Annotated in this window: 36 protein-coding genes and 3 pseudogenes (1 of these 39 running past the window's edge); 21 read left to right on the forward strand and 18 right to left on the reverse strand. The window is 70.1% G+C overall.

The annotated features are described in order from the left end of the window. Together AB0D34_RS42400 and AB0D34_RS42405 are read left to right on the forward strand one after the other, a co-directional pair. A pseudogene (locus tag AB0D34_RS42400) lies at positions 1 to 140 on the forward strand (serine hydroxymethyltransferase); the annotation flags it as partial. 57 nt (positions 141 to 197) lie between these two features. Then, positions 198 to 1,565 (forward strand): L-serine ammonia-lyase, encoded by a 1,368-nt coding sequence (locus tag AB0D34_RS42405; protein WP_362672320.1) that lies wholly within the window; start codon positions 198 to 200, stop codon positions 1,563 to 1,565. 21 nt (positions 1,566 to 1,586) lie between these two features. Here the strand turns inward: AB0D34_RS42405 and AB0D34_RS42410 are convergent, their stop codons facing one another. From AB0D34_RS42410 to AB0D34_RS42420, 3 genes are all read right to left on the reverse strand, one after another. Next, positions 1,587 to 2,075, reverse strand: a complete 489-nt coding sequence (locus AB0D34_RS42410) for a hypothetical protein (RefSeq protein WP_362672322.1) — start codon at positions 2,073 to 2,075, stop codon at positions 1,587 to 1,589. Positions 2,076 to 2,081: 6 nt separating this feature from the next. Beyond that, positions 2,082 to 8,684, reverse strand: a complete 6,603-nt coding sequence (locus tag AB0D34_RS42415) for an RHS repeat-associated core domain-containing protein (protein WP_362672324.1) — start codon at positions 8,682 to 8,684, stop codon at positions 2,082 to 2,084. Between the two features lie 121 nt (positions 8,685 to 8,805). Further along, positions 8,806 to 12,414, reverse strand: a complete 3,609-nt coding sequence (locus tag AB0D34_RS42420) for a LamG-like jellyroll fold domain-containing protein (protein WP_362672327.1) — start codon at positions 12,412 to 12,414, stop codon at positions 8,806 to 8,808. A gap of 416 nt (positions 12,415 to 12,830) precedes the next feature. Here AB0D34_RS42420 and AB0D34_RS42425 point away from each other — a divergent pair, with 416 nt between their 5' ends. The 9 genes from AB0D34_RS42425 to AB0D34_RS42465 all read left to right on the forward strand — a co-directional run bounded on the left by AB0D34_RS42425 (position 12,831) and on the right by AB0D34_RS42465 (position 23,053). Then, on the forward strand, positions 12,831 to 14,174 hold the full coding sequence (locus tag AB0D34_RS42425) for an amidohydrolase (RefSeq protein WP_362672329.1): 1,344 nt from the start codon (positions 12,831 to 12,833) through the stop codon (positions 14,172 to 14,174). Further along, positions 14,164 to 15,222, forward strand: a complete 1,059-nt coding sequence (locus tag AB0D34_RS42430) for a LacI family DNA-binding transcriptional regulator (RefSeq protein WP_362672331.1) — start codon at positions 14,164 to 14,166, stop codon at positions 15,220 to 15,222. The genes AB0D34_RS42425 and AB0D34_RS42430 overlap by 11 nt, the downstream gene beginning before the upstream one ends. A 61-nt stretch (positions 15,223 to 15,283) precedes the next feature. Further along, a complete protein-coding gene (locus AB0D34_RS42435; RefSeq protein ID WP_362672334.1) occupies positions 15,284 to 16,069 on the forward strand; it encodes a glutamine amidotransferase in 786 nt (261 codons plus the stop codon). Next, positions 16,069 to 16,797, forward strand: a complete 729-nt coding sequence (deoD, locus tag AB0D34_RS42440; RefSeq protein ID WP_362672336.1) for a purine-nucleoside phosphorylase — start codon at positions 16,069 to 16,071, stop codon at positions 16,795 to 16,797. Before AB0D34_RS42435 ends, deoD begins: the two co-directional genes overlap by 1 nt. A 99-nt stretch (positions 16,798 to 16,896) precedes the next feature. Continuing rightward, positions 16,897 to 17,991, forward strand: coding sequence for a BMP family ABC transporter substrate-binding protein (locus tag AB0D34_RS42445; RefSeq protein WP_362672339.1), 1,095 nt, complete (start codon positions 16,897 to 16,899; stop codon positions 17,989 to 17,991). 16 nt (positions 17,992 to 18,007) lie between these two features. After that, positions 18,008 to 19,597, forward strand: coding sequence for an ABC transporter ATP-binding protein (locus tag AB0D34_RS42450; RefSeq protein WP_362672341.1), 1,590 nt, complete (start codon positions 18,008 to 18,010; stop codon positions 19,595 to 19,597). Beyond that, positions 19,594 to 20,733: an ABC transporter permease gene (locus AB0D34_RS42455; protein WP_362672344.1), complete on the forward strand. Its 1,140-nt coding sequence runs from the start codon at positions 19,594 to 19,596 to the stop codon at positions 20,731 to 20,733. The genes AB0D34_RS42450 and AB0D34_RS42455 overlap by 4 nt, the downstream gene beginning before the upstream one ends. Next, entirely contained in the window at positions 20,733 to 21,692 is a 960-nt protein-coding gene (locus AB0D34_RS42460) for an ABC transporter permease (protein WP_362672346.1), read from the forward strand. Before AB0D34_RS42455 ends, AB0D34_RS42460 begins: the two co-directional genes overlap by 1 nt. A gap of 188 nt (positions 21,693 to 21,880) precedes the next feature. After that, complete coding sequence (locus tag AB0D34_RS42465) at positions 21,881 to 23,053, forward strand: esterase-like activity of phytase family protein (protein WP_362672348.1); 1,173 nt, start codon at positions 21,881 to 21,883, stop codon at positions 23,051 to 23,053. A gap of 65 nt (positions 23,054 to 23,118) precedes the next feature. Here the strand turns inward: AB0D34_RS42465 and AB0D34_RS42470 are convergent, their stop codons facing one another. The 4 genes from AB0D34_RS42470 to AB0D34_RS42485 all read right to left on the reverse strand — a co-directional run bounded on the left by AB0D34_RS42470 (position 23,119) and on the right by AB0D34_RS42485 (position 34,065). Continuing rightward, a complete protein-coding gene (locus tag AB0D34_RS42470; RefSeq protein ID WP_362672350.1) occupies positions 23,119 to 23,571 on the reverse strand; it encodes a hypothetical protein in 453 nt (150 codons plus the stop codon). Between the two features lie 33 nt (positions 23,572 to 23,604). Further along, positions 23,605 to 23,997 carry a hypothetical protein gene (locus tag AB0D34_RS42475; RefSeq protein ID WP_362672352.1) on the reverse strand — a complete coding sequence of 131 codons (393 nt, stop codon included), beginning with the start codon at positions 23,995 to 23,997 and terminating at the stop codon, positions 23,605 to 23,607. A gap of 2 nt (positions 23,998 to 23,999) precedes the next feature. Further along, positions 24,000 to 30,476, reverse strand: coding sequence for an RHS repeat-associated core domain-containing protein (locus AB0D34_RS42480; RefSeq protein ID WP_362672354.1), 6,477 nt, complete (start codon positions 30,474 to 30,476; stop codon positions 24,000 to 24,002). A 64-nt stretch (positions 30,477 to 30,540) separates the two neighbouring features. Continuing rightward, positions 30,541 to 34,065: a LamG-like jellyroll fold domain-containing protein gene (locus AB0D34_RS42485; protein WP_362672409.1), complete on the reverse strand. Its 3,525-nt coding sequence runs from the start codon at positions 34,063 to 34,065 to the stop codon at positions 30,541 to 30,543. 454 nt (positions 34,066 to 34,519) lie between these two features. Between AB0D34_RS42485 and AB0D34_RS42490 the strand changes: the two genes are divergently transcribed. The 3 genes and pseudogenes from AB0D34_RS42490 to AB0D34_RS42500 all read left to right on the forward strand — a co-directional run bounded on the left by AB0D34_RS42490 (position 34,520) and on the right by AB0D34_RS42500 (position 36,502). Continuing rightward, entirely contained in the window at positions 34,520 to 35,104 is a 585-nt protein-coding gene (locus AB0D34_RS42490) for an NAD(P)H-dependent oxidoreductase (protein ID WP_362672356.1), read from the forward strand. 84 nt (positions 35,105 to 35,188) lie between these two features. Then, positions 35,189 to 35,743, forward strand: coding sequence for a glycoside hydrolase family 25 protein (locus AB0D34_RS42495; protein WP_362672359.1), 555 nt, complete (start codon positions 35,189 to 35,191; stop codon positions 35,741 to 35,743). A 49-nt stretch (positions 35,744 to 35,792) separates the two neighbouring features. Next, positions 35,793 to 36,502 (forward strand): annotated as a pseudogene (locus AB0D34_RS42500) (ATP-binding cassette domain-containing protein). Here the strand turns inward: AB0D34_RS42500 and AB0D34_RS42505 are convergent. Then, the gene (locus AB0D34_RS42505; protein WP_362672362.1) at positions 36,432 to 36,650 is read right to left on the reverse strand and encodes an EF-hand domain-containing protein; all 219 of its coding nucleotides are present in this window, start codon (positions 36,648 to 36,650) and stop codon (positions 36,432 to 36,434) included. The pseudogene AB0D34_RS42500 and the gene AB0D34_RS42505 sit on opposite strands and share 71 nt — an antisense overlap. Positions 36,651 to 36,756: 106 nt before the next feature. Between AB0D34_RS42505 and AB0D34_RS42510 the strand changes: the two genes are divergently transcribed. Next, positions 36,757 to 37,440 carry a GNAT family N-acetyltransferase gene (locus tag AB0D34_RS42510; protein ID WP_362672365.1) on the forward strand — a complete coding sequence of 228 codons (684 nt, stop codon included), beginning with the start codon at positions 36,757 to 36,759 and terminating at the stop codon, positions 37,438 to 37,440. On the opposite strand, the gene AB0D34_RS42515 is transcribed toward AB0D34_RS42510, so the two are convergent. The 6 genes from AB0D34_RS42515 to AB0D34_RS42540 all read right to left on the reverse strand — a co-directional run bounded on the left by AB0D34_RS42515 (position 37,411) and on the right by AB0D34_RS42540 (position 43,725). After that, on the reverse strand, positions 37,411 to 38,598 hold the full coding sequence (locus tag AB0D34_RS42515; protein WP_362672367.1) for a YncE family protein: 1,188 nt from the start codon (positions 38,596 to 38,598) through the stop codon (positions 37,411 to 37,413). The genes AB0D34_RS42510 and AB0D34_RS42515 overlap by 30 nt on opposite strands. Then, complete coding sequence (locus AB0D34_RS42520; RefSeq protein WP_362672369.1) at positions 38,598 to 39,335, reverse strand: polysaccharide deacetylase family protein; 738 nt, start codon at positions 39,333 to 39,335, stop codon at positions 38,598 to 38,600. The genes AB0D34_RS42515 and AB0D34_RS42520 overlap by 1 nt, the downstream gene beginning before the upstream one ends. A 42-nt stretch (positions 39,336 to 39,377) precedes the next feature. After that, a complete protein-coding gene (locus AB0D34_RS42525) occupies positions 39,378 to 39,881 on the reverse strand; it encodes an ATP-binding protein (RefSeq protein ID WP_362672372.1) in 504 nt (167 codons plus the stop codon). Between the two features lie 262 nt (positions 39,882 to 40,143). Continuing rightward, positions 40,144 to 40,911: an enoyl-CoA hydratase-related protein gene (locus tag AB0D34_RS42530; RefSeq protein ID WP_362672374.1), complete on the reverse strand. Its 768-nt coding sequence runs from the start codon at positions 40,909 to 40,911 to the stop codon at positions 40,144 to 40,146. A 248-nt stretch (positions 40,912 to 41,159) separates the two neighbouring features. Next, positions 41,160 to 42,389, reverse strand: a complete 1,230-nt coding sequence (locus tag AB0D34_RS42535; RefSeq protein WP_362672411.1) for an Ig-like domain-containing protein — start codon at positions 42,387 to 42,389, stop codon at positions 41,160 to 41,162. A gap of 118 nt (positions 42,390 to 42,507) precedes the next feature. Beyond that, positions 42,508 to 43,725, reverse strand: a complete 1,218-nt coding sequence (locus AB0D34_RS42540) for an Ig-like domain-containing protein (RefSeq protein WP_362672376.1) — start codon at positions 43,723 to 43,725, stop codon at positions 42,508 to 42,510. A 322-nt stretch (positions 43,726 to 44,047) separates the two neighbouring features. On the opposite strand from AB0D34_RS42540, the gene glgX reads away from it, so the two are divergent. Beyond that, positions 44,048 to 46,303: a glycogen debranching protein GlgX gene (gene glgX, locus AB0D34_RS42545; protein ID WP_362672378.1), complete on the forward strand. Its 2,256-nt coding sequence runs from the start codon at positions 44,048 to 44,050 to the stop codon at positions 46,301 to 46,303. Positions 46,304 to 46,344: 41 nt separating this feature from the next. Further along, a pseudogene (locus AB0D34_RS42550) lies at positions 46,345 to 46,647 on the forward strand (sulfatase-like hydrolase/transferase); the annotation flags it as partial. On the opposite strand, the gene AB0D34_RS42555 reads toward AB0D34_RS42550, so the two are convergent. The 4 genes from AB0D34_RS42555 to AB0D34_RS42570 all read right to left on the reverse strand — a co-directional run bounded on the left by AB0D34_RS42555 (position 46,640) and on the right by AB0D34_RS42570 (position 50,352). Beyond that, the gene (locus tag AB0D34_RS42555) at positions 46,640 to 47,278 is read right to left on the reverse strand and encodes a response regulator transcription factor (RefSeq protein WP_362672380.1); all 639 of its coding nucleotides are present in this window, start codon (positions 47,276 to 47,278) and stop codon (positions 46,640 to 46,642) included. The pseudogene AB0D34_RS42550 and the gene AB0D34_RS42555 overlap by 8 nt on opposite strands. Next, on the reverse strand, positions 47,268 to 48,509 hold the full coding sequence (locus AB0D34_RS42560) for a sensor histidine kinase (protein ID WP_362672383.1): 1,242 nt from the start codon (positions 48,507 to 48,509) through the stop codon (positions 47,268 to 47,270). Before AB0D34_RS42560 ends, AB0D34_RS42555 begins: the two co-directional genes overlap by 11 nt. Before the next feature lie 206 nt (positions 48,510 to 48,715). After that, positions 48,716 to 49,450, reverse strand: a complete 735-nt coding sequence (locus AB0D34_RS42565; RefSeq protein ID WP_362672385.1) for an ABC transporter permease — start codon at positions 49,448 to 49,450, stop codon at positions 48,716 to 48,718. Next, a complete protein-coding gene (locus AB0D34_RS42570; RefSeq protein ID WP_362672387.1) occupies positions 49,447 to 50,352 on the reverse strand; it encodes an ABC transporter ATP-binding protein in 906 nt (301 codons plus the stop codon). Before AB0D34_RS42570 ends, AB0D34_RS42565 begins: the two co-directional genes overlap by 4 nt. A gap of 206 nt (positions 50,353 to 50,558) precedes the next feature. Between AB0D34_RS42570 and AB0D34_RS42575 the strand changes: the two genes are divergently transcribed. The 4 genes in view from AB0D34_RS42575 to AB0D34_RS42590 are tightly spaced (at most 14 nt apart) and all read left to right on the forward strand, a layout consistent with a single transcriptional unit that may run on beyond the window. Continuing rightward, positions 50,559 to 52,337: an ABC transporter ATP-binding protein gene (locus AB0D34_RS42575; RefSeq protein WP_362672389.1), complete on the forward strand. Its 1,779-nt coding sequence runs from the start codon at positions 50,559 to 50,561 to the stop codon at positions 52,335 to 52,337. After that, the gene (locus AB0D34_RS42580; RefSeq protein WP_362672391.1) at positions 52,334 to 54,193 is read left to right on the forward strand and encodes an ABC transporter ATP-binding protein; all 1,860 of its coding nucleotides are present in this window, start codon (positions 52,334 to 52,336) and stop codon (positions 54,191 to 54,193) included. The genes AB0D34_RS42575 and AB0D34_RS42580 overlap by 4 nt, the downstream gene beginning before the upstream one ends. A 14-nt stretch (positions 54,194 to 54,207) precedes the next feature. Continuing rightward, positions 54,208 to 55,962, forward strand: a complete 1,755-nt coding sequence (locus AB0D34_RS42585; protein ID WP_362672394.1) for an ABC transporter ATP-binding protein — start codon at positions 54,208 to 54,210, stop codon at positions 55,960 to 55,962. After that, positions 55,959 to 57,671: the 5' portion of an ABC transporter ATP-binding protein gene (locus tag AB0D34_RS42590; RefSeq protein WP_362672395.1), read on the forward strand. Its footprint extends 48 nt past the window's final position; only the first 1,713 of its 1,761 coding nucleotides appear in the window; the start codon lies at positions 55,959 to 55,961; its stop codon lies beyond the right edge, outside the window. The genes AB0D34_RS42585 and AB0D34_RS42590 overlap by 4 nt, the downstream gene beginning before the upstream one ends.

Below are 57,671 nucleotides of genomic sequence, written 5' to 3' on the forward strand. Positions count from 1 at the left end.
GCTTCACGGCCGAGGACTTCACCGAGGTCGCGGACGTGATCGCTGCGGCGCTGAAGCCGTCGTACGACGTGGACGCCCTGAAGGCCCGGGTCAAGGCCCTGGCGGACAAGCACCCGCTGTACCCGGGTCTGAGGAAGTAGTCCCACGGTGGGGGCACCCGACGACGTGTGCCCCCCACCCTTTGTGAAGGAGTTCCCGTGGCCATCTCGGTCTTCGACCTGTTCTCGATCGGCATAGGCCCGTCGAGCTCCCACACGGTCGGCCCGATGCGCGCGGCCCGCATGTTCGCGCGCCGCCTGCGCAACGAGGACCTGCTGCCGGCGGTGGCGTCCGTCCGCTGCGAGCTGTACGGCTCCCTGGGCGCGACCGGCCACGGGCACGGCACCCCGAAGGCGGTGCTGCTCGGCCTGGAGGGGGCGTCTCCTCGTACCGTCGACGTGGAGACGGCGGACGAGCGGGTGGCGGAGATCAAGGCCGGCGGCCTGCTGAACCTGCTCGGTGAGCGCGAGATCCCCTTCTCCTTCGCGGACGACCTGGTCCTGCACCGCCGCAAGGCACTCCCGTACCACGCGAACGGCATGACGGTGTGGGCGTACGACGCCTCGGGCGCCGAGCTCATGTCGAAGACGTACTACTCGGTGGGCGGCGGGTTCGTCGTCGACGAGGACGCGGTGGGCGCGGACCGGATCAAGCTGGACGACACGGTGTTGAAGTACCCCTTCCGCACCGGTGACGAGTTGTTGCGGCTGGCGAAGGAGACCGGTCTGTCGATCTCCTCGCTGATGCTGGAGAACGAGCGGGCCTGGCGCACGGAGGAGGAGATCCGGGCCGGGCTGCTGGAGATCTGGCGGGTGATGCGGGCGTGCGTGTCGCGGGGGATGTCGAGGGAGGGCATCCTGCCGGGCGGCCTTCGGGTGCGTCGGCGTGCCGCGGTGACCGCGCGTCAGCTCCGCGCCGAGGGCGATCCGTTGGCGCACTCCATGGAGTGGATCACGCTCTACGCGATGGCGGTGAACGAGGAGAACGCGGCGGGCGGACGGGTGGTGACCGCCCCCACCAACGGGGCCGCCGGCATCATCCCCGCGGTGCTCCACTACTACATGAACTTCGTGCCCGGCGCCGACGACGAGGGCGTCGTCCGGTTCATGCTGGCCGCCGGTGCGATCGGCATGCTCTTCAAGGAGAACGCGTCCATCTCCGGCGCGGAGGTCGGCTGCCAGGGCGAGGTCGGCTCGGCCTGCTCGATGGCCGCGGGCGCGCTGGCCGAGGTCCTGGGCGGCTCCCCCGAACAGGTCGAGAACGCCGCGGAGATCGGCATGGAGCACAACCTGGGTCTGACCTGCGACCCGGTCGGCGGGCTCGTCCAGATCCCCTGCATCGAGCGCAACGGCATGGCCGCGGTCAAAGCGGTCACGGCGGCGAAGATGGCCCTGCGGGGGGACGGCTCGCACAAGGTGTCCCTCGACAAGGTCATCAAGACGATGAAGGACACGGGGGCGGACATGAGCGTGAAGTACAAGGAGACGGCCCGGGGTGGGCTGGCGGTGAACATCATCGAGTGCTGAGGGGTGGGGCCGGCGCCGGTTTCATGTCCCCGTGCCGTCCAGGCCGAGTTCTACGCGCAATAGTTGCACATGGTGATTTTCCGCGAGCGAGGGGTATTCAGTCGTGACCCGCGCCACCTCGTCGCGAATGAACTTTCTCCCAGCCGTGATGAAATCGTCGACGCCGCAACTCACTTCTGTTCCCATATAACTGGGAACAACACGAAGGTATTTCCGGTCGCGATCCAGCCGGAATTCGATGAACTCGTCATTCTCCGTGAATTCGATCCTGCCGGATCCGGGGCCACCTCGAGCAAAAGTCATCACCTGATGGACGCCGTACATCGCATCGAACAGCGGCACCCACCCCCACGACGGACCGATTTCGGTGCCGCCGTGGGAAATGTGAAGTGTTCCCAGGAAGTAGTACCACCTCAGGTCACCCCTCGATACCGCTGCCAGGTCGTCACCTTGTGCACGCTCCCGGCCATGACTGGAGTAGTCAACGCTCGAACCAAAGGAGATCTGCATGCGCGCTCACTTCACAGGGAAAGCGTTCCGGACATAGTTGAGGTCAGGGTCATAGTACACACGGAGCGTGTAGAGCGGAGTCCTCTTGGAGTTCCGCATGTATCCAACTGGCTCCTCGTAAGTGAATTCCTTTACCACGCCGTCCTTGTTGTCCGTTCCATCATTGACCCGTCCCCTCCTCAGCACATCTTTGATGAGGGCCGCGCGTGACTTCGGAGTGGTCTCAGGCAGCCATTCCGTCTTGGATGTGTCGTTGGAGAACATGCCCTCGGGTGTATGACCATTCGCGATATGCGCATCGTTGATGGTTACGTCATCGTAGGCGTCGCCACCGGAACTCCCGGAGCTGGAGTCACCCTTTGCTTCTCTGAGTGCTTTCCCCAGCCCGTCGTTGATGCGCCCGATACCGTCCGCCGTACCGACCGCGCCGACACCGATCAGCCCCACGCCGCCCGCGACGGCGGGGGCGCCGGCGAGGCAGCCGACGCCGGTGAGGCAGACGGCTGCGCCGCCGATGACGGCGTCACCGCCGAACCCCATCAGGAACATGCTGCCGACGGTTTCCGCGCCGCCGATCCAGACATCGGGCTGGGAGAAGATCGCGGTGCCGTAGTCGACGACGGTGTTCTTGACATCGGACAGCCAGCCCCAGCCACTGCTCTTCTTCTTGGTCTGGCCGGTGCTGCTGGTGGTCGCCGTACCGCTGCCGCATTTGTGCGTGTCGCAGTAGTGGCTGGAGCCCTGGTACTTCTTCGACCCCGGGTCGTTTTCGGGGTGATAGGTGCCGTATGTTCCGTTGCTGCCGGAGCAGAAGTGAACCGGCCCGCAGCTCTCCAGGCCCGTGGGGTCGCTCTGGGTCACCGGGCTGTTGTCGGCGTAGGTGTAGCCGTTGAGGGACTGGCTGTCGCCTGTGTCGAGGACTGGGTCGACGCTGAGGAAACGGCCGATGGTCGAGTCGTATTCACGGGCGCCGACATAGGTGAGACCGGTGGAGGAGTCGGCGGACTTGCCGAGGAAGGCCTTGTCGTCCGGCCAGGTGCCGGTGCCGCCGGTGCGGGAGGCGCCGAAGGGGGTGGTGTATCGCTTCGTGACCGCCTGGCTGGTGGCGTCGAGGGCCAGACTGCTCGTGCCGTGCTGGTCTGCCGCGAGCCAGCACAGTGTTTCGGTGCCGGACTTGTTGGTGCGCAGGGCGATGGTCTGGCCGGCGGCGGTGTAGTACCGCTGCGCCCAGTACTTGGCGGTCGAGGTGGAGGTGTCGAGGTGGACCTCGGTGCCGTCTTCGAGGTAGAGGACGGTTTCGCCGCCAGTGGTGCGGCGGATCAGGAGGGTGCCGTCGGCGTCGTAGACGTGACTGGTGGTGCTCTTCGTGGTGCCGGTGCTGGATTTCTCGGTGAGGGTGTCGAGTTGGCCCTCAGGGGTCCAGGTGAGGCCCTGGGTGTCGGTGCCGTTGGGGCGGGTGGTGGTGTCGCCGGTCGCGTCGTAGGCGTAAGCGGCAGTCACTCCGGTGCAGGAGGCTGCCGTGGTGGTGGCGGTCAGGCCGTGCGGGTGGGCGGGGTCGCCGTAGCAGTACGTCTTGGCCGTGTCACCGGCCGCGGTGTGGGTGGTTTCGGTGGAGCGCAGGCCGCCGTCGGTGTAGGAGTACGAGGTCCAGTACGGGGCGGCTCCGCCGAGGTTGGCGGTGGTGCGGCCGGAGGCGGAGCAGTCGGCGGTGGACGGGGTCCAGGCCTCGGTCAGGCGTTGGTGGCCGTCGTAGGTGAAGCACTGGTCGTCGGCTTTGCCGGTACCGCCGAGGGTGGTGGGGTCGGCGATGGAGGTGACGTTGCCGGCGTCGTCGTAGCCGTAGTTCAGCTCCTGCAGTTCGTAGCCGTGGGTCTGGTCGGTGACCGCAGACTGCTTGAGTCGGTCGGTGCCTTCCTCCCACGTGTTGGTGATGTAGGCCTTCTTGGTGCCCTCGGCCGCGGAGGTGCCCAGGGTGAGCTGGTCCGTCTGGCCGAGTTCGGAGTAGGCCGCGCCGAGGAGGTAACCGCTGGTGCCGCTGACCGAGGTGGGCAGACCGACCGCGTTGTAGTTGTAGCTGACCTTCTCGGCGGCGAGGCCGCCGGCCGCGGGCTCGGAGAGGTACTGCTGGGTGCCGTCGAGGTTGAAGTAGGTCGAGAAACTCAGCGTGGATGCGACAGCGCCCGAGCTGACCAGCGGATCGGCGGACGGCAGGACGAGCTGGGTGGTGGTCGGCCGGTTCAGGCTGTCGTAGGCGGTGACCTTCTTCGTGTAGGCCGTGCCGGACACGCCGCCCACGTAACGGGTGGCGGAGTCCAACTGACCCTTGGCCAGGGTGTCGTAGGCCCAGTGGGCGAGTTTGTCGGCGTCGGTCTTGGAGCTCTGCCACTCGTCGGTCTTACGGCCGAGTTCGTCGTAGCCGTACAGGAGGGTGGTGTTGCGGTGGTCCGTGCTGGTGGCGATCTGGTCCAGGGCGGTGTAGGTGCTGTCGGTCTTCCCCATGTCGGGGTCGGTCGCCGTGATCTGACGGCCGAACAGGTCATAGGTGTATGACCACTTGGCTCCGTCGGGGCCGGTGACGGTGTCCGGCTTGCCGTCACGTGTGTAGCCGTACTTGGTGGAGGTGTACGTGGTACCGACACCCGCGCCGTAGGCGGTGTCCGCCGGATCCGTGCCGGCGTAGTCGCGGCGTTCCGTGGTGCGGCCGAGGGCGTCGGTGACGGTGCGGACGGCCGAGCCGCCCGCGGGAGCGGTGGTGGCGGTGGAGTCCCCGGTGTAGCTGGTGCTGGTGGACCACTTCTTGACGCCGTAGATGTAGAAGGTGCTACTGGTCGGGCGTTCGGCGCCGTCGAAAACGGTGTCGGTCTGCTTCGGGGCGCCGCCGTATTTGGCCCGCGCGTAGGCACCGGTGGGAGTGGCGGAGGAGTCGAAGACGTCGGCGTAGGTCTCGTAGGCCAGTCCGCGGCTGTCGTAGCGGGTGTCGGTGAGCAGCCGGCCGCCGTTCGCGGTCGGGGACTGGGTCTGGAGCGGACGCAGCAGCGAGTCGTAGATCGTGTAGCTGGTGTTGTAGACGCCTTCGGCGCGGATGGTGGAGGTGGAGGACCAGGGTGTGGCGCTGTTGCTGACGGAGTAGGCGTAGGTGTAGTTGGCGCCGTATCCGGCGGAGCGCAGGTGGTTGGGCAGCCAGGTGGCGCTCACGCGGCCCAGGGCGTCGTACGTGGACTCGGTCAGCTTGTTGTTGACGTCGTAGGACTTCACCGTCGTGCCACGGGCGTAGTCCAGGTAGGTGTAGCTCTTCTGGGTCTTGGCGTTGGTGACCGCGATCTTGGTGAGCGGACCCGTGGTCGTGGGGGTGTAGGCGGTCGTGGTCGGATTGCCCGCCGCGTCGGTCACGCTGGTCGGTCGGCCCAGGGCGTCGTAACCCGTCTTGGCGACGGTCTGCCAGGAGGTCGGGTACCGCTCGCCGCCGGTGGCCGTGGCGGGGTAGGCGGAGGCGCGTCCGGTCCAGGTCGCATCGCCCAGGCTCGGCGTCTGCGAGGCGGTCCAGGCCGTGGCGTTGGCGTCGTCGTAGACCGTGGCGGCGTCGGACAGCACGTCCCCGCGGGTGGCGGATGAAGTCGGCAGGCTGAGGTCGGTCTCAGCGGTGGAGCAGGCGCGGCCCACGACGCGGGTGCGCGAGACCAGGGAGTTGATGCCCGCACTGTCGTTGCGGGCGTACCAGGTACGGGTGCAGGTCTCGTCCCCGGTGACGGCCGTGTCGCCGGCGTCGTAGACCGTGCTGGGCATGCCGTAGCTGTCGAAGCTGGTCGTCACGGTGCGGGTGCGCCAGTCGGAGCCGGCGGTCAGGTAGGTCGAGGTCTGGGTCTTGTAGGTGCCGGTGAAGTAGGCCTCGATGTCGGCATACGACTTCTGCTGGCTGGCCGTACGGCTGGACCACGGGTCGTTGACGGTGACGGTCACCGGCGTGGAGCCGTTGTAGGTGATCTGCTCACGGGTGAAGCCGGAGAAGCGGTCGCTGTCGGTCTGGTCGGCGACGCTCAGGCCGGTGAAGCCGATACCGGGGACGGAGACCGAAGGGGTCGTGCCGTCCTTCTGCCTGTCGCCGTCCATGCCCTGCAGGTAGAGCGTCACGGTCTTGGACTGCGTCTCGCCGGCAGCGCCCGCGAGGGAGGTGACCGTGCGGTAGCCGCGCCAGTCGGACCAGGTGCGTTCCTTGGCCGGGGTCAGCGGGTCGTTGGCGTAGTGCCAGGCCGGGCCGGAGTAGGTGTAGTGGTTCTCCATCGTCTCACCGAGACCGCTGGGGTCGGAGGTGATGACGTCCAGCACCCGGTACTTGTTGAACCAGTCCAGGGTGGCCTCGGTCGCGCCGTTGACGTGCCAGTAGACCGGGTAGCAGCTCATCGTGTCGTTGTCCTCGGACGACGGCATGTTCGAGCCGCGTACGCACTCCGGGTTCGACAGGGTGACGGTGGTGACGGCGCCCGTCTCGGAGGTGATCGTCTGGATGCGGGGGCGGTTCAGCGGCAGGACGTTGTCGGTGGAGGAGTCGACTCGGTTCGGCCGCATCTGGTAGGTGAACGTCACCGGATCCAGGGAGATGGCTGTGCCGTTCTTACCGGTGTGCCGGATGCTGCTCAGGACCAGGCTCTGATCGGTGCTGTTGCCGATGTCGCCGGGGTCCAGGAACTGCTGTGTGAGAGCCCAGGAGTCGACGGCCGTGTAGGCGCTGGACGCGGCCGACCACGCGTAGGTGTCGATACCGGTCAGGCGCTTGCGGGTGAAGAAGTCCGGGCCGGAGGCCTTGCAGTCCGCGCCCGACGCGCAGATCGAGTCGAACGGAACGTCGGGCCAGCTGGACGCGGTGGACGAGGTCAGCGAGGAGCAGTCGGAGGCGGTGCACCGCTCGTCATAGCCGAAGAGGATCTCGTCCGAGGCGGTGCCGGTGAACAGGGTGTCCTTGTTCTGCCCGTAGAGGATCTTGGTGAGATAGCCGCCCCGCGTGTACTGGGCCGTGCCGGTCGACGCTCCGTTCTTGCCGTAGTAGTTGGTCTCCGCGGTGTACCAGTACGACATCGCGTTGCCGTGCGGGTCCACGACGTAGTCCAGGTTCCATCGCCAGGCCTGGGTCAGCGCCCGGTCGGCGAAAGTGGAGCCCTGGCCGTAGCCGGGCTCGCCGGAGTTGTTGCCGAACACCGGGACGGTCCATACGGAGTTGGTGCGCTGGGTGTCCGCTCCGGGCAGCTTGTTGAGGCCGAAGACGTACTTGGTGCCGTCGCCGGTGGTGACGGTCCAGTACTCGCCGTCGTTGTCGCCGTTGTCGGCGCCGGTGGAGTGGGTGACGGTCGAGGCGTCGTCGTCCTTCAGGTGCCAGACGCCGGTGGTGTCGTCCTTGACCAGTTCGGTGGACTTGCCGTTCAGCACGAGCGAGGCGTTGTCGTACTTCCAGCACTGGTCGTACTTGCCGCTCTCGCCGTCGTCGTCGCAGGAGGCGTAGGAGCGCTCGACGTAGGAGGACGCCGGGTCTTCGAAGCCCTCACCGACTTGGCTTCCCTGGTTGTTGGTCGACGCCGTTCTGCCGTCGATGCTTCCGGAGTCGTACGACAGGGACAGATCGGGTGACGGGCCCGCGGCGGCGGGCGGTGCGGCCATGGGGTACGACCAGCTGAAGGCTCCCGATGAGCCGCCGGCCTCCCAGCTGGAGGAGGTCGACAGCTTGCTGGCGGCGTAGTTGCCGGCGCCGGACGCGGACTCCCCGGATGTGGCGGTCGCGGCCAGCACCGTGGCCGAGGAGGTCATGTCGGCGGCCGTCAGGGCGGCACGCTGTATCGAGCGTGAGGCCCGTGGCGAGGCCCCGCCGCGGTTTGCCTCGCCGAGACCGACCTTGGCGGTCAGCGTTTGTTCGCCGATGCTGTTGTGCGAGCCGAGCGGCGTCTGCTCGCGGCAGGCGGCTTTCTGCGGGGTGGTCAGTGCGCAGGCAGGAAGCTGGACCAGCTGCAGGCGTCCGGACCAGTCGCCACCGATGGCGGAGGCGAACGCCGAGTAGTCGACGCTTACTTGAGCGGTGCCCGCTTCGGTGGCCGAGGCCGTCAGCAGCACGCCTTTGATGCCCGCTGCCCGGGCCTGCTGTTGACCGAGAACCCGCACCTGCACCCGGCCCGTGGCGGAGGTGGCTCCCGGCCCGGGTCCGACAGCGACCGGCAGGCCTCCCACCGTGACCGTGGCCATGCCCCGTCCCGGTATCTGCCCGGAGGCCGTGGCGGCGGTGGGCCAGGCGGCATGCTGCTGCGCGTGCGCCCGTCTGGCCTGGGCCGCGTTGGCGGCCTTGGCTCTCGCGACCTGTTCCCGTGCCTTCTTGGCCCCCAGGCCCGTGTGTGCCTGCACCTCGTCTTCCCGCTGCCTGGGCAGCGCCGGCTTGCCGAGGCCCCCACCGCTCGCATGAGCCGCCGGTGCCGCCAGCCCCACCGAAGCGGCCAGTGCCATGCTCAGTACGGCGACGACCGGGGCCCGGCCACGGCGTACGTGCCGGCGTTCCGGTACCGATGACCGTCGCGGCAGCGGCACACCCCGCATCAGGGCACTGCGCATCCAGCGGGCATTCATGCCGGAACTCATGACCGGACCTCCATGCGAGCAAGCTGTGGGACGTCGTCTGCCGTGTACACGTCCCAGGACCGCTGCCGGCCGCTTCTGGACGCCAATGATTCGATGAGCAAGGGGACTTGAGGTTCTTGGGTCAGTCACCGATGGTGTCGGTGACCTGCTGGTCGGCCATCGCGCCCGCCCAGAGCCGGATGTCGGTGATCTTTCCGGGCAGGTAGTGGCCCCACGTTCCGCCGACGTATCCCTCACCGGCGGCGAAGACACCGGACCCCGGCACCGCCGTGTAGGGATGGGTGGCGTCGGCGCCGTTCTCGTCGGGCCCCAGGTAGAAGTGGATCGTGCCGGACGGGGCGTCGTACGTGCCGGTCAGCCGGACCGGGCTGCCGAGTTCCGCGGCCTCGTCGGAGACCACCCCGTCGAAACTTCCGTCGGTGCCGAGCCGGCCGAAGTACCACTTGCCGACCGGGATCGTCGTGTCCGTGTCCGGATCGGTGTCGGTTCCGGTCAGCTGGTACCAGAAGCCCCAGGCAGAGCCGTCCGCACTGCGTTGGCCCAGGACCTGGGCCGTATAGCCCGTGGGTTTGCCGAGCAGGGCAGTGCTGTCGACGTCCACCAAGGTGGTGGCTGTGAACGAGGCCGTGTCGTCGAGCACCGGGCCGGGGGCCGTGGCGGCGCCGTCCGTTCCGTTCAGGACAAGTGCCTGGCCGTCGAGCGAGGCACCGCCGGACAGCGTGAGGGTGCGGCCGTATCCGGAGGTGGTGTCCCCCAGCGTGGTGCCGCCGGCTCCGTCCGGGTTCCAGGCGCCCATCAGCTCCACACCCGGCGCGCCGGTGGAGTCGAGGAGCTGGTCCTCGGTGGCGATCGCGTTCTCTTCGTCCGCCAGGTTCCGCTGCCAGACGGCCACTTCGTCGATACGGCCCCGCCAGTAGTTCGCGTAGGTGCCAGGGGTGGAAGTGGCCCGGCCGAACTGCAGGGTGCCGTCGCTGATCGTGGCATCCGATGTGGTGGGCAGCGCTACCGGCGAGCCCTGCAGGCGGCCGTTGACGTACAGGGAGATGGTGCGGTCCTTGGAGTTGTACACGCCGGTCAGGTGCGTCCACACCTTCATCGGTGCGCCTACCGTGTCCGCGTTCGCGCCGAGGTACTTGCGCACCCCGTTCTCGTACCAGTTCCACAGGAACACCCACCGCTGGACGCTCGGCGAGTAGTACAGGGAGAACCCGGAGCCGTCACTGCCCGTCTCCGACAGCACCGTGCGGAAGTCGGACTCGTCCGTGAGATAGGCCCAGGCCGAGACGGTGAAGGACGACTGGGTGTTGACCACCGGAGCGGCGGTGGCCGCGTACCCGGCCTGGCGCGTGGTGTCGGAAGTGTCGTTCAGCCACAAGGATCGGTCGCTGTCGCCTCGGCGTGCGAGTGAGGACCAGCCGGCGCCGCCGGTGTACAGCGTCGCCGGGTGACGGGTGCTGCCCTCGGTCGCCGTGTCCGCGGCCGTGGTCACGCCTGAGCCCGGAGCCGCGTCGTCGAAGTGCCAGCGGCCGATCGCCGTCTGTCCCGCGGCCACGTTGAACTTCACGATGGTCTTCGCACCCCAGCGTCCGGCGCTGTCCTGCGCCCGGACCTGAAGCTGCTGGGTGCCCGCCACCTGCGGGGTGATCCCCACGGGGAACTTGTTGCCGGGGATCGGCGCAGACCAGGAGGAGGAGCTCGCGAGCTTGTACTCGTAGGCGGTGTCGGTGTCCCCGGAGGCAGGCGAGAAAGTGAACTGGCCGGGAGTCCCGGGGCCGCCGGCGGGGTCGCACGCGTTGGCCGTGCACTCGGAGTACGGGCTGCCGAAGGTGATCGTCGGGGCCTTGGGAGCGGTGGTGTCGACCTTGAAGTAACACCAGTCCTTGGTGGTCACCGTGCTGTGCGACTCCAGATAGTCGTCGCCGCTGTTGTAGTACGAGCGGCTGAACACAGCCAGCCGGTACAGCGGTCCCTCGGTCAGTGTGATCGGCGACGGGTAGGTGAGCACTGTTCCGTTGCCGACGTACCCGCTCGTGGGCCGCACCGGCTCGGTCGCCACCGACCAGGTGCCGTCGCTGTTCTTCCGCTGGATGTAGTAATGCGCGCGCAGACTCGCTCCGCTGCCACCGCCGGTCGCCGTCCACACCGTGGCGGTCAGGCTGGGTGTGGGATCCGTGATCACGTCCGGGTCGCCGGAGTCGGCGTCGCAGCTGATACCGCTGCCCTCGACGATGCCCGCCTTGGTCGGCACCGCCGGGAGCCCCACGTACGTGACCGACAGGACCGCGTCGTTCCTGAACCGCTTCCAGGCGCTGGTGTCCGTCTCGTCCCGCGCCTTCAGCAGCAGCGTCAACCGGGAGAACTTCCCCGCCGCCAGGTCCCCCACAGCCGAGGTCAGGCTCGAACCGCTGAACTCGATCGGCGCCGGCGGCTGCGAAGGATCACACAGGGAACTGCGGCCCGCCGAGACGTCACGGCTCGCCATCATGCCCAGATACGAGGGGCGGGTCGACCATGTCGTGGACGACGAGATGTTGCTGGTGCGATCCAGGTCGACCCAGCTCGCGTCACAGGTGAACGACCAGCTCTCGGTCGCCCGGAAGGTGGCCGACAGCACCTTCTTGCCCGCCAGGCTGCTCGGCGAGAACTGGAAGTACAGCCGCTCTGTGTAGCCCGGACCGCAGTAATAGCCGTTCCACGAAGAGCAGTGGCCCGTGCCCTTGCCCTCGTTGTCGCTGCCGTTGTCCCAGTTGAAGTCGCTGACGCCGTCCGAGCGCAGATACGTGTGAGCCGTCTGGTCCAGGCCGACACTGGGGTCGATGTAGAGGGGGTAGGCGCTGCTGTCGCTGTTCGCCAGCATGTCCGCGTCCGGCACCACCGCCAGCGAATCCGTGCCGACCTGGACCGGCAGCACCGCCGATGCGTCACCGTCACCCGGCCCCGCGGTACCGTCCGCCGACGCCCCGGCGGAGGGGTCCGTGGTGGCCGACGGCGACGGGTCGCTCGCCTGCGTGACCGCGGCCGTCCGAACCAACTGGGTGGACGAGCCGGATGTGGTCGCGTCACCCTGCGAGTCCCACATCAGCGCAGCCGGAGCGGAGAAGACCGGGCGCGCGTCGTCGTCCACGGCGGTCATCCCGCCGCCGCTCGTCGGCGCCACCGTCAGCCCGTCCGACCGCAGCGAGAAGGCGACCTTCTTCAGCTCCGGATCGGTCGCCGCCTGCGGGGTCTTCACCACGAGCAGCTCTCGGAAGCCCTCGGCCGTCGCCGTCATCCGCAGGTCCACACCGGGCAGCACATCGGCGTAGACCGCACTCGACCCGTCCAGCGTCGGCTTCGGCAGCGTCCCCGGCCAGCCCAACCGCAACGACTTGCCGCCCCGGGCGATGTCCACCAGCCCCGAACCGTCGCCGCCACCGGAGAACGCCAGATCCACCACGGCCGCCTTCGGGCCGACCGTCCCGTCCGACCGGACCTCCAGGGTCGCATCCGGCGACACCCACGATCCGTCGCCCTGGTGCACCCGCACCGGCACGGTGGACTGGTCCACGGTGAACGTGGTGCCGTCCGGATTGGCGTACGTCGTCGTGTACTCCGTACGGTCGTCCGGGACCTCGACCGCAGAACCACTCGCCGCAGCCTTCTGCGCGGCCGCCGCCTCCGGTGAGAGGGACGTCGTACCGGTGGAACCACTGTCCTGCCCGTCAGCAACGGCCGTATACGCAGCGGCCATCGCGACAGGCTGGATCAACAAGACGAACGCGGCCAACCACGCCGTACGCGACGACCGCACACGTCTACCCCCCGAAGTCTCCACAGCCCACCCCTGAGCACTTGACGAACCGATCACAATCACTTGGCGATTGAGGATCATGGCAAGGAAGGCTCAGTCGAAGTCCCAGGGAAGTTCCAAGATCGGGGCATCAAACGACCGTGCAGGTGCAAAGAATTTGATCGTTCACTTTGAAGACGGCCGCCGTACATTGACGCGATGGCGGGAGACCCAGTCCGACCTAGCTCTGCGCGATCCGATCGACAGCATCCCCGCGGCTCCCGACCTCGCTGCCCCTGGACGCTGAGGACTCCGGGGGCAGGGGTTGTGCAAAACGTTTTGGATCCTTAACGTCCGGTTCGAACGGAAGGATCCTCATGACGCGCCGACTGATCGTGACGTCCTGCTCGGTGCTCGTGACGCCCGAGCAGGGCCCCTGCCGAGTGGAGAGGGACCAGGACATCCTGGTCGAGGACGGACTGATCGCCTGGCTGGGCCCGGCGGGGTCCGGACCCGAGGCGACCGGGGCGGAGACCGTGGACGGTACGGGACTGCTCGCCGTGCCCGGGCTGGTGAACGCCCACACGCACGGCCCGATGACGCTGATGCGCGGCGCCGCCGAGGACGTGAGCGTGGAGGCCTGGTTCAACGAGCGGGTGTGGCCCATGGAGGTCAACCTCACCCCGGCCGACATCGGCCTCGGCGCAGAGCTGGCCTGTGCGGAGATGCTGCTCAGCGGGGTGACCACGTTAGCCGACCACTACTTCCACGCCGAGCGGATCGCCGACGCCGTCGTACGCACCGGGATCCGGGCCGACATCGCGCCGACCTTCTTCAGCAGCCGGGGCCGCGCGGCCCTGGAGGAGAGCGCCGAGACAGCCGTAGCCCTGCACGGCATGGGCGACGGACGGGTCACGGCCTCGCTGGGCCCGCATGCGCCTTACACCGTCGACGACGCGGACCTGGTCCGGCTCGCGGAGCTGGCCCGGGAGGCGGGCCTACGTATCCACATCCACGCGGCCGAGCACCTGGAGCAGACCGAGTCGAGTCTCGCCCGGCGCGGCATCACTCCGATCACGGTGCTGGAGCGGACCGGGGTGCTGGACGCGGGCGCGCTGATCGCGCACGGGTGCGGCATCGTCCCGGACGACCTGCCGACGCTGGCGGCGCACCGGGACCGTACGGGCGTGGCCTGCTGTCCGAAGGTGTATCTGAAGCACGCCCTGCATCCGCTCACTCCGGTGCGGAGCCTGCTGGACGCCGGTGTCGCCGTCGGGGCCGGGACGGACGGGGCCGCCGGGCACAACACGCTGGACGTGTGGGAGGCGATGCGGCTGATCGCGCTCACCCAGAAGCAGGCCGAACGGGACGCCACCTGGATGACGGTGTCCGACACGGTCCGGCTGGCCACGCGCGGCGGGGCCCGGGCACTGGGTCTCGGGGACCGGATCGGCGTCCTGGAGGCGGGCCGGGCCGCGGACATCGTGCTGGTCGACCTGGGCGGAGCGCACTGCCGGCCGGTGCACGACCCGGTTGCGGCCCTGGTCTACAGCGCCCGGGCGAGTGATGTGCGCACGGTCGTGGTCGACGGGCGGGTCGTGGTGCGGGACGGCCGGTTGCTGACGGTGGACCTGCCGGCGCTGCTGGCGGAGATCGAGGCACGTGTGCCCGCGCTCCTCGACACCTCGCACGGCAGGGCGGTGCAGCACTATGACCCGTGAGCGGGACGAGGAGCCGGGCCGCCGCCGGCTGCGGCGGCCCGCGTCGATCAAGGACGTGGCGGCCGCCGCCCGGGTCAGCCCGACCACGGTGTCCCATGTGCTGAGCGGCAACCGGCCGGTCGCGGAGGAGACCGCCGAGCGGGTCCGCTCCGTCGTCAGCCGGCTGGGCTATGTCCCGGCGTCCACGGCCCGCAACCTCCAGGCCGGTTCGACCAACGTCATAGGGCTGCTGGTGCCCGACATCACCAACCAGTTCTTCGCCGAACTCGCCAAGGGCGTCGACGACGCGGCCCACGACCTGGGCTACGGGGTCATCCTGTGCAACACCGAGTTCGACCCGGACCGCGAGGACCGCTATCTGGAGATGCTCCGCGGCCGTTTCATCGACGGCATGGTGTACGCCTCCGGCTCACCGCCCTCCCGGGGCCGGCTGGCGTCGCTGCTCGGGCGGTTCCCCATCGCCCTGGCCGACGAGGTCGTCCCCGGGCTGCTGGAGCAGACCATCCTGGTCACCGCCGACCACCGCGCGGGCGGCCGGCTGATCGGGGAGCATCTGCGGGAGCTGGGCCACCGCCGGGTGCTGGCGATCAGCGGGCCGGTGGACCTGGTCAGCAGCCTGGAGCGGATCGCCGGTTTCCGGGAGGCGTTCGGCGACGCGGGCGTCACCGAGGTCGAGGGCGCGTTCGTCGAGCGGTCCGGCTACGACCTGGTCGCCACGGCCCTGGAAGGCGGCGGCCCGCGTCGCTTCACCGCGGTGTTCGCCGCCAACGACCTGATGGCGCTCGGCGCGATCGCCGCCCTGGAGGACGCGGGCCTGCGCGTCCCCGACGACGTCTCGGTGGCGGGCTTCGACGACATCATGCTCGCCTCCCGGGTCCACCCCCGCCTCACCACCGTCCACCAGCCCGCCTACGACGTCGGCCGCACCGCCGGCGCCCAGCTCCTGAGCTACGTCCACCGCGACGAGGTGCCCCCCGCGTCCCGGCACATCCTGCCGGTCCGGCTGAAGGTCCGCGCCAGTACGGCGCCCGTGCGGCCGGCTCCCTGACCGGGGGCACCACCACCCCACCCCCTCAACACCCCACACCTCATTGAAAGGCCGTGCAGCGATGCCCCATGTCCTCGTCGTGGGTGAGTCCTGGTTCACCCACTCCGTCCACCAGAAGGGGTTCGACTCCTTCTTCACCTCCGAGTACGTCGAGGGCGCCCAGGTCTTCCTCGACGCGCTGCGCGACCGCGGCCACACGGTGACGTACGTCCCGGCGCACGAGATAGCGAGCAGAGTGCCCGCCACCGCCGAGGGCCTGGAGGCCTACGACGTCGTCGTGATCAGCGATGTCGGGGCCAACAGCTTCCAGCTCACCCCGCAGACCTTCGCCCACTCCGTCCCCGCGCCGGACCGCACGGAACTGCTCCGGGGATACGTCGAGCGTGGCGGCGGGCTGCTGATGGTGGGCGGCTACCTCACCTTCACCGGCATCGACGCCAAGGCCCGCTGGGGCCGCACCCCGCTGGCCGCCGCGCTGCCGGTCACCCTGCACGACCGGGACGACCGGGTGGAACTGCCCGCCGGGGCGGCACCCCGCGTCCTCGCCCGGCACCCGGTGGTCGACGGGCTGGACGCGACCTGGCCGGAACTGCTCGGCCTCAACGAGGTGGCGGTACGGGACGGCGCGGACCTGCTCGTCGAGTGCGCGGGGCAGCCGCTGCTGGCGGTGGGCGGATACGGCGCGGGCAGGTCGGCGGCCTTCACGTCCGACCTGGCGCCGCACTGGGCCCCGCCCGCCTTCCTGGAGTGGGAGGGCTACCCCGAGCTGTGGGACCGGCTGGTCCGCTGGCTGGCCGGCACCCCGGCAGAGGCAGACGCAGAGGCAGAAGCAGAGGAGGTTGCCTGATGGTCACCGCCCACATCTCGGCCGCCCCCGGCGACTTCGCGCCGGACGTGCTGATGCCCGGTGACCCGCGCCGGGCCCGCCGCATCGCGGAAACGATCCTCCAGGACGCCCGGCTGGTCACCGACGTGCGCGGCATCGAGGGCTACACCGGAACGTACCGAGGGGCGCCGCTGTCCGTGCTGGCCTCCGGTATGGGCATGCCGTCCGTCACGATCTACGCGACCGAGCTGTTCCGTTTCTACGGTGTACGCCGCATCGTGCGGGTGGGCACCGCGGGGGCCCTGCCCGCCTCGGTGGGGCTGCGAGACGTAGTCGTGGCCACCGCCGCCCACACCGACTCGGCGATGGGAAGCCGACGTATGGACGGAGTGCACCTCAGTCACGCCGCCTCCTTCGGCCTGGCCGCGTCGGCCGCACGGGCCGCCGAGAGCGAAGGTGGAGCCGGAGTGCGCACGCACATCGGGCCGGTGTTCACCACCGACCACTTCTATCTGGAGCGTCCGGCGCTGTTCGAGCGGCTGGAAGCACACGGGACCCTGGCCGTCGAGATGGAGGCCGCGGGCCTGTACGCGACCGCCGCCGCCGAGGGCGGCCAGGCGCTCGCCGTCCTGACCGTCACCGACCACGTGCGCCACCCTGAGGCGCTCACCCCGGCCGAGCGGGAGACCGACTTCGACCGGGCCGTCACCATCGCGGCCACCGCACTGCTCCCGGAAACAAACTCCTAACGCGAGAGAGCACAAACACCCATAGCCAAAACGTTTTGCATTGCATAGCTTTCGGCCAATGGATAAGAACAATCCCCGTAGAGAAAGGCAATCCGGAAGATGAACAAGATCAGAATCCTGGGAGGCGTCGCGGCGCTCTCCCTCACCCTCGCCGCATGCGGTGCCTCGACCGACTCCGGCTCTTCCGAGGCAGGGAAGTCCGGCAAGCCGAGAATCAAGTTCGTCATCAACGGAAACCTCGGCGACCGCTCCTTCTTCGACTCCGCGTACGTGGGCCTGAAGAAGACCGAGAAGGACCTCGGTTACAGCCTGAAGGTCGTCGAGCTGGGCAGCGACCGCACCAAGTGGGCCTCCGGCTTCGAGGACGCCGCCGCAGGTGACGACTACGACGTGCTCGCCGCGGGCACCGTCGACACCGTCGGCTTCGTCTCCAAACTGGCCCCGGAATACCCGGACAAGAAGTTCTGGCTCTTCGACGGCTCCGTCGACTACACGGGCGAGAGCGGCTGTTCCAACAAGTGCGCGAACGTCTACTCGGTCACCTTCAAGCAGAACGAGGCCGCTTATCTCGCCGGATTCCTCGCCGACAAACTCGTCGCCGCCAACTCCCTTCCCGGCAGCGCCGGAAACGGGAAGGTGGGCGTGATCGGCGGAGTGCAGATTCCGGTGATCGAGGACTTCGTCGTCGGCTTCAAGGCAGGTTTCAAGGCGGCGGGCGGAAATCCGTCGACCGGTGTCCTCGTGCAGTACGTCGGCGGCGACAACCCGTTCGGCGACCCGGCGAAGGGCAAGCAGATCGCCTCGGCGATGTACGGGCAGGGCGCCGAACTGGTGTGGCCCGTCGCCGGATCCTCCGGGCTCGGCGTGTTCGAGTCGGCCGTCGCCGCCAAGCGGTACGCCTTCGGCGTCGACTCCGACCAGTACAAGACGCTCACCGACCCCGCACAGCGGGAGACCGTCGTCACCTCCATCCTCAAGAACGCCGGCAACGCCCTCTACCTGGCGGCCAAGGCGAACAAGGCGGGCACGCTCGCCTACGGGAAACCCGCCGCGGTTGGCCTGGCCGAGGACGGCGTGGGTTACGTGGACAACGCCAACTTCGACAAGCTCGTCCCCGCCGCCGTACGCGCCGAACTGGAGGCGCAGGCCGCGAAGGTCAAGTCCGGTGCCGTCAAGGTCCCTTCGGCCTTCTGACCTCCGAGGAACACTGGTGGAACCCATCGAGGAAACCGACGCGACCGTGCACCGGGCCGCGGAACAGGCCCCGTCAGCCCCGCCCGCCCTGGCGGCCACGGGTCTGGGCAAGACCTACCCCAACGGCACGCGCGCCGTGATCGACGTCGACCTGTCGGTGCCCGTCGGCGAGATCAGGGCGATCGTCGGGCAGAACGGCGCCGGCAAGTCCACCCTGATGAAGCTGCTGTACGGGCTCGAACAGCCGTCGGCCGGGCAACTCAGCGTGCACGGCAGGCCGGTCAGGTTCTCCCGGCCCCAGGACGCCATCGCCCTCGGTGTCGGGATGGTCCACCAGAACCTCATGTTGGTGCCGTCGTTCACCATCGCCGAGAACGTCGTCCTCGGCGTCGAACCGGGCCGGGCGGCCCGCGTCGACCGCGTGGCCGCCGCCGAACGCACCGCCGCGCTGGCCGAGGAGGCGGGGCTCGCCGTCGACCCGGAGGCCAGGGTCGACGCCGTGTCGGTGGGGATGCGCCAGCGCGCCGAGATCCTCAAGGCCCTGCACCGCGGCGCCCGCATCCTCATCCTCGACGAGCCCACCGCCGTACTCACCCCCCAGGAGACCAACGACCTGTTCAGCGCGGTCCGCAGGCTGCGCGACTCGGGCATGACCGTGCTGTTCATCTCGCACAAGCTCAAGGAGGTGCGGGAGATCAGCGACCGCGTCACCGTCATGCGCGCCGGGTCGATGATCGCGACCGTACGCACCGAGGAGGCGACCCCGGCGCAGCTCGCGTCCATGATGGTCGGCCGGGAGATGTCCCTCGACGTGCCGAAGCCCCCGGCGCGCCCCGGAGCGGGGGTGCTGCGGGTACGAGGACTCTCCGGCCCCTCGGTGCACGACGTGTCCCTCGACATCGCGGCCGGTGAGATCGTCGGGCTCGCGGGGGTCGAGGGCAACGGCCAGACCGAACTCGTCGAACTCCTCGCCGGACTGCGCCGGCCCACCGCCGGATCGGTCACCGTGGACGGCACCGACGTCACCCATCTCGACGCGGCGGGTCACCGCCGGGCCGGGGTCGCCCACGTGCCCGAGGACCGGCTGTCCAACGGGGCGGCCCTGGACCGCTCCATCGCCGACAACCTGATCGTCGACCGCCACGACCGGCCCCCCGTCGCCCGCCGCGGCGTCCTGCGCACCCGCCGCGTCCGTGAACTCGCCGAGGACCTGATCGGCCGGTACGCGATCCGCGCCCCGCATCCCGACGCGACGGCCGGCTCACTGTCCGGCGGCAACCTGCAGAAGGTCGTCGTCGCCCGCGAACTGTCCGCCCGGCCACGCCTGTTGCTCGCCGCCCAGCTGACCCGGGGCGTCGACATCGGCGCCATGCAGTTCATGTACGAGCGGCTCGTCGAGGCCCGGGACGCGGGCGCCGCGGTGCTGCTGGTCTCCGCCGACCTCGGTGAACTGCTCGCGCTCTCCGACCGGTTGCTGGTCATCAAGGACGGCCGTCTCGTCGCCCGCTTCGACGACCCGACCGGTCTCACCGAGGAGGCCACCGGTCTGTACATGCTCGGTGTGGAGCGGCATCCGGACGAGCGGATCACGGCAGGTGTCCGATGACCTCCATCCTGGAACCCGGAGCGGACGCCGAACGGCAGGGGCGGCCCGAGACACAGGGGCGCCGGGATTTCCTGGCCACCCGGCGCCGTACGGCGGTCGTCGAGCTGACGATGACCGTGCTCACCGTCGCCGTCGCCGTCCTGATCGCCTTCCTGGTGGTCCTCGCCACCGGCAAGGACGCCACCGGTGCGCTGAACGCCCTGCTCACCGGCCCACTGGAGCGGACCCCCCGGATCGGCCGCTGGCTCGCCGACGCCACCACCCTGGCGCTGCTCGGCCTGTCCGTGTCGATCCCCTTCCGGGCCCGGCAGATCAGCCTCGGCGCGGAGGGCCAGGTGTACGCCGGTGCCCTGGCGAGCGCCCTGGTGGCGATCCACCTGCACCTGCCGCCCGTCGCCGCCTTGCTGGTACCGCTCGCCGTCGCCGCCCTCGCCGGGGGCGCGCTGGGCGCGGTGCCGGGGGTGATGAAGGCCCGCCTCGGCGCCAACGAGATCGTGGCGACCCTGATGTTGAACGCCGTCGTCGTACGCGTCTTCGACTATCTGCTCACCGACCACATCAAGGCGCCCGACAGCAGTGCCGTACAGTCCGCCCCGGTGCGGCCGGACTCGGCGCTGCCGTTGCTCTCGGACTTCTTCGGTGTCCCGCTGGACCAGGCGAACATCGGCCTGTTCGGGATGCTCGCGGTGGCCGCGGCCGTCTGGTTCCTGCTCGCCAGGACTCCGCTCGGCTACCGCATCCGGATCACCGGCTCCAACCCGGACTTCGCCCGGTACGGCGGCCTCGACGTGCCGCGCACCATCGAGTGGAGCTTCGTCATCGGCGGCGCGCTGGCCGGTCTCGCCGGGGCGCATCTCGCCCTCGGTGTCTACGGCGGGCTCCAGCCCGACATGGCCGGCGGCCTGGCCTTCGAGGGCATCGTCGTCGCCCTGCTGGGCCGCAACAACCCCATCGGCGTGGTCGCCGCCGCGCTCCTCTACTCGTATCTGCGCGTTGGCGGCGATGTGATGGAGCAGCAGACCGACGTCGGCTCCGAGGCCGTGACCATCATCCAGGCGGTCATCGTGCTGCTCGTGACCGCCCGGGCGCTGCCCGAACTCGTCAAGCGGTACCTCGCCCGAAGGGAGGCCCGCTGATGGGCCCCGTCCTCGACGTCGTGCTCAGCACCGGATTCCTCGCGGCGATCCTCGGTGTGTCCACGCCGTACGTCCTCGCCGCCCTCGGCGGTCTGCTGGCCGAGCGGGCCGGAGTGCCCAACATCGCGCTGGAGGGCTCGATGCTGACCGCCGCCTGTACGGGTGCGCTGGTCGCCGGGTACAGCGGCTCGGTGTGGGCGGGGGCCGTCTGTGGGATCGCCGGGGGCGCGCTGCTCGCGCTGCTGCTCGGTGTGCTGCACCTGTACCTCGGGGCGGACGCGATCATCGCGGGCATCGGCCTCAACCTCCTGGCGGCGGGCGCGACCGCGTACACCGTGTACGCGCTCCTCGGCGACAAGGGCGGCACCAGCCGGCTGCACAGCGGTGCGCTGCCCTCGGTCCGGCTGCCCCTGATCGAGGACGTCCCCGGTCTCGGCGCGGTGCTCAGCGGGCAGAACGTGCTGACGTGGGCCGCCCTCGCCGCCGCCCCCGCGGTGGCCTGGCTGCTGTACCGGGCCCGGTTCGGCTTCCATCTGCGCGCGGTGGGCGAGCATCCCGAGGCGGCCCGCTCGGTCGGCATCCACGTCCACCGGGTCCAGTTCCGCGCCCTCGCCCTCAGCGGCGCGCTGGCCGGAGCGGCCGGAGTGTTCCTGAGCATGGGCGCGGTGTCCTTCTTCGTCACCGGGATGACCGCGGGCCGCGGCTACATCGCCCTGGCCGCCGTGTTCCTCGGCGCCCTGCGTCCCTGGGGCGTCTTCCTCGCCGCCCTCGGCTTCGGCACCGCCGAGGCGCTCGCCGTCCAGCTCGGCAACCTCGCCATTCCGTCGCAGCTGGTCTCCGCGATCCCGTACGCCTTCACCCTGCTCGCCCTCGCCTTCTTCGCCTGGCGCCGTCGGCGCGCGTCCCGTACCGCGCCCGCGTCCCCGCCCGGCCTGCCCACCACCCTGGAGACACCCTGAGCATCCGCGCCGCCGTCGTCCTCGCCGCCCTGCGCCCCTGAGGCCTCTTCCAGACCGCCCTCGGCACCGCCAAGCCCCTCGCCGTCCGACTGGGCAACCTCGCCGTCCCGTACGCCTTCACCCTCCTCGCCCTCGCCTTCTTCGCCTGGCGCCGCCGCGCGTCAGGGCCTGCTCACCCTGGAGACGCCATGAGCATCCGCGCCACCCGCGCCCGGATCATCGCCACCGCCGTCGTCCTGGCCGCGATTCCCGCCCTCGCCGGCGCCCCGGCCGCCGCCGCCCACGACAGCGGCATACGACTGGACTTCCTCGGCGAGAAGGAGCTGCCGAACGCCATGCCCTTCCAGGGCACCACCGTCGGCGGGCTGTCCGCCATCAGCTACGACGCGAGGACCGGCACGTACTACGTGATCAGCGACGACCGGTCACAGACCGGCCCCGCCCGCTTCTACACCGCCCGTGTCGACCTCTCCGACGGCACCCTCAAGGGCGTCGAGCTCACCGGCACCCACCCCTGGCTCCGCCCGGACGGCACCGCCTTCCCGCCCACCTCGACCGCCACGTCCACCGTCGCACCCGACCCGGAGGGCATCGCCGTGGACCCGCGTGACGGCAGCCTGGCCTGGACGAGTGAGGGCGAACGCATCGTCCCCTCCGACGGCCCGGCCCTCCTCGGCGACCCCTGGATCCGCCGCGCCACCGCGACCGGCGCCTACACCGGACAGCTCCCGCTGCCCCCGCAACTGCACATGAACTCCCAGGAGTTCGGCCCCCGCAGGAACCAGACCCTGGAAGGAGTCACCTTCACCCCGGACGGCCGGCGGATCGTCACCGCCATGGAGGACCCCCTCTACCAGGACGGCGACGACCCCACCCCCGAGCACGGCGCGCTCGCCCGCATCACCGTCCACGACACCCGCACCGGACAGCCGCTGGCCCAGTACGCCTACCCGCTGGAACCTCTGTTCGCCGCGACCCCCGCAGGCAGCACCGACACCAACGGCGTCAGCGACCTCGTGGCCCTCGGCCACGACCGCTTCCTGGTCCTGGAGCGCGCCTCGATCTACGCCGACAACAACTGGAAGGCCCGGATCTACCTCGTCGACCTGCGCGGCGGCACCGATGTCCTCGGCCGCGACTCCCTCACCGGCCCGTCCGCGCCGCCCGTCAAGCCGGTCCGCAAGACGCTCGTGACCGACCTGTCCGACGTAGCCGGACTGTCCCGGGTCGACAACGTCGAGGGCATCACCCTCGGCCCCCGCCTCCCCGACGGCCGCCGCACCGTCGTCCTGGTCTCCGACGACAACTTCGCCGCCCGCGAGGTGACGCAGTTCATCGCGTTCGCGGTCCACGGAATGTGAAGTCATCGTGCACCGAGCGGACAAGCCGCCCCGCCTCCCGAGGAGCGAACTGGGGTCCGTCATGCTCACCCAGGGCCCGCCCCACCGCCCAACGCGTGCCGCACCAGGTCCCCGTCCTTCTTGGGCACCGCGAGGTCGTACGTCCCCGCGCCCGTGACGAGTTCGTACCGCTCGAACTTCGGCGCCAGCCGGACTCCCCCACCCGCGGGCTTCAGCCGGAACGGCGCCTGCAGGGTTGCGCTCCGGCCTCCCCGCGCGTCTTTCCAGAGCGGCGGCTCACCGGCGGCGAGCCGCAGGTAGCCCTGCCTCAGCCGCGCGATCTGCCTGCCCTTGCCGACCGAGACCTTGACCGTCCCGCCGATGCTCTGCGTGAACCCGACGACCCGCAGCGGCTGCCCGCCGTCGTAGTCGGCGATGTCCCGCGCGGGCGTGCGGTGCCGGATCCGTGTCCAGCGCAGCAGTACGTCCAGCATGGTCTCGGTGCCGGCGGAACGCCGTTCCGCAGGTGAGCCTGTCACTTCGTCGTCCCCATCCTCAGTTCCGTGCATACATCAGGTGACCTGCCAGGCGGTCTGCAATGCCAGGCGTGCCACGGTCGCGTCGACGACGTCGGCAGGTGGCGTCCAGCCGGACTCCCGCATCCGCTCGACGAATTCCGACGGCAGCGTCACCCCATGGCGTCCCACGTAGTGCTGGAGATCGCGGCGCCAGACCCACGAGCCATCGGTGAACAATGACGAGCAGCCCACGAGATTCTCGCCACAGCCCAACAGGCACTGTTCGGTCTCGGTGAATTCGGCGACCACCGGGGAACCGGCGAGATACGCGACGGCGAAAGCCGCGATCTCCTGCCATTCCCCGGAGTCCGAGCGCGTGAGTTCATGGATTCCCGGAAGATCGACCGGACCCTCGAAGAACTCTCGGACAAACCCGACTCTCAGCATGGCTAGTGTGCACCTCCCGCCATGGGAAGGAACAACCGCCAGGTCCCCCCAGGCTCCAGGAACGGTTCCTGCGACCCGAGACTCGGCATGACGCCGACCTTGGTGGTGGGAGCCCAGACCGGCACGCCCAGACCGTTGGCGACATCCTGCCCCACACCGGATACACCGGAATGACAGACAAGGAGTCTCACACATCCGCCCTGGTAATGCGGATTTCCTCTGACGGCCTCGACGATCTGGAGGGGATTCGTGTCCTGCCCGTCCACCCCGAGCACTCCGCGTGTCGATCCGTGCACGATCACGTCGTGATGGCCCGCGTTCTTGGCATGCTCTCGTACGCTCAGGGTGGCCGAGTCCGATCCGATGGACGTCGACGTAGGTGTATGCCTGACGGCGCCCCCACCGGGGGTGTAGTTGTCGGCGGGGGGTGCGGCGGACATCTCCGCGGCGTCGGCGCTCGCGGACGCGGCACCCGTTTCATGGGCGGCCTCTGAGGTGGCAGCCGTTCTCGCACCCTTGGAGACGGCCGCCACCCCGGTGGCCGCGACCCCCACGGCGCCGGCGACGACCGCGCCGCCCTCGCCGATGACCCCGGCAGCGGCCCCTGTCACCGCGGCTCCGAGGCCGCCGATCTCGGCACCGGCGGTGAAGCCCTCGGCCCCCGCCACGAGCACCGCGCCGCACGCGCCCGCCGTCGCCGCCACGCAGGCGACCGCGCCGACCACCACCGCCGTGGCGACCACGGCCGCGATCACCGGATGCCGCTCCACGACGTGGTACGCCTTCTTGGCGTAGCAGGACAAGGACCAACCGCAGCTGTGGTGGGAGCTTCCGCCACCGCCACCGCTGCTGTGGTGGGTGGACCCCGAACCGGACCCCGAACTGCCGTTGCTGATCGCGCCGGTGTCGACCAGCGCCGACGAGCCCTGCGGTTCGCAGTCGATGGCGCAGACGTTCATGGTCGGGTCGCTGGCCCAGTCGTCCAGGCCCGTCGGGTCGCTGCCCTTCAACGGGTTGTCCGCCGCGTACGTGTACCCGTCGATCTGCTGGGCGTCGGTCAGCTCCAGGACCGGATCGTCCGAGACGAAGCGGCCGGTCGTCGAGTCGTACTCCCTCGCTCCCAGGTGTGTCAGCCCCGTGACGGTGTCCTGGAGGCCGCCTACGAATCCCTGGTCACCCAGCCACGCGCTCGACGCCGGCTGCGTACCACGGGGGTTGCCGAACGGATCGAGCCGCCGCCGCGTGATGGTCTGCGTGGTCGCGTCCACCGCGGTCTCCGCGGTGTCGTGCGCGTCCGTGACCTGCCACTGCAGGGCGCCCGTGCTCATGCGCACCGCGATGGTCCGACCCGCCCACTCGTAGTAGCGCGCACCCGTGGTCGTGGTCGCACCCTTGGCCAGGTGCACCTCCGTGTCGCCCAGATACAGGGTCGTACCCGAGTCGTCGCGCGCGAGCAGTCTGTCGCCGTCCGCGTCGTACAGGTAGGAGGCCGACGTCCCGTCCGCGTTGGTCACCTTGGCCAGGTGGCCCTCCGAATCCCAGTCCAGCGTCTGGGTCTTGCCGTCGACGGTCCGGGTGTGGGTCTGGCCCGAACCGTCGTAGGTGTACGAGTCGGTGGTCGTCGTGGAGCCCGCGACCGTGGTCGACGACGTCAGCGTGTGCGCCTTGGCCGTGCCCTCGGGCGGGTAGACGAACGACGTCGTCGTGTCCGAACCACCGGCCGTCGTCGCGTGGTCGGTCTGGGTGTCGCGGTTGCCCAGGTCGTCGTAGTGGAAGCTCTGCCAGTACGGCGCCGGGCCGCCGAGAACCGCCGTGGACGGGTCGGCCGAGCAGCCGTCCGTCGCGGTCCACGCCTCACTCAGCCGGTCGTGACCGTCGTAGCGGTAGCACTGCACGTCGTCGGTGCCGTCGGCGTGCGTGGCGACCTTCGTCGGGTTGCCCGAGTCGTCGTAGCTGTACGACGTGTCCTGCACCGGGGCCGACTGGGCGTCGTCCGTGACCAGCTCACGCTGGAGGCGGCGCGTGCCGTCCTCGTAGGAGTTCGTGATCTGGAGCCACTTGGCGCTGTCCGCGGACGAGACCCCCAGCGTGAGCTGGCCCACCTGGCCGAGCTTCGTGTAGCTCGTGTTCTGCACATAGCCGGTGGTGCCGCTCAGCGTCGTCGGCATGCTCAGCTCGTTGTAGCCGTACTCCAGCGATTCGGCGGGCAGCCCTCCGGCAGCCGGGTCGGAGGTGACCTGGACGGTGCCGTCGAGGTTGTAGCCGGTCGTCGACGAGTACGTGCCCGCCAACGCCTCCTCACCCGTGACCGACGGGACGATGACCCGCGTCAGGGTCGGGCGGTACAGGGCGTCGTAGGTGCCGACCTGTGTGACGTACGCCTTTCCGGACGAGCCGCCCACGTACCGGATCGACGACGTCGGCTCGCCCTTGGCCACCGAGTCGTAGGTCCACTTGGCCAGTTCGTGTGCCGCGTCCTTGGTCGTGCCGTCGTAGAGGTCGGTCTTGCGGCCGAGGATGTCGTAGGAGTAGCTGAGCGTCTTCTGGTCGGACGTGCCGACCGCGCCCGTCACCGAGGTGACCTGGTCCAACTCGTTGTACGCCGTGTTCGTGGTCCCCGTGTCCGGGTCCGTCGAGCTCGTCTTGCGGCCCATCAGGTCGTAGCCGTACGACCAGGTGTTGCCCGCGTCGTCGACGACCTCCTTGAGCCGGCTCTTCGCGTCGTAGGTGTACTTGATCGACGTGTACGAACCCGAGGGGGTGCCGCCGTCGTACTGCCGGGTCTCGGCCGTGCGGCCGAGCGTGTCGGTCAGCGTCGTGGTCGCGATGCCGCCCTTGGGCGGGGTGACGGTGACACGGTCGCCGCCGTAGACCCTGGAGGTCGTCCAGCGCTTGGTGCCGAGGGCGTAGAAGTCCTCCGCTGTGGCACGGCCCGCGCCGTCGAACGTGGTCAGGGTCTGGGACGGGACCACCGAGGTGATGTTCGCCAACGTCCCGGAGGGTGAACTCGTGTCCGTGTAGTCGGCGTCCGCCTCGACGGCCAGCCCGCGGCTGTCGTACTTGGTCTCGGCGATGACCCGGCCACCGCCCGGCGCTGGCGTCTGTGTCTGACGCGGGCGCAGCAGCGCGTCGTACAGCGCGTACGTCGTGTCGTAGGTCGTGCCGTCGTTGTTCAGTTTGCCCGTGGAGACCACCGAGGCCGCGGAGTTGGAGATCGTGTAGGTGTACACGAGGCTCGCGCTCTGGCCCGAGGACTTGCTGCGGTTGGCCAGCCACAGGGATGTCAGCCGGCCGAGGCCGTCGTAGGCGTAGTCCGTGCGCTTGCTGTTGGGGTCGATGACCGAGGTGGCGAGACCGCGTGCGGGGTCGAAGTCGGTGGTCGTCGAGTAGCCCTTGGCGTCGGTGGTCACCGTACTGGTCAGCGGGCCCCCCGTGGTCGGGGTGTAGGTGGTCTTGCTGACCACGGTCTGGTCGGCGTCCGAGACCGAGTCGACGCGGCCCTGGGTGTCGTAATGGGTCGCGGTGACCGTCTGGTAGACGGGGCTGCCGCCGCTGTACGACGACAGGCGCTGCGTCGACGTCTCGTCGCCCAGGGTCGGGGCGGTGCCGTAGGACTGGCCGTCGTAGAGCGTGCGGACGTCGGAGACCACGTCGTCGGGGCGGGTGGCGGTGGCGCCGCACGCCACGTCGACGGTCTCGACGCGCACCGGGAACGCCATCAGCCAGTCGGTGGTGTTGTTCGCGAGCGTGGTGCGGGTGCACTGCTCGTCACCCGTGACGGCCGTGTCGCCGGAGTCGTCGACGGTCAGCGCCGCCCCGGTCGTCGGGTCGTACGTCGTGGAGACCAGGGTGTCGCGGGTGCCGCCTGAGGACAGGTCGGTACGGGCGTGCACGGCCGACGGGCGGGTGAAGTACGCGCTGCGGGTGCCGTCGGTGGCCGTCTGGTGGATCCACTGGTCGGTGATCGTGCCGGACACCTCGGCGGAGCCGTTGTAGGTGACCGCCTCCCGGACGGTGCCGGCCAGCGGGTCGGAGTCGGTGACCGCCGTGCCGGTGGAATCGGTGACCTTGACGGTGCGGGTGGTGCCGTCGGACTGCTTGTCGCCGTCCATGCCGCGGAAGTACGTGGAGACCGTCTTCGTCCGCGTCGACTGCGCGTCACCCGTGGTCGTGGTGACGCTGCCGTAACCGCGCCACTGCGACCAGGTCTTGCGCTTCGCGGGAGCGGTGACGTTGTCGCTGTCGTAGTGCCAGGCCGGGGAACCGTTGTAGGTGTAGTCGGTCTCCTTCAGCGGGGCGCCGCCCGTCGGGTCCGACTCGGTGACCTGGGTGACGACGTACTTGTGGAACCAGTCCAGTTGGGGATCGGTCGTGTACGGCGGCTGCCAGTACGTCGGGAAGCAGCGCAGGGTGTCGGAGTCGGGCGCGCTCGGCATGGTGGTACCGGCGACGCACTGCGGGTCGGAGTAGTTGACGGTCAGGACCGAGCCGGTCTCCGAAGTGATCGTCCGCACCCGCCACTTGACCAGGGCGGCGATGTCGTCGTGGGTGGTGTCCACCCGGTTGTAGAGCTGAATGCCGGCGAAGGTGACCGGCGGCATGGCCTTGGTCGAACCGTCCTTGCCGGTCCGGGTGACGGACTTCAGCCAGAGACCGGCCGAGGTGCCGTCGCCGGGGTCCGGGAAGGACTGGGCCAGCGCCCAGGAGTCCACGTCCCGGTAGGCGGGCGTGGCCAGGCTCGCGTCCCACACACTGGTGGTGATCCCGGTGAGGCGCTTGCGGGAGAAGAAGGTCGGCCCGGTGGCGCTGCACACCTTGCCCGAGGCGCAGATCTGGTCGAAGGGCACGTCCGGCCAGTCCGCGGACGTGGTCGAGGTCAGCGACGAGCAGTCCTCGGTGCTGGTGACCAGGCAGCGCTCGGCGGTGGTGAAGGAGACCTTCTCCGGGGCGGTGCCGAAGACGGTGGAGGAGGTGATGCCGTAGTCGATGCGGCTGAGGTAGCCGCCGCGGTCGTACACCGTGCCGTTGGCGGTCGTGGTGCCGTTCTTGGCGTAGTAGTTGGTCTCCTTGGTGTACCAGTACGACATGGCGTTGCCGTGCGGGTCGACGACGTAGTCGAGGTTCCAGCGCCAGGCCTGGGTGAGCGCCCGGCCGGAGAGGGACGTGCCCTGGTCGTAGCCCGGTTCGCCCGAGTCGTCGCCGAACACCGGTGCGGTCCAGGTGGAGTTGGTGACCGCGTCGCCGGTGGCCCAGCCGGGCAGGTGGTTCTTGCCGAAGACGTACTGGGTGCCGTCCGGTGTGGTGACGGTCCAGTACTCGCCGTCGTTGTCGCCGTTCGTGGCGCCCGTGGAGTGGGTGACGCGCTCGCCGTCGTCGGTCTTCGCGTACCAGTCGCCGCTGGTCCTGTCCTTGATGAGCGGACTCGACTTGCCGCCGAGGACGAGCGTGGCGTTGTCGCCGGCCCAGCACTCGTCGTTCTTGCCGGACTGTCCGTCGTCGTCGCAGGAGTCGTAGGACCGCTCGATGTACCCGGTGGTCAGGTCGAAGCCCTCGCCGACCCAGGAGGGCTGGTTGTTGGTCGAGGGCAGCCGGCCGTCGACGCTCTGGGAGTCGTACGTGAGCGCCAGGTTCGGCGACGGGCCACCGTTGGACGGTGGCACCGGCAGCGGGTACGACCAGGTGAAGTCGCCGCTGGAGCCGCCCGCGTTCCAGGACGCGGACGGGTTCAGCGGGGTCGCCGCGTAGGAGCCGGCACCTGACTTGGCGCCCGTGGTCACGGCCATGGCGGTGATGCCGGAGGCGGCGACCGGGGCCGTGGTGGTGAGGGTCCCGGTCTCGGGGTCGTTGGTCGTGGGCAGCGGGGTCGTCGTACGGCACTTCTTGAGCTTCGGGGTGGTCAGCGCGCACGCGGGCAGGCGGAACAGGTGGAGACGGGAGGCGTAGTCGCCTCCGTAGGCGTGCGCGAAGCCCGAATAGTCCAGCGTGAAGCGGGTCTTGCCGGCGGCCTTCCTGCCGTCGGCCCGCTGGAGGGAGACGACGGTGCCGTGGATACCGAGGGCGGTCGCCGTCTTGTGCGTTGCGGTCCTGACGGTGACCTTCGTGGGGGCCGTGCCCTTGGCGGGCGCGGCCACCTTCACCGGGAGGCCGCCGACCAGGGTGGATTTGCCGGCCTTCACCGGCACCGGGAGCGTCCTGGCCGACGCGGTGGGCCAGCTCACATGCTGGGAGAGGATCTCGGCGGTACGGGCGGCGGCGGCCTTGGCGGGGTCCTTCTTCGCGGCCGTCCTGGCCTTGAAGGCGACCGCGGTTCCGTTCCTGGCCGCCTGCGTCTTCACGGTGTGGTGCCCGTGATGCTGGGTCGCCCACGCGGCGGGGGCGGTGCCGAGACCGCCGGCCACCACCGCGCTCGCCGTGGCGCCGACGACCCACAGCCGTATCCGCCGCACCTGGCCGCGCCGTCTGTGCCCTAGCCCACCCATGACCGAACTCCCCGCGTTTCGAAGGTTTTTGAACGTCGTGTCAGCGCTGTCCGACCGCGGTCGGCTACAGCGGAATGGGCACTTCGTCGACGTACATCTGGTTGATGTCGGTGTCGGACATCACGCCCGTCCACACCCGGACGTCGTCCACCAGGCCGTCGGCGAAGTCGCTGTACGCGCCCGTGCTGATCCGGCCGCGCCCGATGTTGAAGGTGCCGGTGGCCTGCCAGGGCGAGGTGAAGACGACGCCGTCGCCGGTGTCGGTGTCCGTGTCCGTGTCGCCCTGCGCGCCCTGGCGGACTCCGTTGACGTACAGGAAGAGCTGGTGGTGGGCACCGTCGTAGACACCGGTCAGCAGGGTCCAGTCACCCGGGTCGACCAGCTGGGCCGAGGCGATGTTCGCGGGCACGGTCACCACCGTGGCAGCGGTTCCGGCAGCGTCCGCGGTGGTGCGGCCGAACACCCACATGCCCTGGGCCGAACCCGCCGCCTGGTCGTACCACAGGCCCCACGAGTCACGGACGCCGCCGGACTGGGTGGCGATGCGCATGTGGTGGGCCACGGAGGTGTCGGACAGCGAGGCCGCGTCGAGCCTTGCCCAGGCCGCCACCGTGAAGTCGCCCTGGGAGTCCACGATCGGGCCGCTCGCGGTGGCGTTCGCGGTGGACGTGCCGTTCAGGGAAAGGGTGTTGCCCTTGCCGCCGTCGGTGTCGTTGTTCCAGGTGGCGCCGCTCGCGACGGTCGCGGTGTGGCCGTACCCGGAGGAGTCGGCGGCGCTGGTGCCCGAGGTCTCCTCCAGCTTCCAGTCGGCGGTGAGCGCCGGCTGGGCATGCCCGGTGGACGCGTCGGTCATCGCCTGAAGGTCGGCGATCTCCTCGGCGGACAGGATCCGGTTCCAGGCGGTCACCTCGTCGACCTGGCCCGGGAAGTAGTCGCTGAACGCGCTGCCGCCCTGGCCGCGGGCGATCTGCAGGCCACCGGTGCCCTGCCAGGGCGTGGTGAAGGCGACCGGGTCACCCTGCGGCACGCCGTTGACGTACAGCTGGATGGTCTGGTTCTGCGCGTCGTACACGCCCATCAGGTGGGTCCACACGCCGGTTTCGGGTGTGGTGGTGCCGATCGAGCGGACGATCGTGGGCGCCGCGACGTCCGTGGTGTACCGGTTGAAGATCCACGCGTTGTACGAGGTCGAGTAGTAGACCGCGAACGCCGAGCCGTTGACTCCGGCCTGGGCGACGGCGACCGCGTTGTGGGAGGTGCCGGTCAGCCGGGCCCACGCCGAGATCGTGAAGCTCTTGGTGGTGTCCAGGACGGACGAGCTGGTCGCCGCGTACGACGACGTCCCGTTGGCCTGAAGGGAGTCGCCGAGCCGGGCGAGGGAGGACCAGCCGGCCGAACCGGCCAGGGTCGCCGTCCTGCCGCCGATGTCGTCGGTGGCCGAGGTGCCGGTGCCCTCGTCCAGCGACCAGTGGGCGACCGGACCCGCTCCCGGGGCGACCTTGAAGACGTAGGTGTAGCTGGTCGAGGGGTTGCCCGCCGCGTCCCAGGTCTGCACGGTCAGGGTGTTCACGCCGCGCACGTCGGGGGCCAGGGACACCGCGTAGCTGGTGGTCGCGGTGGAGAAGGTCTTGGTCCGCACCGGGTCGTCGTTGAGCTGGTAGGTGTACTTGACCACGTCCGAGGCCCCGTTGGCCTTGAGGGTGAAGGTCCCTGGAGCGCCCACCCCGCCGTACGCCGTGCAGTCGTCCGGGGTGTCCGGGCTCGCGCACTCCGGGTACGCCGTCGAGTCCACGTCCGGCTGCACCGGCGCCGAGGTGTCGATGCGGAACCAGCAGCCGCTGGTCCAGGACGAGTACATGTAGCCGGTCGTGCCGTTGAAGGAGTACTTGTACTCGCTGCGGGCGCGGAACCAGTACGTCTGCCCGTTCGTCAGCGTCGGCGTCGTCCACGTCCCGGTCGTACCGGAGGTCGTGTACGCCGAGGGGCTGCCCGAACCGGCCAGCGGGTCGGTGACGTTGGCGTCGTACTTGTACACCTGGAAGTCGGGCCGCAGCGTCGACTGCGAACCGTCCGCCGACTTCGGCGCGGCGGCGAGCGTGGGGGTCGTGTCGTGGATCACGGCTGCGGTCGTGCGGGTCGTCGCGCAGGCCAGGTTCGGGCTGGAGAGCTTCACCCCGGTCGGCGTGGACGGCTTGGACACGAACGTCACCGACAGGGTCGGCTTGGTGTCCGACGGCGAGGCGAACTGCTTCCAGGCGATCTCGTCACCCTCGTCGGCGGCCCGCAGCCCGAGCGTGGTGGTCGACGCGGACTGTCCGGCGGTGTAACCGACGGCGTTGGTGGCATCGAAGGAAACGTTTCCGCCGGGGCAGGAGGACGAGTAGCCCTTGGCGGTGGAGACCGAGTCGACCTCAGCGGACCAAGCGGGCTGCTTGGACCAGGTCGTGGACGAGGAGATGGCGCCGGTGCGCCACAACTGCACTGCCTTGTCGGTGCAGTTGGCCGACCACACCTCCAACGCCTGGAAGGTCGCGGAGAGGATCTTCTTGCCGCCGAGGGTGTGCGTGTCGAACTGGTAGAGCGAGCGGGCCTTCTTGTTGTCCACCCACGCGTCGTAGCCGACACCCAGGGCGTGCGAGGTCTTCCAGAACGACGTCGACGGCGAGCTCGTCCACACCGTCGTCCACCCCGACAGGGACGCGCTGGTCGTCTGCGGGTCGAGGACCACCGGGTAGGTGGTGTCCGGGTCGTCGAGGAAGGCCTTGTCCGGCTTCAGGGTCAGCGCGCTGTCGGAGGCGGTCACGTCCATGGCGGTCGCGCGGGCGCCCGGGGCAGGCCCGTCGAGCGCGCCCTGGTCGGCGACGGCCGTCCGGACGGCGGCGGTCGTGACGTCATAGGAGGCCGGGGAGACGGTGTGCGCGGCCGGGGCGGCGGCCGCCGACGAGTCGTACATCATCGCGGTGCCGGTGGTGAACACCGGCCGGCCCTGGGCATCGACGAACGCTGCGCCGCCGGAGTGGGTGTCGTACGCGGAGACACCGTCGACCGAGACGGGGAAGCGCACGCTCGCCAGTTCCGGATTGTCGGCCGCCGTACGGGACTTGACGACCAGGTTCTCGCTGAAGCCGTCCGCCGTCGCCTGCACCACCAGGTCTGCGCCGGGCAGGACGTCCGCGTACGTCGCCGTCGAGCCGTCGAGGGTCGGTGTCGGCAGGTTCCAGGGCGAACCGACGCTGTAGGTCTTGCCGTCCTTCGTGATGCGTGCCAGCGGGTCGTGCGCGCCGCCTCCGGAGAAGGCGACCTCCACGGCGGCGGCCTTCGGGGCCAGTAGGCCGTCGGCGGTGGTGGCGAGGTCGGTGTCCACGGGCACCCAGCCCGAGGCGTGGCGCACCCGCACCGCCCCGGGATCGAACTCGACGGTGAACGTGCCGTCCGGCTGCGCGGTGACCAGTTGGGTGGGCGTCGTCTCGGCGTCCACGGCGACGGGCGCACCCGATTGAGCGGCCTTCTGCGAAGCGGCCGCCTCGGGCGACAGATCAGCCGGGGCGTCGGCGACCGCGTGGGCGCCCGCCGCGCCCACCAGTTGCACCGACAACGCAGCTGCCGCCAGCCATCTCAGCCGTCTTCCAGCACGCCACATGGCCCGACCCCCCGCAGTCACAGTTCCTTCACTGCCGTTCACAGCCGGGCGATCAAAACCTGAGAACTCCCTTAAGTCAATGAATTCTCAACAGAATCAACCGGATCAAACCACCCCACAAGTGATCGCCGACAAGTAAAGAGGAAGGCAGGATTCACCGATCGAAGAATCAGCAAATGATCAAAGGAACTACAACGAGGCGGCAGTCGGTCCGTCGGGAACCCATCCACCGCCCAGGCAAGCAGCAAGAAATCGCAAAATCCCCGCGCCCTGAAGAATTCGTAAGAAGGTCGGCGCCGGCTCCGTCCGGGCTTGACCTCAACCTTGGTTGACATTTGAGACTCGGTGGCGAGCCGTTCATCCCTGCATGTACCGGACATGCAGAGGCATCCCGAGGAGACGTATGTCCACCGCACCCCTGCGCCTGGCCGTGATCAACAGCAGTGTCCGGGAAGGCCGGTTCGGCCCGACCGTCGCCCGCTGGTTCGTCACGCAGACCGGGCAGCGCCCGGACGTCGAGGTCGATCTGGTCGACCTCGCCGAGCATCCGCTGCCGCACGAGCTGTCGCACTCCCCCGACGACGAGGTGGCCGCGCTGCTGGCCGGGGTGTCGCCGCGGCTGGCCGCCGCCGAGGCCTTCGTCGTGGTGACACCGGAGTACAACCACAGCTACCCGGCCTCGCTCAAGACCCTCATCGACTGGCACCACGCGGAGTGGCTGGCCAAGCCGGTCGGCTTCGTCTCCTACGGCGGCCTGTCCGGCGGACTGCGCTCGGTGGAGCACCTGCGTCCCGTCTTCGCCGAGCTCCACGCGGTGACCGTGCGGGACTGCGTGAGCTTCCACAACGTGTGGGGCCAGTTCGACGGATCGGGCGCCCTCACGGAGCCCGGGGCGGCGGCCTCTGCCGCGAAGACCCTCCTGGACCAGTTGGTGTGGTGGGGTGTCTCGCTGCGCGAGGCCCGGGACAAGCGGGCGTACGCGGCGTGACTTCCCGCGACTGAGGTACCCCGCCGGGGTGGGTAGGGCATCATCAACTACCGTCCCCCCACTCTCACTTCAGGGAGCCCCCACATGCTCCGCGGCATCGATGTCAGCGCCTACCAGTCCTCGTCCTACAGCACTGACGGGCTCTCCTTCGTCTTCATCAAGGCGACGGAGGGCCGTTCCTACACCAACCCGAAGCTCGCGGCCCAGACCAAACACGGCCGCGACGCCGGACTGGTCGTCGGCTTCTACCACTTCCTCTGGCCGGGCAACCTCACGGCCCAGGCCGAGTACTTCGTCAAACACGCCCCGGAGAAGGGCGGCGACATCCTCGCCGTGGACTGGGAGACGACCGGCGAGGGCACCCACGCGACCAACGCGGAGAAGGACGCCTTCATCCGCAAGGTGAAGCAACTCCGCCCGAACAACAGGGTCGTGCTCTACTGCAACCGGAACTACTGGCTCAACGTGGACACCACCTCGTACGCCGGTGACGGCCTCTGGATCGCCGACTACGTCACGGCCGGCAAGCCCCGCATCAAGGCCAAGTGGCGCTTCCACCAGTACACCGACGACCCCGTCGACAAGAACGTCGCCGACTTCGCGAGCAAGACAGCCCTGCGCGAGTGGGCGGCGGTCTGATCCACCCGAGCGGGACAGCGGCCGCAGATCGTGCCCGGACCAGTGCCGCATGAGCCTCGTCGGCGGTGTTGGGGTCCAGGAGATCTCCCTGACCGTCCGTGAGGGCGAGTACTTAGCGTGCTCGGTGCCAACGGGGGCGGGCAAGTCCACCCTGCTCAGCCTGCCCGGCGCCCTGGTCCACCCCACACGCGGCACAGTCGAGGTGCTGGGCCGCCGGCTCGGCCGGGTCGACCTGCGCGCCCACGTCGGTCACGTCGACCCACGTCATCCCCTCACCGCGCCCCTGCGGGTGAGGGACGTCGTCCTGACCGGGCTGACCAACTCCGTTGCCCCGCTTCCCCGTTGGCGGCCGACACGGGAGCAGCGGGACCGGGCCACCGGCTCATCGGCACCCTCGGCCTCGCCGACCACGCCGACGCCCGCCGGCCGACGCTCTCGCAGGGGCAGCGCGGCCGTACGCTGATCGCCCGCGCGCTGATGCCGGAACCACGACTGCTGCTGCCCGACGAACCGGCGACCGGCCTCGATCTGCTTGGCCGGGAGCATCTGATCGAGGCGCTGGACGCCCTGCGCCGGGTGCCGCTGACGCTTGAACGGAACGACGGCCGCTGGACGGTACGGATCCGGGGCAGGACGAAGGGGGCACCCCAGCCCGCTGGCTGCCGGGCGCCCCCCTTCTCCGTACGCCCTACTTGTTCAGGAAGGCCCAGAACTCGTCGAACGACAGGAGCTTGTCGCCGTTCAGGTCGCGGCTCTTGATGATCGCCTCGGCGACCGACTCGGTCACGTTCCAGTCGCCGCCCTGGGCCAGGGCGGTCTTGAACTCGGCGGCGGTAATGGAGCCGTCACCGTCCGCATCGATGCGCTCGAACTGCTTGCGTGCTTCCTCGATGTCGATGTTCGCCACCGGTCCGCCCCTTTTCTCGTGCTTCGTGTCTCGCCGGCTTGCTGCCGCAGGTCAGACTAACCGCCTGCCCTGACCTTCAGAGCAGCGACCGGACTCAAGGAGCGCGATGACGGAGACCTTGCGGGACATTCTCGACGCGGCGGCCCGCGGTGTCTTCCCGCCGGCGGACGGCGGCACGACGGTCGTACGCCAGACGTGCCACCGGGACGCGGGCGTCCTGTCCTTCACGGCGCACTCGGTCGTCTTCACCGACGAGGACCCGGAGTGGGTGCGCGAGACCCTGCGCGGCCTCGACTGCGACGCGCTGGCCGCGACCATGAACCCGGTGTTCCTGGCCGCCCTCGTGGAGCGGACGGGCCGCAGGTCGGAGACGATCGACGCGATGCTGGTGACCGAACCCCGGCCGGGCGAGCCCCCGCTCGCGCTGAAGGAGATCGAGGACGCCGGCCACCCCCGGATCGTCTACGCCCGCAGGCGGCGCGACGACATCCGCGCCTGGACGACGGAGGGCGGGGTGCTGGTCCTCGGCCGTGGCGTCGGCGGCCGCCTGGAGGTCTCGGTCGAGGTGGACGAGGACGTACGGCACCGGGGCCTGGGCCGCGCCCTGGTGACCGCCGCCCGTCATCTCACCGCGGAGCCGCTGTGGGCCCAGGTCTCCCCGGGGAACGCCCGCAGCATGCGGGCGTTCCTGGCGGCCGGTTACCGTCCGGTGGGCGCGGAGGCGGTGCTGCTCGCCACGGCCCCGCGGGCCACCGGCGGTTCAGCGGAAGATGCCGGTGTGACCGAGTGAGTACCGCCCCGGCTGCGGATACACGGCCAGCCCGTGCGGCCCGCTGCCGACCTTGACGCGGGCCAACTGCTTCCCGGTGCGGGTGTCGACGGCGTAGACCTCGGAGTCGTAACGGCCCGACAGCCACAGGACCTTGCCGTCGGCCGAGACACCGCCCATGTCGGGGCTGCCGCCGTCCGGCAGGTGCCACTTCCTGGTGAGCCGGTTCTGGGTGAAGTCGAAGACGGAGACGGTCCCTTCGCCCCGGTTGGAGACGTACATCTCGCGGGAGTCCCGGCTGACGTAGAGGCCGTGGGTGCCCTTGCCGGTGGGCAGCAGGGTGGGCTGGGTGAACCTGTCGCCGTCGAGGACCCACATCCCGTCGGCCATCATGTCCGCGATGTAGAACCGCTTCCCGTCCGGGGAGACCTTGACGTCCTGCGGCATGGCCCCGTCGAACGGGAGCTTCTGCTGACCGATCACCTTCATCTTCTCGGTGTCGACCTTCAGCAGTTCCCCGCTGAACTCGCAGGACACGATGAAGTACCTCCCGTCGAGGGAGAAGTCGGCGTGGTTGACGCCGTAGCAGGTGACCGGGACCGTCTTCTTCCGCTCCATGGTGTGCGGGTCGCGGAAGACGAGCTCACGGTCGAGGGAGGCCATCACGACCGCGTACCTGCCGTTGGGCGTGAAATAGAGGTTGTACGGGTCGTGCACCTCGACCGGCTCGCCCGCCTTCCCGGTCCTCGGGTCGATGGGCGTGAGCGTGTGACCGCGGTTGTTGTTGACCCACAGGGTCTTCATGTCCCAGGAGGGCACGACGTGTTGGGGCTGCCGCCCGACATGGATCGTCTCGATGATCTCGTACGTCTTCGGGTCGATGACGGAGACGGTGTCGGACTCGGTGTTGGGCACGTAGACCCGGGACGGGAAGTCCTTGACCACCGGCGACAGCCGGTTCGGCCGGTCCGCCGCGTACACGTCCTTCGGGTCGAGCACGGGCGGCATCCCCGGCAGGCCCTGGACCAACTTCTTCTTCGCCTGTTTCACCGGGGCGGGGGCGCCCGCCTTCGTTGCGACGGTCTTGTGCACCCCGTCCCTGGTCTCGGTGCCGCAGGCGGCGAGGGCGAGGAACACGGCGCCCGCGATCAGGGCGCGCTTCATCGAGGTGGGGGGCATCAGCTGAACAGCTCCGTGGTGGTCACCGCGGCCAGGCCGCGCCGGTCGAGTTCTTCCAGTACGACGGGGAGGGCGGCGACCGTGTCGTCGTACCCGAAGTGCAGGCTCACCACGGACCCTTCGCGGATCTCGGCGAGTACCTTGCGGGCGACGACGGGGGCGCCGGGCGAGGTGAAGTCGAGGGAGTCGACGTCGTAGGAGAGGACGTGGGGGTAGCCGGCCTGCCGGGCGAGCCGGGTGACGAGGGGCGAGGCGGTGGGCGTACGGGAGGGCCGGAACCAGGTTCCGACGGACCCGGTGAGGCGCCGGATCCGCTCGGCGCAGCCGGTGATCTCCTGACGGGCCTCGGCTTCGGACATCGCGTTGATGTCGAGGTGGTGGAGGGTGTGGTTGCCGAGGTCATGGCCGCCGTCGAGGATGCGGCGAGCGAGGTCGGGATGCGCGTCGAGCCAGGTCCCGACGGCGAGAACGGTGACACGGGCCCCGTGCTTCTCGGCCTCACCGAGCAGGGCACGGGCGATGGCGGGATCACCGCTGCCGTGGAAGGTGAGGGCGACACGGGGACGGTCGCGGGGGCCGTGGGTGAGCTGGGCGGGGAGGGTGGGGAGGGTGGCGGCGGTGCTGGAGGGCTGGGTGGGGTGGGCGACGGCACCACTGGTCGCACATCCCGCGGCCAACGCCAGCCCAGCGGAAGCGAGCAGTACTGCCCGACGATCGATAGCGGTCACCCGCCCCATTTAAGGGGTTGTGTCCGAGATTGACGCTGACCGACCCACCCGCTAGCGGTCGGCCACCCGCATCTCGAACCACGTCGTCTTCCCGCGCGGCAGCAGATCGACGCCCCACCGGTCCGCGAGCTTGTCCACCAGGAACAGCCCCCGCCCGCTGATGTCCATCTCCTGCACCGGCATCAGACAGGGCAACCCCCGGGACGGATCCCGCACCTCTATCCGGATCCACCCCCGCCGCCGCCGCATCCGAAGCCCGAACACCCGTGCCCCCGTGTGCCGCACCGCGTTGCCGACCAACTCGGACACGAGTAACACCGCATCCTCGGTCATCTTGGGAGTGAGCCCCCAATGGCGGAGAACGATCACCTGTGTCAACCGGCGGGCCGCCGCCGCGGACTCCGGCCGGGACGGCAACGGAACCTCCGCCTCCGTCGGGTTCCCGAACAGTTCGAGCGCCTTCAGTGCGTGCTCGTCCTCGACCGCCGGAGACCAGCGCGCCGCCGTCGCACGGCCGTCTCCCCGCGGCTGTTCGAAACCCTCCAGCCCCGCCATGACCCCATCATGGCCGCACACGGCGTCCTCCGGGGCCGTTCCTGACGAATACGCCCCCTGGAATGCGTCGCTCCGCGACGGTCCATCGGCATATGCCAGCGGCACTTCGCCGCTCTCCACAGCCCTTCTGACCTGCGGCGGAGGCTCGCTGGGAGGCAATCTTCGGACTCCCTCGACAAGGCAGACTTAAGGTTGCCTTAAGGCTCCCATAAACCGCTCCATCGAGGGACCCGGATCAGACATCGCGTCAATTGCAAGCGGTTCAGAGGAATTTCGCCTTGCCGGGGCCCTCCTCGACGAAACTCTTCATACCGCGCTCTCGGTCCTCGGTGGCGAACAGGCCCGCGAACCAGTTCCGTTCCACCGCGAGGCCCGTGTCGAGGTCGGTCTCCAGGCCCGTGTCGATCGACTCCTTCGCCGCGCGCAGCGCGATCGCCGGTCCCTGCGCGAGCTTCGCCGCCCAGGCGTGCGCCTGCGCGTACACCTCGTCGGCGGGCACGACCCGGTCCACCAGGCCCAGCGTCAGCGCCTCGTCGGCCTTGACCATACGGCCCGTGAAGATCAGGTCCTTCGCCTTGGACGGGCCGACCAGCCGGGCCAGCCGCTGGGTGCCGCCCGCGCCGGGGATCAGGCCGAGCAGGATCTCCGGCTGCCCCAGCTTGGCGTTCTCCGCGGCGATCCGGAAGTCCGCGCACAGCGCGAGTTCGCAGCCGCCGCCCAGGGCGTAGCCGGTGATGGCCGCGACGACCGGCTTGGGGATGCGGGCCACCGCCGTGAACGAGTCCTGGAGGGCGCGGGCGCGCAGGACCATCGCGGTGTGGTCCATGTTCTGCATCTCCTTGATGTCCGCGCCCGCCGCGAACACCTTCTCCCCGCCGTACACGACCACCGCGCGCACGTCCTCGCGCCGGGTCGCCTCCTCGGCGAGTTCCTTCAGCCGGTCCTGGGTGGCCACGTCCAGCGCGTTCATGGGCGGGCGGTCGAGACGGATGGTGCCGACGCCCTCGGCGACTTCGAGATTCACGGTCATGTCAGCAGGTTAACGGGGACTAACGGTGGTCGGCCGGGTGCGGTGGCTCACACTCGGCCGGGGGTCTGGGGGTTGCCCCCAGGCAGACACAGCACGGGAACCAACGGTGGTCGGCCGGGTGCGGTGGCTCACACCCGGCCGGGGTCTGGGGGTTGCCCCCAGACAGACACAGCACGTCCGCTAACGATAACGGCCCTGGTGCAGTACCTCACACCAGGGCCGTGGATCAGCGAAAGATCAGCGCAGCGTCACGCCTTCCACTTCTCCCACGACATGTTCCAGCCGTTGAGGCCGTTGCTCGGTGCGACCGTCGCGTCGTCGGAGTTCTTCACGACCACCACGTCGCCGAGCAGCGAGTGGTTGAAGAACCACGCGGCCGGGACACCCCTGTCGTAACCGCCCTTGACGTCCCGCAGGCCCACGCAGCCGTGGCTGGCGTTGTAGTTGCCGAAGGCGTCGCCGCCCCAGTAGTTGCCGTGGATGAAGGTGCCGGAGTCGGTGAGGCGGGCGGCGTGCGGGACGTCCTTGATGTCGTACTCGCCGCCGTAGCCGACCGTTTCGCCGTTCATGCGGGTGACGGCGAGCTTCTCGCTGATGACCATCTGGCCGTTCCAGGTGTCGTAGCCGGGCTTGCCGGTGGTGACCGGGATGGTCTTGATGGTCCTGCCGTCCTGGGTGATCTTCATCGTGTGCTTCTTGGCGTCCACGATCGAGACCTGGTTGCGGCCGATGGTGAAGGAGACGGTCTTGTCCTGCTTGCCGTAGACACCGGAACGGCCCTCGACGCCGTCGAGGTTGAGGTCGACGGTGACCTTGGTCCCTTCCTTCCAGTACTGCTCGGGACGGAAGTCCAGGCGGTCGTTGCCGAACCAGTGGCCCTCGACGTCGACCGCCGGCGAGGTCTTGATCGTGATGGCCTTCTCGACGTCCTCGGGGCTGGTGATGCCCCGGGTGAAGCGGATGGAGAACGGCATCCCGACACCGACCGTCGAGCCGTCCTCCGGAGTGAAGGTGCCGATGAAGGTGTTCTTCGGGGTCAGCGTGGTGAAGCTGGAGTCCTCGGCGGCCGTACGGCCCTCGGAGTCCTTCGCGACCGCGTGCACCGTGTACTTGGTGCCGGAGGCGAGATGGGTGGACGGCGTCCACGAGGCGCCGTCGGCGGCTATCTCCCCGGCCACCGTGGTGCCCTTGGCGTCCTTGACCTGGACCTCGGTCAACTTGCCCTGGGTGGCGGCGACCTTGAGGGCGCCGCTGGTGTCGACGGACTTCGCGCCGTCCTTCGGGGCGATGGAGACCACCGCCTCGGACTGCCTGGTCTCGGCCGCGGACGAATCGCCCTTGCCGGCCTTGGCGTCACCGGATCCGGAATCCGAACCTCCGCCGCCGCAGGCGGTGACGGCCAGCAGCAGAACGCCGAGTATCAGCGCCAGCAGCCCCCGACCCCGTGCGTCAACCGACGCCCCCGATATCGGTCGCACGTTCAAGTCGTTCTCCCCTCGCCGGGCCTGGTCAGGCCCGCATCACCCCCGCGATCACCGCGTGTCGGCGCATATTAACTGTATAAATTTCAGAATCTTGTGAGTGGAAGGTCACCATTCAGTCACTGCCCGCCTTCCACTGCTTCCAACTCATATTCCACCCTCCGAGTCCGTTGTCGGGAGCGACCTTTTTGTCTTTGCTGCGGACGACTTCGACGACGTCCCCGATGAGACTGCGGTCGAAGAACCAGCCCGCGGGAGTGTCCGAACTGCCGCCCTTCACGTCCCTGAGGCCCACGCAGCCGTGGCTGACATTGACCCTGCCGGGGGCGTCGGGCGCCCAGTAGTTGCCGTGCAGGAAGGTGCCGGAGTCGGTCAGGCGCAGGGCGTGCGGGACGTCCGGGATGTCGTACTCGCCGCCGAAGCCGACCGTGCGGCTGTTCATGCGGGTCACTTCCAGCATCTCGGAGATGACCATCTTGCCGTTGTACGTGGTCGTCTTGGGCGCCCCGGCGGTGATCGGCACGGTGGCGAGCAGTTCGCCGTCCCGCCGGACCTGCATGGTGTGGGCCGACGCGTCGACGAGGGAGACCTGACTGCGGCCGACCGTGAAGGAGAAGGTCTTGTACTGGAGGCCGTAGACACCGGGCGCGCCTTCCACGTCCCGGAGCCGGAGCGCGACCGTCACGCGGGTGCCCGGCTTCCAGTAGTGCTCGGGGCGGAAGTCGAGGCGGCCGCCCCCGAACCAGTGCGGGCGGATCTCGACGGGCGGCTTCGACGTGACGTGTACGGCGCGTTCGACGGCGGCGCGGTCCTCGACCTCCCGGTTGAACTCCAGGGAGACGATCATTCCGGTGCCGACGGTGGAGCGGTTCTCCGGGGTGACATAGCCGATGAAGCGTTCCTCGGGGACGTACGTGGTGAAGGTGGTGCGGCGGGCCGAGCGGCGGCCGTGGCCGTCGAGGGCGACCGCGTCGACCGTGTACTTGGCGGCCAGCGCGAGCTGTTCCTCGTCGGGTTCCCAGCGCAGGCCGTCGTCGGAGATGCGCCCGGGTACCGGGATGTCCTGCGCGTCCTGGGACTTGACGACGGTGACCGACTCCAGGCGCCCGCTGGGCACCCGGACCCGTAGCTTCTGCTCGGGCGGCACGCCCTTGGTGCCGTCGTCCGGGGCGACCCGGATGACGTCCTCGGGCGCGGGAGGCTTCCCGAACCCACCGACCCCGCCGATCCCACCACCCCCGTCCGAAGAGCAGCCGGCCAGTAGTCCTGCCCATGCCATTACGGCCGCCAGAGCGACCCCCGCGCGCCGAGCGCGCCGATGTCCATGCCTCACGCCCACCCAACGACGAGGCCCGCCTGGGGGAAACGTGACCTTTGGGCAATACGACCACGGGGACGCGCCCCTTCAGGGGCGCGGGGCTGTATCGATGTGCGGCTACCGCCACGTGGGCGCGACAAGCCACAACGCACCCGCAGCCGCCGGACAACCGAACCCGGCACATCCTCAGGCGCTCCGCCCAACCCAGCGGAACGAACCCGTGAGTGCGAGCCAAGCTGTGGGCAGAACAGTGGGGAGGACGACGTGAGAGGGTGCCGCGGCCGGGACGTCGCACGCCCTTTTCCACCTCGTTCCACGAACCGTGGGAGGCCGACCCGTGTCCAGCGCAGCCGAGCAGGAGGCGGTGACGGAAGCCGCCGAGGAGCGCCCCGCCGCGCTGGTGAACGGCGCGCGGCGGGGCGTACCCGCCGTGCCCGTGTGGCCCGGTGCGCCGACGCCGCTGGGGGCCCGGTTCCGGGTCGGCCCGGACGGCGTGGCGGGCACCAACTTCGCGCTGTGGGCGGGCGGTGCCGAGGCCGTCGACCTGTGCCTGTTCGACGCGGACGGCAGGGAGACCCGGGCCCGGCTCAGCGAGCTGACGCATGAGATCTGGCACGGCTTCGTCCCCGGTGTCATGCCGGGCCAGCGCTACGGCTTCCGGGTGCACGGCCGCTGGGACCCGTGGACCGGCGGCCGCTGGAACCCGGCGAAGCTGCTCCTGGACCCGTACGCCCGTGCCGTGGACGGTGACTTCAGCCTGCCGCCCGAGGTGTACGGCCATGTCCGGGACTGGCCCCAGCAGCAGGTCGCGGACACCGTGCGCGACGACCGCGACTCGGCGCCGTACGTCCCGAAGGGCGTGGTCGTCCACGATGACGCCACCGACGACGAATGGATGGAGGACCGCAGGCCGAAGACGCCGTGGGCGGACTCGGTGATCTACGAGGTGCATGTGCGGGGGTTCACCGCGCTGCATCCCGGCATCCCCGAGGAACTGCGCGGCACCTACGCCGGGTTGGCGCACCCGGCCGCGATCGAGCACCTCGTGAAGCTGGGCGTCACGGCCGTCGAACTGCTCCCCGTCCACCAGTTCGCCCACGAGGACCACCTGCTGCGCCGCGGCCTGAAGAACTACTGGGGCTACAACTCCATCGGCTACTTCGCGCCCCACGCGTCCTACGCCGCCTCCGGTACGACGGGCCAGCAGGTCGGCGAGTTCAAGCGCATGGTCCGCGCGCTGCACGCCGCCGGGATCGAGGTCATCCTCGACGTGGTCTACAACCACACCGCGGAGGCGGGTGAGCTGGGCCCCACGCTGTCACTCAAGGGCATCGACAACCGCGGGTACTACCGGTTGCAGTCCGACGCCCGGCGCTACGCGGACTACACCGGCTGCGGCAACACCCTGCACGTGGTCCAGCCGCACGTCCTGCGGCTCATCACCGATTCCCTGCGCTACTGGGTGACGGAGATGGGCGTCGACGGCTTCCGATTCGACCTCGCCGCCGCGCTGGCCCGCTCGATGCACGACGTCGACATGCTCTCCCCGTTCCTCGCGGTGATCGCCCAGGACCCGGTCCTCAGGCGCGTGAAGCTGATCGCCGAGCCCTGGGACGTGGGCTCCGGGGGCTACCAGGTGGGCGCCTTCCCACCCCTGTGGACGGAGTGGAACGACCGGTACCGCAACGCCGTACGGGACTTCTGGCGGGGTGCGCTGCCGGACGTGCGGGACCTCGGATACCGGCTGTCCGGCTCCAGCGACCTGTACGCGTGGGGTGGCCGGCGGCCGTACGCCTCGGTCAACTTCATCACCGCGCACGACGGTTTCACCCTGCGCGACCTGGTGTCCTACGAGCGCAAGCACAACGAGGCGAACGGCGAGGGCAACCGGGACGGCACCGACGACAACCGGGCGTGGAACTGCGGGGCGGAGGGCGAGACCGACGACGAGCGCGTACAGGCGCTCAGGCGACGGCAGCTCAGGAACCTGCTGACCACCCTGCTGCTGTCGACGGGCGTGCCGATGCTGGTCGCGGGCGACGAACTGGGCCGCACCCAGCGCGGCAACAACAACGCCTACTGCCAGGACAACGAGATCAGCTGGCTGGACTGGGGGCTCCTTGAGGACCCCGGCTGGAAGGACCTCTTCGACCTCACCGCCCGGCTGATCGCCCTGCGCCACCAGCACCCGGTGCTGCGCCGCCGCGCCTTCTTCTCCGGGCGGGCGCACTCGGCGGACGGCCTGCGCGACCTCGCCTGGTTCACGGCGCGCGGCACCGAGATGACCGAACGCGACTGGTACGCGCCGGCCGCCACGCTCGGCATGTATCTGTCCGGGCGCGACATCCCGGGCCGGGACGAGCGCGGCGCCCCGATCCTCGACGAAAGCTTCCTCACCCTGCTGCACGCCGGCGACCGCCCGGTCAGCTTCGTCCTGCCGGGGCCGCCGTGGGCACAGCGGTACGAGGTGGTCGTCGACACGTCACGGGAGGACCAGGGAGCGGCCCCGGGGGTGGTGCACCGGGCGGGGACGGCGATCACGGTGCCGGCGCGGGCGGTGCTGTTGTTGCGGGTCCATGAACTCCCGGCCTGATTCCTGACCAATACACCGACCCGCTGATCAGACTCGGTCGCATGCCAGAGATCTCCCGCCGTGCCTTCGGTGGTCTCGTCGGCGGCGGTGCCGTGACCGCCGTCGCCGGTCCGGCCACGGCCGCTGGGGCCGCCCCCGCCGAGCGTCCGCTCAAGGCCCGTGCCTCCTCCGAGGCCGGCCGGCGCCCCAACCTCCTCGTGATCCTCGGCGACGACCTCGGCTGGGCCGACCTCTCCTCGTACGGCGCCCCGCACATCAGGACGCCGAACCTGGACCGGCTGGCCCGTCAGGGCGTGCGGTTCACGGACGCCTACTCGGGGTCCTCGACCTGCTCCCCTACCCGAGTTGGCCGAGGATCCCCCGCTGGTACGCCGTCGCGACCGCCGCCGCGCGGTCGTTGACGCCCAACTTGGCGTACAGATGGGTGAGATGGGTCTTCACGGTCGCCTCACTGATGAACAGCTCGCGGGCGATCTCGCGGTTGGACGTGCCCCGGGCGACCAGGGCGAGCACCTCGCGCTCGCGGGCGGAGAGGGGCTCGTTGCCGGGTGCGCGTACCGCGGAGACCAGGCGGGAGGCCACCGCCGGGGAGAGGACCGTACGGCCCGCGGCGGCGGCGCGGACCGCGGTGAACAGCTCGTCGCGCGGGGCGTCCTTGAGGAGGTAGCCGGTCGCGCCCGCCTCGATGGCGGGCAGGGTGTCGGAGTCGGTGTCGTACGTCGTGAGGACGAGCACCTTCGCGCGGGCGGCTCTGCGGGTCAGCTCCCGGATGGCGTCGACCCCGCCGCCGCCCGGCATCCGCAGGTCCATGAGGATCACGTCGGGGTCGAGCACGGCGGCCCGCTCGACGGCCTCGACGCCGTCGGACGCCTCGCCGAGCACGGTGAAGCCGGGCGCCGACTCGAACATGCCGCGCAGACCGTCCCGTACGACGGGATGGTCGTCGACGATCAGCACCGAGATGTCACTGGTCATGGCGGACCAACGGTACGCGAGCCGACAGCGCGGTGCCGTGGCCCGGTTCGGTCTCCACGGTGAGGGAGCCCGCGATGCGCTCGGCGCGGGCCCGCATGCCGTCCAGGCCGAAGCCGCCGGCGCGGGTGCGGGGCGGCAGGGCGAGGGGGTCGAAGCCGACGCCGTCGTCGCGGATGTCGAGGATGACCTCGTCGCCCAGGAAGGTCAGGGTGACGCCGAGACGGGCGGCCCGGGCGTGCCGGGAGGCGTTGGAGAGGGCTTCCTGGGCGATGCGCAGGAGGGTGGCCGAGACCTCGTCGTGCAGCGGTGCGGCGGCGCCGGTGAGCGTGAACTCGGCGCGGATTCCCGTGCGTTCGCCCCAGTCGGCGACCGTGTTCTGCAGCGCCTGCGGCAGTCCGTCGTGCTCCAGGGCGACGGGGGCGAGGTTGTGCACGGAACGGCGGGCCTCGCCGAGGCTGTGCCGGGCCAGGTCCATCGCGCGGGCCACATGCTCGCGGGCCGCCCGCTCGTCGGGCGTGTTCGCGACGACCTGGAGCTGGGCGATGATCCCGGTCAGGCCCTGGGCGATGGTGTCGTGGATCTCGGCGGCCAGCCGCCGGCGCTCGTCGGCGACCCCCGCCTCCCGTGCCTGGACGAGGAGTTGGGCGTGAAGGGCGGCGTTCTCGTCGAGCGCCTGCTGGAGCGCGTCGATGGTCTCGGCGCGCTCGTGGGAGCGCTGCTCGCCCTGTTCGGAGAGGTGCGCGACCACCGCCTGGAGGCCGAAGTTGACGGCGAGGAGCACGCCGAACGCGGCCCACTGGACTCCGTCGAACGGCATCCCGCCGGCCTGCGCGGCGGCCACGGTGACCGCGCTGGCGAACAGCCCGAGCCGGCGCCACAGGCCGGGGATCAGCTCGTCGGCGTCCATGTAGCCGGCGGCCGCGTAGAACGCGAAGAACGGGTTGATCCAGGTGAGACCGAAGGCGAGCGCCCAGCGGACGCCGTAGTACACCGTCCCCGCCCGGGACGGGATCCGGCCGCGGCCCGCCCGGCGGGAGCGGGTGACGTGCCACCAGAGCTGGAGCCCGATCGCGGCGGCGACCAGGACCCCGGCGGCCTGCCACTCGGCGGGGCCCTCGATCAGCTCGGCGGCACCGGTCGCGAGGACGACACCGATCCCGAGCAGCGCCCACGGCCCCCAGACGTGCAACTGCTCCCAGCGGCGGTCGAGCTGTGTGTCCGTCGCGCTCATGACCCCAGTCTGCACGGCTGCGGTCTCAGTCCGTGTCGTCACATTCCTCCCTGCCCCGCGACGCCTGACATGCACTCCCCGACTGCCCGATGGCGCGGGGCCCCCAGCCGCGTTGCCGACCGCCCACGCTCGAATTCGCTCGCGTGGGGGCCCCATCGCCGCCGGGCCCGCCCTCCGGGCGGACGACCGGAATGTGACGTCACGGCCTACTCCCAGCGGAACCAGCGCACGGCGGCGCCCGTCAGGAGCAGGATCCAGACGACGAGCACGCCCAGGTGACCCCAGCCGGGCCAGTGGCCCGCGGCGGCCTGGTTGAGGGCCTCGGCCGCCGCGCCGAAGGGCATGAAGCCGACGGCCCTCGCCAGCGCGTCCGGCATCGTCTGCACCGGCGCCCACACCCCCGCGCAGAACATCGCCGGGAAGAACACGGCGGACCCGATGGCCCCGGCGATCTTCGTGGTCCGGGACAGCGCGGAGACCACCGCGCCGAGCGCGAGGGCGGCGAGCACGGCGAGGAGGAGGGCCAGCAGGTATCCGAGGGACTGGTCGGGCAGTCGTACGGCGAAGGCGAACCGCCCGACGAGGAGGGCGAGCAGCGCGGAGGCGAGGGCGGCGGCGCCGTAGACCGTCATCTGCGCGGTGAGCAGGGCGGTCGGGCGGACCGGGGTGGTGGACATGCGGCGCAGGATGCCGCGTTCGCGGTAGCCGGTGAGGGTCTGCGGCATGGACTGCAGGCCGCCGACGATCAGGCCGAGGAGCACGCCCACGGGGACGTAGACGTCGATGGTCCTGAGGCCGCCGAGGTCCGCTTCGTGATGCCGGAAGGACGGGATCGAGCCGAGGATCACCAGGAGCAGGGTCGGGAACAGCAGGATCCAGAACAGGGCGCCGGGTTCGCGGCGGAAGAGTCGGACCTCGGTCCGCAGTACGGCGGTGTTCATGCCGTGGCCTCCTGGGTCAGGTCGAGGAACGCGTCGTCGAGGGTGGCGTCGACGACACGGAGCTGGTGGGCGGTGACATGCCGGCGGGCGAGCAGGGTGATCACGGCGTTCACTGTCTCGTCGGTGCCGGACAGGGTGAGGCGGCCGTCGCGGTCCTCGATGGAGGCGAGCGCGGGCAGGGCGTTGACCTCGTGCGCCTCGAGCGGGGCGGACGGGGTGAAGCTGATGACGGTGCCGCCCGCCGAGCGCCGGATGAGCCCGGCCGGGGTGTCCAGGGCGGCGACCCGCCCCTTGTCGATCACGGCGATCCGGTCGCAGAGGCGCTGGGCCTCCTCCATGAAGTGGGTGACGAGCAGGACGGTCACCCCGCTCGCGCGCACGTCCTCGATCAGCTCCCAGGTGTCGCGGCGGGCGCGCGGATCGAGGCCGGTGGTGAGCTCGTCCAGGACGACGATCCTGGGGTTGCCGACCAGGGCCAGCGCGATGAACAGGCGCTGCTTCTGGCCGCCGGAGAGCTTGCCGAACCGGGTGGTGAGCTTCTGGGCCAGCCCGAGGCGCTCGGCCAGGGGCCGCCAGTCGAGGGGCTTGTCGTAGAAGGTGGTGTAGAGCTCCAGCGCCTCCCGGACGGTGAGCTTGGCCTGGAGTTCGCTCTCCTGGAGCTGGGCGCCGAGTACGCGCGACACGCGCGCGTGGTCGGCGACGGGGTCGAGTCCGGTGACCCGGACCCGGCCGGCGTCGGGGACCCTGAGGCCCTCGACGCACTCGACGGTGGTGGTCTTCCCGGCGCCGTTCGGGCCAAGGATTCCAAAAATCTCGCCCTCCTCGACGGCGAAGGAGACCCCGTCGACGACGGCCCGGCCGCCGTAGGACTTGCGCAGTTCGCTGACTTCGATGACGGACATGGCATCAGCGTCCCGGCCGGAAACCCCGGGCCACATCGGCCGTCACGCTCGACCCGGCATCAACCGATCGGTGGATGCGGCGGTACGACCCCGCCGGTTCCTCCGGTACGGCCCCTCGAACACGCAGGTCGTAGGTCCATCGTCCGATTCCGGTCCGGCCAAAACTCGGTGGGCGTTGTCAGTGCCGGTCCGTAGGCTCGCAGTTGATGTCCATCACACATGCAACCACCAGGGACCGATCAGCCGTAAAGACCCTGCTGCGCCTGTGGCCGTATGTCCAGCCGGCCCGCGCGCGGCTGTTCACCGCCGCGTTCGTGGCGATCCTCGCCTCCTGTACGGGGCTGGTGATCCCGCTCGTCCTGAAGTGGATCGTGGACGGCCCGGTCGCCGACCACGACACGGCCGGCGTGTGGCTCGGGGCGCTGTACCTGCTGCTGCTCGGGTTCGCGGAAGCACTGCTGTTCGGGCTGCGGCGGTGGCTGGTGGCGAGACCGCTCTCCCATGTGGAGGCGGAGATGCGGGCGGGCCTGTACCGGCATCTCCAGCGCCTTCCGGTGGCCTTCCACGACCGCTGGGCATCCGGCCAGTTGCTGTCCCGGGCCACGACGGACCTCATGCTCCTGCGCATGTTCCTCGCCTTCCCGCTGACGTTCCTGCTGGTCAACGCCGTCACCATCACCGTCGGCGTGATCATCATGCTGCTCCAGGACTGGACCCTGGGCCTGGTGATCCTCGGCCCCGCGATCCCCGTGATGGTCACCTGCGTGATCTTCGAGAAGCGGTACCACCACGTGGCGCGGCTCGCCCAGGACCAGGTCGGCGACCTCACGACGGTCGTCGAGGAGAGCGTGCTCGGCATCCGCATCATCAAGGGCTTCGGCCGCCATCGCTCGCAGGCGAGGGCGTTCCGCGACCTGTCCGGGAAGCTGCGGGGAACCGAACTGCGCAAGGCGCGGCTGCTGGCCACGATCTGGGGCGTCATCACCACCCTCCCGGAAGTGGCCATCGGAGCGGCCCTGGTGCTGGGCTGCGTACAGGTGGCGGACGGGGAGTTGTCGGCGGGGACGCTGGTGGCCTTCCTGTCGACAGCCCTGGCGCTCAGGTGGCCGGTGGAGTCGATCGGCTTCCTGCTGGCGATGAGCCAGGAGGCGGCGACGGCGACGGAGCGGTATTTCGAGGCGATGGATGAGGTACCGGAGGACGACACCTACTCCCCCGGCCCCCACCGGCCCGCAGCCGACAGCGATGGCCTCCAGTTCCACAACGTCCGATTCCGCTACCCCGACGCCCCCGAAGACTCCCCACCCATCCTCGACCTGATCGACCTCCACATCCGGCCGGGCGAGTCCATGGCCCTGGTGGGCGCGACCGGAAGTGGCAAGACGACCCTCACCGCCCTCGTCCCCCGCCTCCACGAGATCACCTCCGGCCGCATCACGCTGGACGGCGAGGACATCACCTCCATGCCCAGAGAAGAGCTGCGCTCAAAGGTCGCCGTGGCCTTCGAGGACCCCACCCTCTTCTCCACCAGCGTCGGCGACAACGTCCTGATGGGCGCCGACGAACACGAGCTCGACCGCGCCCTCTCCGTCGCCCAGGCCGACTTCGCCCACGCCCTCCCCCAGGGCACCGGGACCCAGGTCGGCGAACAGGGCCTCAGCCTCTCCGGCGGCCAGCGCCAACGCCTCGCCCTCGCACGGGCCGTCGTGGGCAGGCCGAGGTTCCTCGTCCTGGACGACCCGCTGTCCGCCCTGGACGTCCACACGGAGGCGGCGGTGGAGGCGGCCCTACGGGACGTACTCGCCGACACCACCGCCCTGATCGTCGCGCACCGCCCCTCCACCGTGCAGCTCGCCGACCGGGTCGCCCTGTTGTCGAACGGCCGCATCACGGCGGTCGGCACCCACCACGAACTCCTGCGCACCAACGCCGAGTACGCCCACCTGATGTCCGGGGACTCCGAGCAAGGGAAGGACGCCCGATGACGGCCCCCACCACGTCCGCGCCCACCGCGGACGAAGAACCGGACCTGCCCGCCCCGAAGGACACCGACGACACCTTCGACCAGGACCGCCTGCCCGCTCCCCCCGGCGCCACGGCCCTGCTCCTGCGCTCGCTGCTGGCCCCGATGAGGGCCCGGGTCACCGTGACCACGCTCCTGCTGCTGCTCCAGCAGGCGGCCGTGCAGGCGGGCCCGCTGCTGGTGGCGTACGCGATCGACCACGCCGTCCCCGCGTTCCGGGACCACGACAACGGCCCGCTCATCGCGGTGGGCGTCGGCTATCTGCTCTGCGCGCTGGCCTCCGGCGGGCTGCAGTACGCGTTCACCCTGGCCTCCGCCCGGGTCAACCAGGACGTACTGCTCGATCTGCGCGGCCGGATCTTCCGGCACGCGCAGGCGCTGAGCATCGACTTCCACGAGCGGTACACCTCGGGCCGGCTGATCTCCCGTTCGACGACGGACGTGGAGTCGCTGCGCGAACTGCTCAACGAGGGCCTGCAGGAACTCGTGACCGTCGTCCTGTCCTTCCTCTACATCTCGGCCCTGCTGCTCTGGCTGGACCTCGGGCTCGGCGCGGTCGCGGTGGCGTCCTTCGTGCCGCTGTACCTGCTCGTACGGGTCTACCGGCAGCGCGCGGGCCGGGTGTACCAGAAGCGGTCGACCGCCATCGCCGCCGTGATCGTGAAGTTCGTCGAGACGATGAACGGCATCCGCCCGGTGCGCGCGTTCCGCCGCGAGGCCGCGGGCGACGCCGACTTCGCCGTACTGAACAAGCGGCACGAGCGGGTCAACGGCGACGCGCTCCTGGAGATGGCCCGCTATGTCGTCGGATCCCGGCTGGTCGCGAACACGGCCGTCGCCGGGATCGTGCTGTGGGGCGCCTACCGGGTGGCGCAGGACTCCCTTGAACTGGGTGTCCTCGCGGCCGCTGTCCTCTACCTGCGGCGGCTGTACGACCCGATCGACCGGCTCGGGATGTTCCTGAACTCCTACCACTCGGCGGCGGCCTCCCTGGAGAAGATCGCGGGCCTGCTCGCCCAGACCCCGACCGTGCCCGAGCCGTCGACGCCCAGGCAGCTTCCGGCCCTCGCATCGGAACACCCGGGCCGCGAGGTCGTGTTCGACGGTGTCCGCTTCGGCTACCGCACCGGCGGCGAGGTGCTCCCCCGCTTCGACCTCACGCTCCCCGCCGGGCAGACGGTCGCGGTGGTCGGCTCGACCGGCGCCGGAAAGTCGACGCTCGCGAAACTCCTCGCGCGTTTCTACGACCCCTCCGAGGGCCGCGTCCTCCTGGACGGCACGGACCTGCGCGACCTCTCGGTCCCCGAACTGCGGCGCGGGGTGGTCATGGTGACGCAGGAGGCGTTCCTGTTCTCCGGCACGGTCGCCGAGAACATCGCGATCGGCCGCCCCGACGCCACCCGTGAGGAGATCGAGCAGGCCGCGAAGGCGATCGGCGCGCACGACTTCATCAGCGCGCTGCCCGACGGGTACGACACGGACGTACGCAAGCGGGGTGGCCGTATCTCGGCGGGTCAGCGCCAACTCGTGGCCTTTGCACGGGCGTTGCTCGCCGACCCGGCGGTGCTGATCCTGGACGAGGCGACCAGCTCGCTCGACATCCCGGGCGAGCGGGCGGTGCAGCGGGCGATGGCGACGGTCCTCAGGGGCCGTACGGCAGTGGTGATCGCCCACCGTCTGTCGACCGTCGAGATCGCCGACCGGGTCCTGGTCATGGAGCACGGCAGGATCGTCGAGGACGGCACACCGGCCGAACTCGTCGCGGGCACGGGCCGGTTCGCGGACCTGCACCGGGCGTGGCGGGACAGTCTGGCGTGAAAGCAGGGGGACGTGTGATCGACGCGTACGAGGATCCCGGCACGCCCGACGTCCGCGGCGGCTGGCGGTATCTGTGGTGGCTGGTGCGCTGTCAGCCGGGGCGGTCGGTGGCCGGGGCGCTGCTGGGCAGCACCTGGATGGTGCTGCTCGCGGCGACGCCGTATCTGATGGCGAAGGCGATCGACGAGGGTCTGGAGCCGGGTGACTGGCCGGCGCTGGCCGGCTGGAGCTTCGCGCTGTTCGCGGTCGGTTCGTTCAACGCCTGGCTGAGCATCATGCGGCACCGCACGATGACCCGGGTGCGGATGGACGCCAACTTCCGCACGGTCAAGGTGGTCGTCGGACAGGCGGTCCGCCTCGGCGCCGCGCTCTCGCGGCGGACCGGAGCGGGGGAGGTCGTCACGATCGGCGTGGGTGACGTGGGGACGATCGCCGGAGCGCTGACCGTCGTCGGCCCCGGCGTCGGGGCGTGCGTCGCCTATCTGACGGTCGCTGCCGTCCTGATCTCGGTGTCCCCGGTTCTCGCGACCGTGGTCCTCCTCGGCATCCCGGCGATCGTGCTCCTGGTGGGCCCCTTCCTGTCCCGCCTCCAGGGCGCCGAGACGGAGTACCGCAACCGCCAGGGTGTCCTCACCGCCCGCATCGGCGACCTCGCGGGCGGTCTGCGCGTCCTCAACGGCCTCGGCGGCAAGGGCCTGGTCGCCGACGCCTTCCACCGCGATTCCCAGCACCTGCGGGCCCAGGGCTACCGGGTCGGCGCGGTCACCAGCTGGGTCCAGTCCCTCGGCGTGGGCCTGCCCACCCTCTTCCTCGCCGTGGTCACCTGGCTCGCGGCCCGTCTGGCCGCCCAGGGGGACATCACCGTGGGCGAGTTGGTCGCGGTGTACGGCTATGTCGCGGTCCTGGTGGGCCCGGTGGCGTTCTGGGTGGAGTGCGGATACCAGCTGAGCCGGGGTGTGGTGTCGGCGAGGCGGGTCGTACGGTTCCTGCGGCTGGAGCCGCTGGAGGACCAGGGCACGAGAGACGCCCCCGCGGAGCCGTCGGTCCTGCACGACCCGGAGTCGGGGGTGAGCATCCGCCCGGGCCGCCTGACGGCACTGGTATCAGCCCAACCAGCGGACACGGCAACGGTGTTGGACCGCCTGGCCCGCTACACCCCGTCGCAGGCGACGTGGGCCGGAGTACCGATGGACGACATCAGGCTGCCCCAGATCAGGGAGCACATCCTGCTGGCGGACCACGAGGCAGACTTGTTCGCGGGCACACTGCGCGATGTGATTGGGGGCGCGGATTCTGACCTCAGGGGCGCGGGGCTGTATCAACATGCGGCTCCGCCGCGGGGCGCGACCAGCCCCCACGCAGCCGCAGCCGCCATACACGCAGCCGTGGCAGACGACATCGTCCAAGGCCTCCCAGACGGCCTCGACGCACAAATGGACGCCCAGGCCCGCAACCTCTCCGGCGGCCAACGCCAACGCATCCGACTGGTCCGGGCCCTCCTCGCCAACCCGGAAGTCCTCCTCGCCACAGAACCCACCTCCGCCCTGGACGCCCACACGGAAGCCCTCGTGGCAGAGCGCCTACGCGAGGCAAGAGAAGGCCGCACCACAGCCCTCACCACCACCTCCCCCCTCGTCCTCGACCGCGCCGACACAGTCCTCTACCTGGTCGACGGCAAACTCGCGGCAACCGGCACCCACCAACACCTGCTCGCCACGGAACCGGGGTACCGCGCCCTGGTCGCACGAGACGTGGAGGTCATGAAGTGAGCGGGAGCAAGGGCCACCTCCCGGTCGCCGATCAGGCCACCGTACGGCGGGCCGCCGCCCGACTGGTCCGCAAGGACACCCGCGCCTTCACCGCCGTACTCGCCCTGAACTCACTCGCCGCCCTCACCGGTCTGGCCGGCCCCTGGCTCCTCGGCCGGATCATCGACGAGGTGCGCGCCGGAGAGGGGGTGACCGCGGTCGACCGGCTCTCCCTCGTCCTCGTGGTGTGCGCGAGCACCCAGCTCCTCCTCGCCCGCTGGGCCCGCTACGTCGGCCACCGCTTCGGCGAACGGACCCTGGCCCGCGTCCGCGAGGAGTTCGTGGGGCGCACGCTCGCCCTGCCCGCCTCCGTCGTGGAACGCGCCGGCACCGGCGACCTCACGGCCCGCGGCACGGCGGACGTCGCCGCCGTGGGCACCACGCTGCGAGACGCGGGACCCGAACTGCTCATCAACTCGGTGCAGTTCGTGTTCCTGGTCGCCGCGGTCTTCTTCCTGGACCCCCTCCTGGGCCTGGTCGGCCTGTTCGGTCTGCTGCCGATCTGGTTCGCGCTGCGCTGGTATCTGCGGCGGGCGCGGGACGGCTACCTGGCCGAGGGCGCCGCCACCTCAGAGGTCGCCGAGATCCTCGCGGCCACCGCGTCCGGCGCCCGCACGGTCGAGGCGCTGCGTCTGGAGGACCACCGCGTCCGGGCGAGCCGGGACGCCCTCGAGACGGCTCGCGGCGCCCGTCTGTACACCCTGTACCTGCGCAGTGTGTTCTTCCCTGTGGTGGACGTCTCGTACATCCTCCCGGTGGCCGGGGTACTCCTGGTCGGCGAGGCGCTGCACACGCAGGGCGTGCTGAGCCTGGGGGCGATCGTCGCGGCCGCCCTGTACCTGCGGCAGATGGCCAATCCCCTCGACCAGATCCTGATGCGGGTCGAGCAACTCCAGTCCGGCGGCGCCTCGTTCGCCCGCGTGGAGGGCCTCGCCCAGGCTCCCCGCACAACAGAAGGGGGCTCCCCCACCCCCGCCGACGACCGCATCGACGTGACCGACGTGCGCTACTCCTACGACCGCGGCGGCGAGGTCCTGCACGGCGTCGACCTGACCGTCCGCCCCGGTGAACGGCTCGCCGTCGTGGGCCCGTCCGGCGCCGGGAAGTCCACGCTCAGCAGGCTGCTGGCGGGGATCGACGCCCCGACCTCGGGATCGGTGACCGTCGGCGGGGTCCCGGTCGTCGGCCTGGACCCGGAGCAACTGCGCCGCCAGGTCGTCCTGGTCACCCAGGAGCACCATGTCTTCCTCGGCACGGTCCGCGACAACCTCCTCATCGCCGAACCCGGCGCCGGGGACGAGGAGTTGTGGGCCGCCCTGACCGCCGTAGGAGCGGACGGGTGGGTGCGGGAGCTGCCGGAGGGTCTCGACACCGCTCTGGGTGAGGAGGGTTGCCGTACGGACGGTTCGCAGGCGCAGCAACTCGCCCTGGCGCGCGTGGCGTTGGCCGACCCGCACACGCTGATCCTCGACGAGGCGACCGCGCTGCTCGATCCCACGACCGCCCGGCACACCGAGCGGGCGCTGGCCGCCGTACTGGAAGGGCGCACGGTCATCGCGATCGCGCACCGGCTGCACACCGCGCACGACGCGGACCGGGTGGCGGTGATGGAGAACGGTCTGCTGACCGAACTGGGCACGCACGAGGAGCTGGTGGCGGCGGGTGGCGCG

This window comes from Streptomyces sp. NPDC048420 (genome assembly GCF_040651535.1).
Lineage (GTDB): Bacteria > Actinomycetota > Actinomycetes > Streptomycetales > Streptomycetaceae > Streptomyces.

Bases quoted from the DNA above. Each gene is read 5' to 3' on its own strand.
- AB0D34_RS42410 (WP_362672322.1), bottom strand. From the start codon at position 2,075: ATGCAGATCTCCTTTGGTTCGAGCGTTGACTACTCCAGTCATGGCCGG.
- AB0D34_RS42415 (WP_362672324.1), bottom strand. From the start codon at position 8,684: ATGAGTTCCGGCATGAATGCCCGCTGGATGCGCAGTGCCCTGATGCGG.
- AB0D34_RS42420 (WP_362672327.1), bottom strand. From the start codon at position 12,414: ATGGCCGCTGCGTATACGGCCGTTGCTGACGGGCAGGACAGTGGTTCC.
- AB0D34_RS42425 (WP_362672329.1), top strand. From the start codon at position 12,831: ATGACGCGCCGACTGATCGTGACGTCCTGCTCGGTGCTCGTGACGCCC.
- AB0D34_RS42430 (WP_362672331.1), top strand. From the start codon at position 14,164: ATGACCCGTGAGCGGGACGAGGAGCCGGGCCGCCGCCGGCTGCGGCGG.
- AB0D34_RS42435 (WP_362672334.1), top strand. From the start codon at position 15,284: ATGCCCCATGTCCTCGTCGTGGGTGAGTCCTGGTTCACCCACTCCGTC.
- deoD (WP_362672336.1), top strand. From the start codon at position 16,069: ATGGTCACCGCCCACATCTCGGCCGCCCCCGGCGACTTCGCGCCGGAC.
- AB0D34_RS42445 (WP_362672339.1), top strand. From the start codon at position 16,897: ATGAACAAGATCAGAATCCTGGGAGGCGTCGCGGCGCTCTCCCTCACC.
- AB0D34_RS42455 (WP_362672344.1), top strand. From the start codon at position 19,594: ATGACCTCCATCCTGGAACCCGGAGCGGACGCCGAACGGCAGGGGCGG.
- AB0D34_RS42460 (WP_362672346.1), top strand. From the start codon at position 20,733: ATGGGCCCCGTCCTCGACGTCGTGCTCAGCACCGGATTCCTCGCGGCG.
- AB0D34_RS42465 (WP_362672348.1), top strand. From the start codon at position 21,881: ATGAGCATCCGCGCCACCCGCGCCCGGATCATCGCCACCGCCGTCGTC.
- AB0D34_RS42475 (WP_362672352.1), bottom strand. From the start codon at position 23,997: ATGCTGAGAGTCGGGTTTGTCCGAGAGTTCTTCGAGGGTCCGGTCGAT.
- AB0D34_RS42480 (WP_362672354.1), bottom strand. From the start codon at position 30,476: ATGGGTGGGCTAGGGCACAGACGGCGCGGCCAGGTGCGGCGGATACGG.
- AB0D34_RS42490 (WP_362672356.1), top strand. From the start codon at position 34,520: ATGTCCACCGCACCCCTGCGCCTGGCCGTGATCAACAGCAGTGTCCGG.
- AB0D34_RS42495 (WP_362672359.1), top strand. From the start codon at position 35,189: ATGCTCCGCGGCATCGATGTCAGCGCCTACCAGTCCTCGTCCTACAGC.
- AB0D34_RS42510 (WP_362672365.1), top strand. From the start codon at position 36,757: ATGACGGAGACCTTGCGGGACATTCTCGACGCGGCGGCCCGCGGTGTC.
- AB0D34_RS42515 (WP_362672367.1), bottom strand. From the start codon at position 38,598: ATGCCCCCCACCTCGATGAAGCGCGCCCTGATCGCGGGCGCCGTGTTC.
- AB0D34_RS42520 (WP_362672369.1), bottom strand. From the start codon at position 39,335: ATGGGGCGGGTGACCGCTATCGATCGTCGGGCAGTACTGCTCGCTTCC.
- AB0D34_RS42525 (WP_362672372.1), bottom strand. From the start codon at position 39,881: ATGGCGGGGCTGGAGGGTTTCGAACAGCCGCGGGGAGACGGCCGTGCG.
- AB0D34_RS42530 (WP_362672374.1), bottom strand. From the start codon at position 40,911: ATGACCGTGAATCTCGAAGTCGCCGAGGGCGTCGGCACCATCCGTCTC.
- AB0D34_RS42555 (WP_362672380.1), bottom strand. From the start codon at position 47,278: ATGACCAGTGACATCTCGGTGCTGATCGTCGACGACCATCCCGTCGTA.
- AB0D34_RS42560 (WP_362672383.1), bottom strand. From the start codon at position 48,509: ATGAGCGCGACGGACACACAGCTCGACCGCCGCTGGGAGCAGTTGCAC.
- AB0D34_RS42565 (WP_362672385.1), bottom strand. From the start codon at position 49,450: ATGAACACCGCCGTACTGCGGACCGAGGTCCGACTCTTCCGCCGCGAA.
- AB0D34_RS42570 (WP_362672387.1), bottom strand. From the start codon at position 50,352: ATGTCCGTCATCGAAGTCAGCGAACTGCGCAAGTCCTACGGCGGCCGG.
- AB0D34_RS42575 (WP_362672389.1), top strand. From the start codon at position 50,559: ATGTCCATCACACATGCAACCACCAGGGACCGATCAGCCGTAAAGACC.
- AB0D34_RS42580 (WP_362672391.1), top strand. From the start codon at position 52,334: ATGACGGCCCCCACCACGTCCGCGCCCACCGCGGACGAAGAACCGGAC.